This is a genomic window from Acinetobacter sp. YH12233 (assembly GCF_013417725.1).
In the GTDB taxonomy this organism is placed as follows: Bacteria; Pseudomonadota; Gammaproteobacteria; order Pseudomonadales; family Moraxellaceae; genus Acinetobacter.
Genome location: NZ_VPDK01000026.1, coordinates 1 through 42,602, shown reverse-complemented (window position 1 = coordinate 42,602; position 42,602 = coordinate 1). Strand labels below are relative to the sequence as shown.

Below are 42,602 nucleotides of genomic sequence, written 5' to 3'. Positions count from 1 at the left end.
AATAATTCAAGTGAATTTGTTTGAAAGAAGAACTTTAAAAGCTTTATTTTCACCCGATAAAATACCCATAAAACAAGAGGAAGCTCATTTGAGCTTCCTCTTGTGAAAAATTGTGGGACAGCAATGGTCTTCGTGGCTGCTTTTTTTACGTCATTTTTTGAGTGAAATACTGCTGGCCATCTTCAAAAATCACCAGATTTTCAGGCCATCTTAAAGCCCCGAGATGATGGGCAAACTCAGCCTGTTGCTGACGATCGCGATAACGCCTGCCCACTGAATAGTCGACACAAAATACATTCTGCTGCTGACCAAACCATTGCAAGGCATCAATATGCTTAAACAGACCGGATTTTTCTTCGGTGGTTTTAAAGTTTCTCCAATAATGGCCAATCACCACAGGTATCCTATCTGTATAACGCTCCCACCATGGCAAACGGTCAATCATACGCCAGCGCCCCCCTGCATAGACTGGACGTTGTGCAATTTTTTCTGCGCCTGAGCTTAAGGTACGAATCGGATTTTGCATCTGGTCGCGTAACTCTTTTTCAGCGATATATTTTAATAAGGGAATACTGGCTGCTGGATCCTTGAATTGTCCCTGATATTGCTGCTGTTCACTCTGGATATATTCATCAAAGCCTAAAGTCTGTAACTCAAGCTCATTTTTCAGGACAAAATGATCATAAGCCTGTCTGATTGAATTAAAAGGAACAGATTTCAATTGTTGAATTGCCTGTGTATCCCAGCAAGCATGCACAATTCTTAAATGGCGTGCATCTAGAGCCAAAGGCAGGCTGTTTAGAAATTCTAGAATCCATGCACGATCCTGAATTGAAGCCTGAACTGAATCAAAAGTTTTGAGATCATCCTGATGCGGTGAACCAAAAAACCAGCCATTGCCTTCCCGTAGCGTATCGGTTAACAAGTTGATTTCATGATTACCCAGAATGCATTGCGCATTGCCATTTTCTATTAAGGTTTTAACCTGTCTGATGACAGCGATACTGTCTGGTCCACGATCACACAGATCCCCGACAAAAATCAGTTTACGCTGTTGAGGATGACGACCTTGCAGATCGTAGCCCAATACTTTTAATAATTGTTGTAGCGCGTCGATCTCACCATGAATATCGCCAACAATATCCACCGGACCATCGAAAGTCTGCTGTATGAATATCTGATTACTCATGGCTCTACCCTACCCAGTTCAATAAAACCTTTTTTTAATATAGCGCTTATACTTTAAATCAATATAACAATTTCAGAATTATTTTTTAATCATTTCGATTATTCAATCAAATAACGATAGATCAGAAACTTAACTGAAATCTCATTTCTTCATTTCTTATCTAAATGTATATCTAAAAACAATAAAAAACCGGCGCCTAAGCACCGGTTTTATTCACTTTACGAGCTTTAAAGCTAGTACAGCCTGATTAAGCGTTTAGTGATTCAATGATTTGGTTCAATGTAGCACTTGGACGCATTACAGCATTTACTTTTGCAGGATCAACTGCATAGTAACCACCGATATCTACAGATTGGCCTTGAACTGCATTCAATTCGCTTACGATCTTCTCTTCATTTTCAGCAAGAGACTGAGCGATCGGTGCAAATTTCGCTTTCAATTCTGCATCTTCGTCTTGCGCTACAAGTTCTTCAGCCCAGAATTTAGCCAGGTAGAAGTGGCTGCCACGGTTGTCTAGCTCGCCAGTACGACGTGATGGAGACTTGTCATTGTCAAGCAATTTACCAGTCGCAGCATCCAGTGTTTTCGCGAGCAGTTTCGCACGTGCATTGTTTTCTTTAATGCCCATTTCTTCCAGAGAAACAGCCAATGCCAAGAACTCACCTAGAGAATCCCAACGTAAGTGGTTTTCTTCTACCAATTGTTGTACGTGTTTAGGCGCAGAACCACCAGCACCAGTTTCGTACATACCGCCACCTGCCATTAGAGGCACGATAGACAGCATTTTCGCAGAAGTACCAAGCTCCATGATTGGGAACAGGTCAGTCAGGTAGTCACGCAGGATGTTACCAGTCACAGAAATCGTATCCAGACCGCGAGCAACACGTTCAAGTGTATAACGCATCGCACGTACTTGAGACATGATTTGGATGTCTAAACCTTCTGTATCGTGGTCTTTCAGGTATGTTTGAACTTTTTTGATCAGTTCGTTTTCGTGTGGACGGTACGGGTCAAGCCAGAAGATTGCTGGCATGCCAGAGTTACGTGCACGAGTTACAGCCAGTTTCACCCAGTCGCGGATCGGTGCGTCTTTCACCTGGCACATACGCCAGATATCACCTTCTTCCACGTTTTGAGACATCAACACTTCACCAGTTTCAAGGTCAGTGATGTTCGCAACACCCGCTTCTGGAATTTCGAAAGTCTTGTCGTGAGAACCGTATTCTTCAGCTTTTTGAGCCATCAGACCAACGTTAGGAACTGTACCCATAGTACGTGGGTCGAAGTTACCATTCCATTTACAGAAGTTGATCATTTCCTGATAAATACGTGCGAATGTAGATTCAGGCATAACTGCTTTACAGTCGTAAGGTTTACCGTCAGCACCCCACATTTTACCGCCAGTACGGATCATTGCAGGCATAGAAGCATCTACAATCACGTCGTTTGGAGAATGGAAGTTGGTAATACCTTTTGCAGAATCAACCATCGCAAGTGCTGGACGGTGTTCTTGACATGCATGAAGATCTTCAATGATTTCTTCACGTAAAGAAGTCGGTAAAGATTCGATTTTTTCGTAAAGACCAGCCATACCGTTGTTTACGTTAATGCCGAGCTCGTCGAATAATTTACCGTGTTTCTCAAACGCATCTTTGTAGTAAATACGCACACAGTGACCGAATACGATCGGGTGTGATACTTTCATCATGGTCGCTTTAACGTGTAAAGAGAACAGGATGCCAGCTTCTTTACAATCTTCTAATTCTTTTTCATAGAAGTCGCAAAGGGCTTTTTTGCTCATGAACATTGAGTCGATGATTTCGCCGTCTTGAAGCGCAACTTTTGGCTTAAGAACGATAGTTTCACCAGACTTGGTGATCAGTTCCATTTTCACATTACGTGCACGGTCTAAAGTCATAGACTTTTCGCCATGGTAGAAGTCGCCTTCTTGCATGTGAGAAACGTGAGTTTGTGACCAAGGTTTCCATTCACCCATAGAATGTGGGTGTTTTTTCGCGTAGTTTTTCACTGCTGTCGGCGCACGACGGTCAGAGTTACCTTCACGAAGTACTGGGTTCACTGCTGAACCTAGGCACTTGCTATAACGCGCTTTAATTGCTTTTTCTTCTTCAGTAGTCGGGTTTTCCGGATAATCAGGCAGTGCATAGCCCTTAGACTGAAGTTCTTTAATGCATGACGTCAACTGAGCAACAGACGCACTAATATTAGGGAGTTTAATGATATTAGTATCTGGGTCCTGAGTAAGACGACCTAATTCTGCCAGGTTATCTGAAACTTTCTGCTCATCGCTTAGATAGTCTGCGAATTCTGCAAGTACGCGTGCGGCTACAGAGATGTCTGTCTTAACAATCTCAACGCCCGCCGGCTTAGTAAAGGTCTCAATGATCGGCAGTAGAGAGTAAGTCGCCAATAATGGCGCCTCGTCGGTCAGTGTGTAAATGATTGTTGACTTTCCACCAGCCATATATAGCCCCTTGCTTTGGATTGAGTTTCTGATCATCAGGCTTTTGGCCTAATTTCAGCGAACCGGTTACTTAAATAAACTTTGAAAGTAGTGGTGCTGGTTGCACCTCAGTCAAAGGAATATCAATACATATTCAACTTTGCCTGAAAAATTCGTAAAAATTGTCAGCGTGATTCACCGACAGCAGTATTCTACGTGAAAATGAACCTTTTTTCGAATCGGCACATTGCCAAACCATGCGATTTGTGCATTAGAAGGTTAATTTGCAGATTTTGCTTAATTTTACCAAAAATTATAATTTAATCTTTATAATTCAATTACTTAAATTAAAAATCAGACAAATTCACCTATAAACTTAATGTGTGCTTAATTCGGTTTTTTGCCATCAATTTTTATCTACATGTTGGGTATCATGAAAATAAATTATCAATGGCCGTAATTTCCATAAGTATGGGTTAAAAAGCGAATTGAAACAGATCTGCTCCTTCCTATCGAAATTTATGATCTGCACCTGATAAATTGAAAGTTGATCCTGAAGACTTAAGACAACCTAAATAATAGTCACCTTTCTACTCTTTGTTCAGTTTAAATTATGTGCATTTTTTTAATTACCTTTACAAACACTGGAAATGTATCGACCGTAATTCAAATAAAAAAAATGGTTCTATTGGTTTAATAGGCTTTAGATAATGCCAGTATGTTGGTTTAATTAATAAGAATCTTCTAATTAAATTTGGGTAGAATGCTGATTAATTTACAATAAGGACTTATTTTATGCTGAATTATTTAGTTAGTTTTTCGACATGGGCTGAGAGCAATTCAGGACAGATTCAGATTCTGATAGGCATATTAGCGCTAAGTCTTGCAATTTTTGGTTATAGACAAATAATTGAACAGATAAAAATTGCAAAAAAACATGAAGATCGTGCAGATGAACAAAGAAAATTTGAATTAAAGATACAATCCCTTAATATGTCACTCATAGCTTTAGATAAAAACGCATTAAAAATAAATAATTTTAAAAAAATATTGAAATTGTCGGAAGGGTCTATCAAATCACTCGATCAGAATAGCGAAGTAATAGAAGGTGATATTCGAAAGTTAATTACACTCACTAAAGAAAAAATTAACCATGCTGAAGAAGTCCAAGAAGATATTTTTGATATGTGTAAGCGTATAAACAGAAAGAGCGCTTTCCATAGTCTAGATGAGCTAACTGCTATATATGATGTATTAATTTCTATAATAAATGATGCAAATAATACTGACTTAATGAGACATCACTTTACGATAACTGAAGATTAACAATCTCATATCACACAAAAATCCTCAGCCTCACTACTCACCCTACCCCATTAACTGAATAAGGCTTTTCGTATGCAGCCTCTAACATGTCAGCAATATCTTCGATCCCGGGTGTAGTAAGTATTTGCCAGCACTTTGATATACGCCCAGTGATCAGGGCCAGCACATCAATCGATAATTTCTATTTATTCACAAAGGGTTGAGTGCTTTATGTCGCGTGTCATAAAAATGAATATCTGGAAGCCCTGCCTTTTGCTTTCTACGTTTCCATATCAACTTAAATGAATTCTCTTTTTGAGGGATTAATATTAAGTCCGTCATATTGAATCAAATCCAGAAGCTCTATAGCCTTTATAGTTAACGGCATATTAAGTGCATCACCATTTTTAGTCTTTGGCAGATGAACATTTCTATCGTAAATATTTTTTATCTTTATACCCATTTCCCCCATCACATTGCAGTTTTAAGTGCAAACCGAAATGTCCATATAACAGAATGATCTGACCTTATTCATAGCATTATTTTATTATCAAAAGATTCAATGTACTTTCTTATTCTTGGCTCAGTTAATTTCATGACGTACTTTCCAACATTCTTGTCGTAACCTTGACGTAAATTAAGCGGTATAATCGGTAAAAAGCAGCGATTTTAAGGATAACGCGGATAAAGATTTTTTATTGTAGGTATAAAAAAAGGGTTTTAAGCTACTGTTTTCGCTTAAAACCCTTATAACATTAGTTTTTGAATCCTGGTAGGTATATCCAGACTCGAACTGGAGACCTCTACGATGTCAACGTAGCGCTCTAACCAACTGAGCTATACACCTAGAATGCTTGGCATATTATAAATTTTTCGATCTCAAAACAAGTCTTTTCATTTAATTTTCAATATATACGTACAAGTTTTAAGCAAATCTTTGAATTGTTTCAGATCTTGGTCTGAGAATTCCCTGCCTGAATAAATTGATTTTTCAAATAGTCTAATTGCTTCAAAGAATACAGACTGATCTTTATCCTGAACTTGCTGAGATAGCCGTAACATCCACTGATGAAAAGTCTCTGCGGGTTGTCTTTTTAATTTTTTTTTCAAAGACTGATTAAACTGCTGAATAGAATGTTCAAAAGGTGACTGTAACTGCCGATTTTTAAAATAGATTTTTAAAATATAAAGCAGTACGAGTATGCCAATACCAGATATTAAAATAATTACGCTGGAATAGACTGAACTTAGGCCCAGTTTCGCTAACCAGCCCTGCTGTGATTCGGCATTATAGCCTACGACCTTACTTTGCCATTGGTAACTTGCATAATCACTCCAGACTCTTAGTTTGGTCAGCCATATATTACGGTGTGATGTCCAGCCAGAATTACTTGCCCATACTCGCTCATCTTGCGAGATTAAATTTTGCATCCCATCATCAATACGTTGCGGGGCTACCATTGCGGTAGGATCAAAACGCTGCCATCTTTGGTCAATCCAGACTTCTGTCCAGGCATGAGCATCCAACTGACGAACTTCCCAACTTTTCCCATCGGGCGCCAATTGTCCGCCTTGATAACCTGTGACCACACGTGCCGGAATTCCAACATATCGCATCAGCATCACGAAACTGGAAGCATAGTGTTCACAAAAACCCTGCCGAAATTTAAACAGAAATTCATCAATCCGGTTTTTACCGAGTACGCCCGGTTTCAGGGTATATACAAAATGATTTTGCTGATACCAGTTTAAGACTGTTCGGATATAACGTCGTGGATCCTCCTCACTTTGTAGATATAAACGCTGTGCCAACTGTTGTGCCTGAGTATCCAAATGGGCTTGAGTCTGGGTATTCAGTCGCTGAACAAATTGCTCCGGTAAAATACTTTCAGTATTTTGACTACCTAGCCATTGCAGATGAATCGGTTCTACTCGTTGGGTTAAACGCCTTGGTACGATACTCCAGTCCTGACGATTATAATAACGGCGTTCCAAAGGCATCGATTTTTCCAGGCCCATCACCCAGAACACAGAAGGATCAGCAGCCAGATATTGGTAATTCCACCCTGATGTGGATACTGGAACAACTTCTCCAGGCTGACGGATTAAAGGCTGTTGATTAATAAAGCTACTGGTCCAGCGCTGTCCATCATATTCATCTAGCACCAATGCCCGCCAATACAACTCTGAACGTGGCGGCAGTTTACTCACATCACCAATAATCCTGAAAGCTAGAGCATTAGATTGAGATAATTCAGCAATATCGCCCGGTGACATACTGTCCCCGATTCCGGTTATACCTTTATTTTCTGGAATTGGGATATGCCAAAGCGGTGGCAAACGCGGAAAGAAAATGAATAACAAAATAAAAAACGGCAGAGCATAAAGCACAAATCTGCCGACATATTTGGCATCTTGCTGTAAGGCTATACGTGGTGATTGCTGACTCTGCTGAAACTCACTGGTCTGAATCCGGTATAAACCGATTAGACAGCTCAATAAGCATATAATAATCACAACAGCCATACCAAAAGACTGGCTATACAGAAATGAACTGGCCGCAACAAAAAGCGCAAAATTAAACAGGATAATCAGATCCCGCCGGTTTTTCGTTTCTAATGATTTGGCAAATAAAAAAGTAGAAAGAACTGCAACACCTGCCTCCACGCCAATAAAACTTTGGTGGCTGAGATAAATACTGCCTAATGCCAAAGCCGTGAGTAGAAAAGTACCTATTTTAGGAAATGGCTTTTGTCGTTTAAGAAAAATCCAGATACACAGTAAGCTAATGCCAAAGATAATGCTGAGCAGCATCGGGATGAAAGCTACTTGGGCCAGGATGATCAAGCCCAGGGTTAGAACAATCGAAACTCGGATTTTTCCATCAATCATAGATTCACCCGTTATGCCTGAGCCAATAATTGTTTAGCCTTACGCAGTTGTTCTTCACCGGCTCCCTGCGGCAATTCTGCCTGAGGTAAATGCAGTGCATATGCACATTGCTGCTGCTCACATTGCTCAATTAGCCCCATCATCAAGCCCAGTTTCTCCTCATGCGACTGGCTAGGCATATGTTCATAATGAATCTCAATGCTATGTTCATCCTGATACTGTTCAAAGACTTTGACATATAAGCCTTGCCCACGTGCAAACTGCTTCCAGGAAACCGCCTGCAATGAGTCTCCAGATTGATAATTTCGTAATTCACGGAACTCATCCATATCCGGTTCAAAGCTATTCTGATAAATCTTGTTTTCCGAAGTATTGTTTTGAGCTTTAGGTGCCACCCAAGCAAACTGATGATGATAAAGATAGGTCCAGGCTCGAACCAGGCCAAAGGGATAAACCGAATAGATCTGAATCACCGGATACTCAAATTTACCGCGACGTTCCGCATAAAATGGTAGCATCCAATGCTGCTTTTGTTCACTCAGATAAACTTTCTCCAGCTGATTGCCGGCCTTGATATACAGATAACGTGGCTGGGCTGTCGCTTGCTGAAAATAAAAATGCAGATTAAGTGCATGACCCACCTGCCCGACGTCTTCAGCAATCATTTCAATATCCAGATCATGCAACTGTTTAAAGGTCAGATAGAAGCTGACACATAGCACTGCACTAATCAGAAAGCAGAAACCTAAAATCAGGTTATTGGCATAGTTCACGCCAGCGATAAAGGTGATAAAAATCAGAACCAGATACAGATAGCCCTGCTGATAAATAAAGACCAGTACATCCTTTTGAGAAAGTCGTTTTTGCTGTGAAAATTGAAAGCGTTTCGCCAGCCAGTTTTGCCAGGTTTTATCCAAGAGCGGACTCCTTTAACTGACTGCGACCTGTTGCATCACATTTAATGTTTCTGCATCGCTCAGCCCCAGACGATGGGCGGCGACTGCCACAAAAACGGCTTGTACATCGTCCGGAGTTACGAAGCTACGTTGCTGAATAATGGCATTCGCCTGTGCTGCACGTTTAAGCGCCAGCAAACCTCGTGTTGATAAGCCTTGGCGTTTCTTACGGGTTTCTTCCGCAAGATCTAGCATATATTCCTGAACCGCTTCACTGATAAAAATCTGCTGGGTCAACTGCTGTAATTCCAGCACTTCATTTTCAGTAAATACATGTGCCAAGCTAGCGATCAAGGCAAAACGGGATTCTTGCTGTAATAACAGTTTTTCAGCATGACGGGATGGATAACCTAAAGACAGACGCATTAAAAAGCGGTCTAGCTGAGATTCAGGCAAGGCATAAGTGCCACTTTGAAATAAGGGGTTCTGGGTCGCGATTACCCAGAATGGCTTAGGCAAAGCATAACGTATCCCATCGACAGTGGCATAGCCTTCTTCCATCGCCTCCAGCAAGGCACTCTGAGTTTTGGGACTGGAACGGTTAATTTCATCTGCCAGCAAAATCTGGGTAAAAATAGGCCCCTGCTTAAACTCGAATTGATGTTCTTTCTGGTTAAACATATTGATACCGATCACATCACTGGCCAGCATGTCATTGGTAAACTGAATTCGCTGAAATTTCAGTCCTGCGAGATGGGCTAGGCTGCTTGCCAATGTTGTCTTGCCCAAACCGGGTAAATCTTCAAACAAGACATGCCCGCCTGCAATCAGACAGCATAGGGCTAATCTGGTCTGTGCATGTTTATCCAGAACAATGGCATTAATTTCTTGGAAAAATTTTTGAATCTTGGGGGCATAATCAGCCAGCTTCTGTTCAAGCTCATCATTGTTGTGCGCAATATCCAGCTTTTCTTTTTGTTTCATGCCCCAGATCACAATATTTTCCCTAATAAAACATGCTGTAGGATTAACATACACTGTTTTTTAAAATTCCCCAAAGATCAGTCATCTGCCGACTTTATTTCTGTAGAATAAATTAGGAATTTTAGAAATTTTATATGATTAAATTTCCTATAAGAGCCAATTGAAGCTTTAAGATTAAAGTTTAGAAAAATTACATTTTGATTGGCATATTTATTAGAGAAAACAGGTTATTAAAAACCTTTGAGATCTGAACTTATACCTAAAAGGTAAAGACTTTTAAAAATTTAAATTCCCAATGTCAAAATAGATCATAATTTTGTTTTATCTTGTTTGAATCCTAAAATTTGCCCATAAAAAAGCGCCCCGAAAGGCGCTCATTTTATTCATCCATTAGCATGGACACTTCTTCATATCTCCACCGGCAGAGGGATAACGCGAATCTACACAGTGACGATAAAATGTTTTAGGGTCCATCGCTTCCAGATCAGGATGGTGCTTTTTCATATGCGCCAGATAGGTCTGATAATCCGGCACACCCACCATCAGGCGGAAACTCTGCTGTAAACGCTGCCACAACGTCGCAATCCGTGACCAGTTTTTCGGGTTCAGGATTAAGTCTTTTTGTGACATCACGGTCATCTTGATGATTTTATAGATAACCGCTTTTCCACCTTTAGCAAACTTCAAGTTCATGCGCTGCTCCTTAATGTCCTTTTGCAGGCTGAATTTCTTCAGGATCGCGATATACTGCTTCTGCTTCATTTACGGTTGGTACCGGGCTCGCCAGGGCACGACGGATCACGCCAATCGCAGCAAATAGCATTACAAACGCTACGATCATGAAGAAGCCACAAAGTGCTGCGTTGATCTGGTTCGACATTGCGACAGTCTGCATTTCAGCCAGGGTTTTCGCTGGTGCCAGAATTTCATTATTCGCAATTGCCGTATTAAAACGCTCTGCCTGTGCCAAGAAACCGATCTTTGGATTTTCATGGAAAATCTTTTGCCAACCGGCTGTCATTGAAGTAATAAACAGGAATACGGTTGGAACAATGGTTACCCACACATATTTCTCTTTCTTCATCTTGAACAGGATGACTGTACCCAGAATCAATGCCATTGCAGCCAGAATCTGGTTACCAATACCGAACAGTGGCCACAAGCTATTAATACCGCCTAATGGATCAACAACGCCCTGATAAACGAAGAAACCCCAGCCAGCCACAGCAACGGCTGTACCCAGCATATTACCGAAGAAGTTATGAGATTGTTTTACCGCAGGAATCACGATACCAACTGTATCCTGAACCATGAAGCGACATGCACGAGTACCCGCATCTACCGCTGTCAAAATGAATAAAGCTTCAAACAGAATTGCAAAGTGATACCAGAAGGCCATCATTTCACGGCTGTTAAAGATTTCGGTAATGATATGCGCCATACCAATCGCGAAAGTTGGTGCACCACCCGTACGTGACAGAATCGAGTTCTCACCTACTTCCTGAGCCAAGAGAGTCAGCGCTTCAGGCGTTACCACAAAACCAAGATTACGTACTGCTTCAGCTGCAGTATCTACGGTTGTACCTAGTAGTGCTGCTGGTGAGTTAATCGCGAAGTACACACCTGGATCAAGAATCGCGGCACAGATCAAAGCCATGATCGCAACAAATGATTCCATCAACATACCGCCATAACCGATTATCCGGATATCGCGTTCGTTGTTGACCAGTTTCGGTGTCGTACCTGAAGAAACCAGTGCGTGGAAACCGGAAATCGCACCGCAGGCAATGGTAATAAACAGGAATGGGAACATTGAACCAGCGAATACTGGGCCTGTACCATCAACAAATTTGGTAATCGCTGGCAATTTCATTTCCGGCATCGCGAACAGAATACCAATCGCCAGACCGGCAATCACACCAATTTTCAGGAAGGTCGATAAATAGTCACGTGGTGCAAGTAATAACCAGACGGGCAATACCGATGCAATAAAACCATAAATGATTAGTGCCCAAGTCAGCTCAGTACCCGTTAAGGTAAATAGCTGCCCCCAGTATGGATGCTGTGCAACGTTTTCACCATAGATAATGCCAAGCATCATCAATACGAAACCAATGATCGAAACTTCTGCAATTTTACCCGGACGGATAAATCGCATGTAGATACCCATGAAGATGGCGATCGGAATCGTAGCTGCAATACTGAATACGCCCCATGGACTATTGGTCAGTGCTTTGACAACCACTAGCGCCAATACTGCTAGGATGATGATCATCACACCCAGCGCACCAAGCATCACGATAATACCAGCAAAGGTACCCAGTTCCTGTTTTGCCATTTCACCCAGTGAACGGCCGTCACGACGGGTAGAAATAAACAGTACCAGGAAGTCCTGTACCGCACCTGCCAGTACCACACCGACCAGTAGCCAGATCGTGCCTGGCAGATAACCCATCTGCGCTGCAAGGATAGGACCGACTAAAGGACCCGCACCGGCAATCGCGGCAAAATGGTGACCGAATAACACGCTTTTATTGGTCGGCACATAATCCAGACCATCACCCAGACGATGTGCGGGTGTTAAACGGCGTGCGTTCAGTTCAAAAACTTTATTGGCAATAAATAAACTGTAGAAACGGTAAGCGATGCTGTACACACAGGCTGCGGCCAGTACCAGCCAGACTGCATTCACATGCTCACCACGACTGAGTGCAAGTATCCCGAAGGAGACTGCCCCGACTATGGCTACCAGGAGCCAGATGATTTTCGAAGTCATGGTTGACTTCTGTTGTAAAGTTTCCATTCAATCCCTCATTTTGTGAAGCATATAAATCAGCGTGATTTTTTTATTCGAGGTACTGCTGTTTTCCCTTGCGACTTTACGCTTGTTCCTTTCGAATTCCTCTAAGACTTTGGCATAAAAAAAGGGATGATTTTAGTCATCCCCTTTGATAATAGTCTATTTTCCGACCATTATGCACGTTCTAAATAGTCACCAGTACGAGTGTCTACACGAACGCTTTCTTCTTGCTGAACGAATAATGGAACACGTACTACTGCACCTGTTTCAAGTTTCGCTGGTTTACCGCCACCGCCAGAAGTATCGCCACGAACACCTGGATCAGTTTCAACAATTTTTAATACTACAAAGTTTGGTGGGCTTACTGTTAAAGGTACGCCATTCCACAACATGATAGTACATTTTTCATTTGAATCGTCTTTTAACCATTTTGCAGCATCGCCCATTGCTGTTTTATCAGCAGCGATCTGTTCAAAGGTTACAGGATCCATGAAGTTCCACATTTCGCCATCGTTGTACAAATATTCCATTTCTACTTCTACGATGTCTGCAGCTTCTAGAGAATCACCAGATTTAAAAGTTTTTTCCAAAACTTTACCACTGCGAAGGTTACGTAATTTAACGCGGTTGAACGCCTGGCCTTTACCTGGTTTAACGTATTCGTTTTCCATGATTGAACATGGGTTACCATCAAGCATAACCTTCAGGCCAGACTTGAAATCGTTCGTAGAATAATAGGCCATGATTGGCTCACTCCAAACTTACTAACTTTAAGCTATTGATGCTATGGGCTGTTGCAATGTCATTTAGCAAGTCTGACACGAACATGAGTTGCCACATGCACATTCATTTAATGTTGCGTATTCTAAATGAGCAATACACCAAGTCGCAACGAAAAAATCGGTTTTAACTTGCTGACACTGCTTAACTTAACATCAGCTATTCCAATACTGGTGCACAACCAGTCTTCTAAGCACATAAAAGTCTCTATGCTTTTGCATACCATAGCAAACTGATCGTGTTTAGAGAAATTTTAGCCAGCTTTCACATTCCCATCTGTAGACAAACTGCTAAACTGCGCACTTCTGGCTATCGCCTTCATCTTTTTTTGATCTTCCGGCATGACACAGTATTTATATCAAGAAGCAAATTGGCAATCGCAACTGAGCGACCTGATCACCGATCCACAGGAATTACTGCAAATTCTACAGCTTTCTCCAGATCAGCTGTTATCTGGTGCTCTGATGGCCTCTCAAGCCTTTAAATTACGTGTGCCACGAGCTTTTGTTTCCAGAATGCAGCCAGGCAATCCTTTAGATCCACTTTTATTACAAGTGTTACCGCATCATCTGGAACTGGAAGACCATCCGGGATTTGTCACCGATCCCCTAGGTGAAGAACAGGCCAATCAGCAGCCTGGTGTTCTACATAAATACAAGTCACGTTTTCTACTGACCTTGACCGGTGCCTGTGCAGTCCACTGTCGTTACTGTTTCCGACGCCATTTCCCCTATCAGGAAAACCTGCCTAAAAATGAGGACTGGATCAATATCAAACAATATCTGGAAAGCCAGCCAGATATTAATGAAGTAATTCTAAGCGGCGGCGATCCACTGACCTTATCTAACCGAAAATTAAAAACCTGGATTGAACGACTAGAATCGGTACCACATCTCAAATTTTTAAGAATACATTCACGAGTTCCTATTGTGATCCCAAACCGGATCGACGAAGAGCTACTAAGCATGTTAAAAAACAGTAGGCTACGTATTATTCTAGTGGTACACTCGAACCATGCATCAGAGCTGGATGACCTGACCTGTAAGCAGCTTAATCAGCTGGTTCAGCATCAGATCACGGTACTCAATCAGGCAGTTTTATTAAAAGGGGTTAATGATTCTGCTCAAGTTTTGATTGATTTAAGCTATCGCTTGTTTGATGCTGGCGTGATGCCCTATTATTTACATGTACTTGATAAAGTAAAAGGTGCGCATCATTTTGATTTACCTGCTGAGCACATCAATGAGATTTATACAGAAGTTTTAGCGAACCTACCGGGGTATCTGGTTCCTAAACTAGTTCGAGAAATAGCGGGCGAGAAGAATAAGACACCGCTTTTTGGGGTTTCAACATTTTTGAGTTAAATAATAAAGATGAGTAAGCATACTGCAGACATTTTTCAGACAACGGCTGAACTCACCATAGAACAGCTAAGTTTTTGTCCCACAAATGCCAAAGCATTGCAGGAATGGGTCGCAGGAATTTCAATCCTGCAATTGGGGAATTCATCCAAGTCTCTGTTCAGTGCTTTACTGGAAATTTCCGAACTGAAATGTGCGGAAACCTTGCGTTTTGACCTGATTCAGGTATTGCACCCTACCCTTGAAAATGTTTTGGCCAGTCTTGAGAAACATTTCGTCAATCAGGGTCTGATCACGACAGATCGCAATGACCAGATTATTGAGCTGGCTATGCTGTTACGCAGCTATTTTGCCAAAATCTATATAGATATTGCCAAACGCTGTAATCATCAGCTGAATCATCAAAAGTTTTCACTATTTTCCCTGGGCAAAAAGAAAAGCCTACAAAGTGCCCGGATGGTGTCTATTTACTATGGCCTGCAACAGTTAAGCCTGCTGCTCTATCAACAGCATATGCTGTATAGCACACCTGGCGCCGGTCAGTGGTTGGCAGCACATCAGTTGCTTGAATGTGCGATGGAAAATAATTTCTATCAGACCAACATCAATCAGGTTCTTGGCACCCAGCACGAAATCCAGAATATTACCCAAGCCTATGCACGACTGATTTTGCTGGATATTTTCAATACCCATCAGATCCGCCCAGCTGAGATTCAGGGATTATATTTATGCAGTGCGGACTGGGCGAAACTGGTTCAGATTCTGCCAAAAGAAACCACACTGTCACGTTATGTGGTTGATGCCAGCAAAGATCATCCGCCTTTACTGAATTCTCATCAGGGTCAGCATTTCCAGCCAAGTTTCTATATTTCGACACAAAACCTGATGGAACACCTGACCGGCACGCAAAGCAAAAATGCCCAGTATCTGTCACGTAATGAAAAGCTGTTCCTGACACCTGCCCTGCATTTTCATATCTATAACCTGCTTTCGAATAATGTCGAACGCCGTCATGAACGTTATGAATATTCCGCACAGATCAATATCTGCTTTGGCTTAACGGTGGCGCATTTTTATCTGTCTAAGGGTAAAAACTTTAATGAAACGCTGGAACTGGAAGGCAATTATGGTTTCCAGAGTGAAAGCAGTTTTGTCAGCTCAATGCATAATGCCGTTCCAAGCGGATTCAGCAGTATCAAGGCGCTCGATCGCGAAGCCAAACAGATTCATACCGCTGAGGTTCTCGATATCAGTGTCAATGGTTACCGGATTAAATGGTCAGGTATCACGCCTGCCAATCTGAAAACTGGCGAATTTATTCTGGTTCAGGAAAAATCTCAAAGCCAGTGGCGTGGCGGTGTCATTCGCTGGATCAAACAGTCAGCAGATAAAAGTCTGGAAATTGGTCTGGAAATTCTGGCACAGGAACTGTTCCCTTGCGCAGTTTATGCCCGTACCGACAAACACAGTATCAATTATCAGCCAGCTATTCTGGTACAGATGACCCAGCTCGATCAGGTCTCAACCAGTATTATTGTCTCTGGCTCACAAATGTTTAGGGAAAAACAGACCATTCATTTACGTCTTGGCCAAAAAGAACTCAGAATCTACCTGACCAAGGCACAGCTCATTACACAAAGTTTTATCCGTTTCGACTATGAATTATTAAATGATCAAGAAGAAGATGTCATCGAAAACTTTATACATAAGCAATTGAATGAAACTAGAAATCACGATTTATGGGAAGCATTGAAGTGAGAAATCCATTATTGTCTAAAAAGTTAAAACGTACTGAAACACGTTTACTGATCATTGATGATAATCAAATTAGATATAACCAAATCCGTGATCTCTTAACCAGTAATGAATATCAGGTCGACGCCGTTCTGCTTGATGATCTGCAATCTTTTGAAAAACAGTTAAACTTTAACTGGGACCTGATTATTTTTGGTCGTGCGTATGATCTGAAATATGAACAGGCCTTAAGTCTGGTTCAACTTTCGCAGCAACCTGATCTTCCTATTCTTTTGTTAAAACCAGAAGATTATCAGGCTGAACAATATGCCCAGTATATCCGTAAAGGCATTTTTGACATTCTGAATCTGGATTATCCAGACCGCTTCTTCCTGAATCTGGTACGTGCCCTTTCCTTTAGCCGTACCATGCAAGCCCAGCGCCATTTAATGGAAGAACTGGAAACTGCACAAAGCCAGGCACAATCACTGGTAGAAGACAGTAACCGTGCAGTCGCAACCATTCAGGAAGGCATTCATATTCAGGCCAATGCCGATTATCTCAAACTGTTTGGACTCAAAAGCGAGGACGATATTATCGGTCTGCCACTTTTAGACCTATTACAGCCGCAAGATTTAAATGATTTTAAATCCCGCTTTAAAAAGATTTCTCAGGGTCAGTTTGATTTAGGCCGTTTTGATATTACTTCTTCGAATCCAAATGTGGCTGCTGCCAACCCGCTAAAACTGGAATTTCTGGCATCTAGCGCTGAAGAAGATGCACTTCAAATCACGATTGATACAGCGACTAATCAGGCGAGTGCCTCTTCTGAAAAAGTTGCAAACAAGCCAAATACCTTACAGTCACTTAAGCGTGAACTCAATCGTGAACCGGCCAAAGCCAATGCATTGATCACGTTCTCCTTTGCTGCGTATGAGCCGCAAGTCCTGAATGGTGATTGGGCGACCTACATAGGTTATTTCCATGAAGTTAAGAAATTTCTAAAAGAGCAGGTTCGTATTCCACTCTTTAAACTGGAACATGATGTTCTGGTGGGGATCATTCAGGCAGATGCGCAAGACATTCTGGAATCCAAACTTGTTGGGTTAGGTTCATTGACCAAACCACAGCTTATTACAGTGAATCAGCAAACTTATCCGCTCAATCTACGCATCGGTTATACCCTGCTTGACGGTGAGTTGCGTGATGAAAGCCATTGTAATGAATTAGTCGGTCGGGCCTTCTCTACTCCTTTACCACAAGCACAAAAAACGTCTGAATTTGTTCTGGATATTCCTGCAACGACTCAGGAATCGATTTCAATGCCGAGCATTGACTTCACGGTTTCAGAACCCGTTATTCCAGCGTCTGAGTCCATACCGGTCAGTCCGGCAGTCAGCACTGTACCACTCACAACCTCTCCAGTATTAAAAGCACTGCGTGAATGTCTGGAACGTGGTGAAATTCATCTGAAATATCAACAGCTCTATGATAAAGAAGATACCAACCTCTATATGTATGAGGTGACTAGTGGCTTTATCTTTGAAAATAAATGGCAGGATATTTCTTCCTTGATGGAACTTAATGAAGATGATGAATTGTCTATTAAACTGGATCGTTGGATTCTGGTTGAATCAAGCAAGCAGTTGCACAACTTTATTACCCAGTATCCGGATGCCCGTTTAATCGTGAACCTGAACCGTGCGGTGCTATTTAAAGACCGTACTTTCCCTGAATTTATTTCCAAACTAATTACCATTATTCGCAGTAAAGTCGAGCATCCTTTAACTTTACAGTTCTCTGAAGAGGATATCCTGATGAACCAGCAGGATGCGCAGAAATATCTACGTACTTTACGTGAACATGGCGCGCGGATTGCGATTCGTAACTTTGGTCACTCAATGTATAGTGAAACCTTGCTACGTGAGTTCGATATCAATGGTCTGAGCCTGGATAGCAAACTGACCAAGATGCTGAACAATGATGCTGAAATTGAACAGTTACAGGAAAAAATCACCACGTACAATGAAATCAAACCAGTGAATATCATGATTCGTGAACTGAATGACATGACCTTATTTGCGAATGCCTGGAACGTCGATGCCCGCTTTATTCAGGGTGATTATTTCCAGAAAAAACTGGATCATCTGATTGATGTACAAGACCACTAAGGTCTTGTACTCGCCTTTCAATCTAGAAACGTGAAATGATTTTCTAAATTGCAGGTACAAAAAAACGGGCATAAAGCCCGTTTTTTCATTTTGGGTATTAACGTTTAACAGAACGTGACATACCAGCAAAACGTTGTTTGAACTTGTCGATACGGCCGCCAGTGTCAACGTTCTTTTGCTTACCAGTGTAGAATGGGTGGCAAGCTGAGCATACGTCTAGGTAAAGAGTTTCTTTACCAACAGCTGAACGAGTTTCGATTACGTTACCACATGAACAAGTAGCAACTAGTTTTTCGTATTTTGGGTGAATATCGGCGCGCATCGTCGATTACTCCATTAAGATGAAAGAAGGTTTTGCTGTCATCGCAATTGATCACTCTCAAATATTGAGGAAGGGCCAGAATCAGGATTCAGGCAGATCAACACCACAACAGACCATTCTTTTGGCCCACCGAGACGGATACCGTCAGAGCTAAGCACAACAAGTTGGGCAGTATTATACGGCAAACAAAAGCAATAAGCGAATTATTCTTCTGTATGTACCGCCTGTTTGGCCCAGAGATTCGCAATCACACCGCAGGCCATGAGCTGGATTTGATGAAAAATCATAATCGGTAAAACAATCATGCCAAGTGGCTGACCTATAAACAGAATCTGTGCCATCGGTACACCACTGGCGAGTGTTTTTTTGGAACCGCAAAAGAACACCGTTTTTTGGTCGGCACGATTAAAGCCCAGCCAGCGTGGGATAAATAATGACAACAGCATTACGATGGTCAATAAAACCGAACATGCCAGCAGCAGCAAGAGCAAAGTACTTAAGCTGACTTCACGCCAAAGCCCAGCCACCACCGCACTGCTAAACGCCCCATAAACCACCATCAGAATTGAGCCCTGATCGAATACCTTGACGATCTTGGGCATTTTCTGCATTTTTGGGAAAATCCAGGGACGCAGTAACTGACCTAAAATAAAAGGCACCAATAACAGCAGCGTAATCTGTAGAATCGATGCTGTCGGATCAAAGTCATGCTGGGATTGTCCAAGGATAAAGAATGCGACCAGCATCGGTGTAATAAACATCCCGATAATATTAGAAAATGAAGCACTACAGATTGCACCGGCAATATTCCCTTGAGCCACTGAGGTAAAGGCGATCGAAGACTGTACAGTTGATGGCAGGAAGCACATAAACAGGAATCCCCAATATAATTCCTGCCCCAGCATTGGTAATAATATCGGCTTTGCCAGCAAGCCTAAAATTGGAAAAAGTGCAAAGGTCAAGGCAAAGACCAAAGTGTGTAATTTCCAGTGCATCAAGCCTTCAATTACGGCTTCACGCGAAAGCTTGGCACCATGCAGGAAAAACAGGATCGCAATGGCTGCTGTCGTAATCCAGCTAAAGACTTCAGCTGCCTGCCCTGACACTGGCAATACACTGGCCAGTAACACCATAACAAAGAGCAAGATCGTAAAGCGGTCCAATGCCAGCAGTTTAAGCATCTGATGTCCTTCCCTCAAAATTTTATTATTCGATAAAAAATACCCGGCTATCTTAACAGATGCCGGGTCCATGTTATGCATTCAGATTGAAGGAATATTTTCATCCATACATGAATACATTTCACATATATCGCTTTATAACACTTAGTTATTACGTGCGTTGTTGTCTTGCTGGATTAGCTCGATTTTATAGCCGTCTGGATCTTCCACAAATGCAATGACAGTGACACCGCCTTTCATTGGGCCAGCTTCACGAACAACATTGCCACCACGTGCCTTGATTTCTTCACATGCTTTATAAGCATCATCTACCGCAATCGCAATATGACCGTAGCCATTGCCCAGGTCATAGCTTTCTGTATCCCAGTTATGGGTCAGTTCGAGCACAGTGTGATTTTCCTCATCGCCATAACCCACAAAAGCCAAGGTAAAACGACCTTCTTCATAATCACGCTTACGAAGTAAAGTCATACCAAGAACTTCAGTATAGAACTTGAGTGATTGTTCCAGATTGCCTACACGTAACATGGTATGCAGCATGCGCATATTAATCATCCTTATTTACAGATTGTTTTTGGTGTTCACCGAGCAATTTTGCCACCCAAACGACCAGAATCAGGATTGGAATCCCGATTAAAGTGGTCATCAGGAAGAAATTCGGATAACCGATATTGGTCACTATAGTACCCGAATATCCACCTAAAATCTTAGGAGTCAAGGTCATGAGTGAGCTAAAAATAGCATACTGAACAGCGGTAAAGGACACACTGGTCAGACTGGACAGGAAGGCAATAAAAGCAGCGCCTGCGAGACCTGCGGCCAGATTATCGACAATAATTGCAAAATATAGCCACCATGAACTATACGGTTTAATCACCTTACCTTGAATTTCAACATTCTCGCCTGTTCCAATTGTAATCGGCTGAATATCAATATCCATCGGATTGGCCTGAGTCTGCGACAAGTCCACAGCATATGAATGCTGCTGGGTCACTATTGGCTGCTCCTGCTGCATTAAGCTTGCATTGATTCGCTTCACAGGTGCAGTAATCAGTTTCTCGGCAGGAATAGCAGCACTAAAGACACGCTCTTCATCCAGCTTGGCATCGAATTTATCGCCATTCAGCTCTAATACAACTTTTTGCTCTGCAGTTAAATCCGGCCCTAGATACTGACCGCGAACCACGATGCTATTCTCCTGCTCATTGGCACTGATCAGGTTATCTGTGGTAACAGGCAGAAGCTGTAATTGTGCTGCTTGCGAAGCATTCTGTTGCAGATAAGGCAGGTTGACTTGTACTGCATCTGCCGGATGATTCAGATAATGTGCACGAACCTGAATCTGTTCGGCCTCTTTAAAAGCAGTAGTGGGTACATTCAGTTTCCAATAACCGACTTCATCTGTATCTGCTCGAAAGGTTTGCTGACCTACCTGAACTTCGACCTGCCCCAGCTTTTCACCAGACTTTACTAAGCCAATAAAAATCAGATTGGTTGAACAGGCCAAAATCGCGCCTACAAACATCAGTTTCATGATGTTCATTTTCTGAGCCAGCAAGCCACCTAAAAAACCGCCAAGCAGGGAGAAAATTACCCCATACACTTTCACAGCTTCAGCAATCTGTTCCTTGCTAAAATTCAGATCCTGATAGAACACATTGGAAATCACACCGGCAATAATATCGGAGACCCTATAAAAACCGATCAACAATAACAACACCAAAGCCAGTTTTAAGCCATAGCGATCAAAGAAATCTGCTACGGGATTGACCCAGGTTTCGAATGCCATTTGCTTATTCACAGCACCCATTTTGACCAGAATCGTACCCACACCGAAAGCGACAGCACCTGAACCGATAAAGCGTAAAGCCTCAAAACAGAACAAGGCAAAAGTATCCTGAATTGCCCACTGTGCAGTGATACTAGATACCAAGTCACCGGAATAGACATAGCTCAGAACAAAGCTGATAACTGCCACAAAAAACACGCCGACGAGACAGAAATAATCACTGCGCTGATAATCTTTACGTGCTCGATCCACTTGAGGCTCACGGATGACCAGTGTGGTAATAATCCCGACCAGCATAACCGCTGCCATCGCCAGATAAGTCCATTTCCAGGCATCATAAATATAGTTGCCTTTGGCCGTACCTAAATACGCCGCCAGAAACAGAGCCCCAGCCCCAGCCACAATCATCCCGATCCGGTAACCCGCGTTATAGGTGGAAGCCAGTACGGTCTGCATCTGGGTTTCGGCCAGCTCGATACGGTAAGCATCAATGACAATATCCTGTGTTGCCGCCGAGAACCCTAGCAGTACTGCACCCAATGCCATCTGCTGTAAATGTGCCTGCCCCAATGCCGGATCTGAAAAAGCCATAATTGAAATCGCAGTTACAATCAGGATCTGAGCAATCAATAGCCAGGCTCTTCGTCTACCCAAAGCTTTAGTCAAAAATGGGACAGGTAATTCATCGATGAGTGGCGCCCAGACGAACTTGAATGAATAGCCCAGTGCAGCCCAGCTGAAAAAGGTCACGGCACTTTTACTGATTCCGGCTTCACCAAGCCATAAAGACAAACTGGAAAAGATCAAAAGAATCGGGACACCGGCTGAAAATCCGAGAAACAGCATGATCAGGGCACGTCGATCCAGAAATGCTGTAAATGCGGATTTCCAACCCGTCGTTTGTGTTGTCATTGCCTTGTTATTTTCCACGAAAACCAATTGCTGCTATTCAATCCTTTAATAACGTATCTTTCAACAAAATTTATATATTTCTCGCATGCCCGATTTTTTATTTTGTGGCAAAACTGACATGTTGGCTTGAATTTTTCAAGTAAATCTGTATACCTTAAACCTTATCCACGTCATATTTCGTTTTGGACTTTCAACAGTGACTCAGAGACTCGATCAAATTCATTCTTCAATTTCAAGTAATACAACTATATCTCAACAAAACATCAGCTCCGACCTACTTATCTCAGCCTTTGAACAAAGCGAAATTACACCAACCCTTGAAAAGACATGCCTGAAACCGGTACAACTGACGCGTATTGCCGATCCGGATAAAATCCCGGCATCGACCAAACGAATCAAGCCTTTAAATAATTTTTTAGGCCAGGACCGTGCCCGTGCTTCGGTTGAAGCCGGTATTGCCCTGCCATATTCAGGCTATAACATTTTTGCGGTGGGTACAGCAGGACTCGGCAAACGCACTATGGTGAAGCGTTTGCTGCAGCAACATGCCAAAACCATGCAAACGCCAAATGACTGGGTCTACGTCAATAATTTTCAGAATCCTCGTCAGCCTATCGCACTGGAATTTCCAGCCGGTCAGGGGCCCAAGTTTCAGGCGATGCTGCATCAAAGCTGGCAATCCATTCTAAAACAGCTTGAACGTCGTTTTACTGCGGAAAGCTATCACAACAGGATTGAAATGATTCGCCAGGAAACGGGTGATGAACAGCAACTCGCCTTGATCGAACTAACCCGTGAAGGTGAAGAACTCGATCTGAAACTGATTTCCCGCAATGATGAGCATTGTTTTGTGCCAATTCATCTGAAAGATGACAAAGTACAGGAAATGTCTCAGGAAGATCTTAATGCTTTAAGCAATAAAGATCGTGCTGAGATTGCTTCTAACATGCGTTACATGGACAAGAAACTGGAACGCCTGGGACTTCATTTGGGTGACCTGGAAGATGATGCGCGTGACCGTGTTCAAGTATTGAACCGTGATATCGCTAAACAGGTAGTCATGCCACGCGTTGAGCAGATGCTGACTAAATTCAAGCATGTCGAAGGTCTGGAACAATATCTGAAGCAATATGCTGAAGACATTATTAATAATGTTGAAATTGTACTGGAACAGGAAGAAGACGATTTTACCCCTGCCCAGTTTAGCCGCGTACCAGCGCGCTTCCAGGCCAATGTGATTGTCACCCATAAGCCAAATAGCGGTGCACCCGTTATTTTTGAAGATTTCCCGACGCATTACAATCTATTGGGTCATGTGGAACAGTTGACCCAAAATGGTACGATTACTACAGATTTCACACTGATCCGTCCCGGCTCCTTGCATAATGCCAATGGCGGTTTCCTGATGCTTGAAGCTGAACAATTACTGGAACAGCCATATGCATGGCAAGGTCTGAAACGTGCCCTGAAATCTGGGCATCTCAAGCTTTCATCTTTAGAGCATATGCTGACTCTCACCGGTAGCATTTCCATTGAACCAGCTTCTATTCCGCTGAATATCAAAGTGGTGCTGCTGGCAGAGCCAGAAATTTATTATGAAATTCTGGAACTTGAACCAGAACTAGGCAGTATCTTTAAAATCCGTGCTGATTTTACCGATACCTTGCAACGTAATGATGAAAATGAGCAAGCCTATATGCAGCTCATTGCTGACTATGTGCAATCAGATAAATTATTACCATTTGACCGTTCTGCATTATCTGCCCTGCTGACCGACTCAAGCCGTCAGGCTGAAGATCAGAGTTCCCTGTCACTACATGCATTAACGCTGGGCGACCTGATTCGTGAAGCGCATCATCATGCATTCGAAGCGGGTGATAAGATGGTGTCAGAAAAGCATATCAATACCGCACTGGATCATCGTAAATATCGCTTAGGCTATTTACGTGAGCTATTCTGGCAAGATCTGACCCGTGGCACTCAACTGATTGAAACTCGCGGTCATCGTCTAGGCCAAATCAATGCGCTGTCTGTGATTCATTATGCAGATGTTGAATTTGGTCTACCTTCACGCTTAACTGCTTCTGTATATCAAGGTGGCGGTGATATTCTGGATATCGAACGTAGTGTAGAACTTGGCGGTTCTTTGCATGCTAAGGGCGTGCTATTGATGGCCTCCTTTCTAAAAGCCCATTTTGGTCGTGAACAGACCCTGCACTTCTCTGCCGCTTTAGCTTTCGAACAAAGCTATGGTCAGGTGGATGGTGACAGCGCGACAGTTGCTGAACTTTCAGCGCTGATTTCTGCGATTAGCCAGTTACCGATCGACCAGTCCTGGGCAATTACCGGTTCCATGAACCAGCTGGGTCAGGTACAACCGATTGGTGGAGTCAATGCGAAGATTGAAGGTTTCTTCGATGCCTGTAAATTGCAAGGCCTGACAGGTAAGCAGGGTGTGATTATTCCACGACAAAATATGCAGCATCTGATGTTACGTAAAGATGTCATTGCTGCAGTCGACGATGGTCAATTCCATATTCATGCCATTGATAATATCGCGCAGGCTTTGGAAATCCTGATGGCACGTCCGGTCGGGACTATGGACAAGAAAGGCCGTTATAGCAAAAACTCGATCTTTGCTGCTGTGATGGAACAACTCGAATACTGGCAAGCCATTGAAGATGGTGCCGAGTTTGAGGAAGAACCTAAGAAAAAGAAAAAAAAGAAGAAAAAGAAAAAAGATAAGGCGCCTATAAAGGAAGTTCTGACCGATCCAGATACCTTAGCTGAGGCCTTGGTTGCTGAATCAAAAGAACTAGAAAAATCTGAGGGTCAGCAGGCAGAAGATTAATTCTGCCCCCTGCCTCACTATTCACCCATAAAAAAAGCGCTTCTCTCGGAAGCGCTTTTTCACATCTATCAGTTTAATCCAAGGATTAAGCTTCAGGTGCTGGACTGTATTGCTCTACTAAAGGCTGTAATTCACCTTTTTGGAACATTTCGAGCATGATGTCACTACCACCGATCAATTCACCATTGATCCAAAGTTGTGGGAATGTCGGCCAGTTCGCAATTTGTGGCAGAGTTGCACGAATATCCGGGTTTTCCAGAATATTAACATAAGCAAATGGACGACCAATTTGACTGAGTGCTTCTACCGCACGTGCAGAAAAACCACATTGTGGAAATTGTGGTGTGCCTTTCATATAAAGAAGTACTGCGTGCTTGGCAATTTGGTCACGAATTAACGCTTCGGTATCGCGTGCTTGTTCAGTCATTGATAAATCCTCAACTAATCTGTCTCGCATTATACCCAAAACAGAGAAAAACAGTACGTCTAAAGTAATAAATCCATTTTTATTTACAATTACCCTTTAAATCTGACCAAGTTTTTGCTTATATAAGTTTTTCTTTCCACCTAACAGTAAAGAGTTAGTCATGAACAATATTACCCTCGCTCCGGTACAAACTGATCAACCTTCACATTTGATGCCAGTCTTTGGTCGTCAACCGATCAGCTTTGTCCGAGGACGAGGTGCATATCTTTATACCGAAGATGGTACAGAGTATTTAGATGCCTTAACTGGGATCGCCGTTTGCGGTTTGGGTCATGCTCATCCAGTGATTGCTGAAGCAATTGCGGAACAAGCTGCAACCCTGATTCATACCAGCAACCTGTTTGAAGTGCCTTGGCAAACTGCTGCTGCACAGAAACTGGCTGAAGTCGCTGGCATGGAAGAAGTTTTCTTCTCCAACAGTGGTGCAGAATCGAACGAAGGCGCTATCAAAATTGCGCGTAAATTCGGTCATATGCAAGGTATTGCGTCACCAAAAATTATTGTAGCTGACAAATCTTTCCATGGCCGTACGCTGGCAACCCTATCTGCAACGGGTAACAAAAAAGTTCAACAAGGCTTTGGTCCATTGGTTGAAGGTTTTATTCGTGTACCTTTTGGTGATATTGAAGCCATTGAAGAAGCTGCAATTAACCATCCGGATATCGTGGCTATTCTGGTTGAACCGATTCAGGGTGAAGGTGGTGTCAACACTGCACCGCAAGGCTTTAGCTACCTAGAAGAAATCCGTCAGATCTGTAATCAGCACAACTGGTTAATGATGCTGGATGAAGTACAAACAGGGAATGGCCGTACCGGTAAATATTTTGCTTATCAGCACACCAATATTGTGCCGGATGTACTGACCACAGCTAAAGGTCTGGGCAATGGCTTCCCGATTGGTGCCGTGATGACTCAAGGTCGTGGTGTCGGTGTTTTGACTGCGGGTAACCACGGTTCGACTTATAGCGGTACTGCATTGGGTTCACGCGTGGTTTATACCATTATCGATATTATGCAAAAAGAGAATATCGTGGCCAATGCCGCTGAAAAAGGTGCATATATTGTTGAGCAGTTACGTAACCAGCTTGCAGATCATCAAGTGACTGTACGCGGTTTCGGTCTGATGATCGGGATTGAGTTGCCTAAAGACTGCGGTGAGCTGGTGGATATTGCACGCGATGAATACAAAACCATTATCAACGTGACTGCAGGTAATGTCGTTCGTCTGTTGCCTACCCTGAACATTACTCAGGAACAGGCCGATCAACTGATCGAACGTTTAGTGAAAATGATCAAGGCTTATCTTGCTTAAGTCTATCTTGAACAACAAAAAAGCCGCTTTAAAGCGGCTTTTTTGTTTATAGGGAATTTATGATGCGACTTGTAACAAACGTCCACCAGAGATCTGGCTAAAATATTGTTTCAATGCCTCCAGACAGCGCAGGACTTTAGTCGGTTGCTGTTCTCGATTAGGCATAACTGCATAAAGGGTGACTGGCGGAAGTTTCCATTCAGGCAAGACTTCAATCAGTGAACCATTTAATAAATCTTTTTTAACATCAAGATATAAAATCTTAGCAACCCCATTGCCTTGCAGGCACATGGCTTTTGCAACTAGGCTGTTATTGGTACTAAAGCGTGAGCTCAGTTCAAATTCAACCTTTTCTGCACTATGCACATGCTGAAAACTGAAATTCTGATGATTTTTAATATGCGTTAAAGGCAAAACATCATGATGTTTCAGGTCTTCAGGACGCGAGATAATGGCGGTCTGGTTAATATAGCTTGGCGCAGCAACAAGAATCTGTTCAATCTGCATTAATGGCACAACCTGAAGGTTGTGATCATCATCGTTCTGGTCAAATCGCAGGGCAATATCAATACGCCCTTCCAACAAATCAACCTCATGATTGTTTGTTTCCAGGTGGACTGTCAGGCCACGGTGTGCGGACATCCAGTGAGAAAGTGCAGGAATCACATGATTCGCACACACTTCCGGTAAGGATACAATACGAAGTTCACCAACAAGATCGTCACGTAACTCGTTAATGCGAACCTTTCCACGCTCAGCAGCAGACAACATTTCCTGGCAGCTGTGAAAAAAAGCTTGTCCCGCTTCGGTCAGACTTAATTTTCTCGTAGAACGATTTAGAAGTACAACTTCCATATCCTGTTCTAAAGAGCGAATTTGTTGACTCACGGCGCTGGTTGTAATCCCTAGCTCACGTGCAGCACCGCTAAACGAGTTCTTTTCCACAACACAAGCAAAGACACCCATTGCTCGAAGTTGATCTAACATAAATTCCCCTCTAAACTTATGAGATGCTTCATCTTTTGATAAAAGCAACTCATTGTATTATACGGTGAAATTTACGTTTTGCATTATTTATTTAATTATTTGGTAAAACTGCTGTTGGATTAATCGGTTTTCCGTCTAAGCGAACCTGAAACTCAAGCATAGTACGGGTTGTACCAGTCGCCCCCATCTCGGCAATTTTTTGACCAGCCGTTACATTTTGGCCACTTTTCACGCTTAATTTACTGTTATGCGCATAAGCGGTGATATAGCCATTAATATGTTTAACTAATACCAGATTACCATATTCCTTCAGGCCATCTGCTGCATATACCACCTGCCCATCTGCTGCAGCAAAGACCGGATCTCCGACATTACCGCCATAACGGGTACCTTTGATATTTGCAGCCAGATCATAGTTTTGTAATACCGGACCATTTGATGGCTTGACCCAACGTAATCCCGCTGCTGTCGATACTGGGGTAATCGGTGCAGAAGTAGTGGTGGCAGGTTTTGGCGTAGTCTTAACAGTCGTTGGAGCTGGAGTGGTTGGCGCTGAAATCGCAATCGTTTGACGCTGAATCGGGGCAGCTTGGGTAACAGGTTGAGTCGCTGTAGTACGGCGCGCAATAGTGTTATTTTTCAGGCGAATCGACTGACCCACATAAATACGATACGGTGGAGCAATATCATTCATCTCTGCCACACTGATATAGCTCAGACCATAACGTGCTGCAATGCCACTCAAAGTATCCCCAGAGCGTACCGTATAGAAGTCAGGCGCTGCGGCATAGCGGGTCATATTATTGACCTGAGGTTTAGTAGCACAACCAGTAATAATCATTGTGGAAACAACCACAGTGGACAAAACCAGAGTTTTGATGAAGCTGGATGGTGAAGCATGAATGAAGTATTTCGGTGACACCAAGGACATTATCTTCCTCTCTAACATCTATACGGTTGCAAAAACCCAGTAAGATTAGCAAAGTTTTACTACAATATACTTGTAAGCTTTCATTTTTCACAAACTTATAACATTCATTAGATTTTATTTAGAATCTGGGCTTGCAAAGTGTGAAGTGTGTCATAGTTTGTGGCATCCATCTGAATTGGCGTCACGCTTACATAGCCATTGGCAATTGCAAAAAAGTCTGACTCGATTTCAGTTCCTTTATGTTTTGGCATTGCGACTGCTTCACCCGATAGCCCAATCCAGTAAACCTGACGACCACGTGGATCTACATGACTGGTAATCGGCTTGGACTGGCTACGGCGTCCCTGAAAGGTCACTTTAGTTCCTTTCAGCTCAGCCACATCAGGAATATTCACATTAAAAATATGACGCTCAGGCAAAGTCGGCAAACCTGCCGCAATAAAATCATGTACCCATTGCGCTGCAATGCGATAATCTTCTGGTAAGGTATAAGATCGAACGTTTTGCCCACATAGAGAAACTGCTAATGCAGGTTGTTTGGCCAGACGGCCTTCAAATGCAGCCCCCACCGTACCCGAGTACAGCACATCATCTCCCAGATTGGCACCACTGTTAATGCCGCTGACCACCAGATCGAATTCAACATCAAATAAGCCGTTCATGGCCAAATAGACACAGTCAGCCGGCGTGCCATTAACCGCCCATACATCGGGAGAAATCTGGATCGGTCTTAATGGTCGGTCTAAAGTCAGTGCACTGGAAAATCCGCTACGTTCACTTTCTGGAGCTACCACCACAACACGTCCTAAAGGCCTCAAGGCCTGCGCCAGTGCCTGTATACCCGGTGCAAAAACGCCATCATCATTGGAAATTAATATATTCACTGCAAAATCTCGTTGAGCTAAAAAATGACTCGCTAGGACATTTCATTGTATTAGTTCAGGAATTATATATATTTGTAGCACGATATCCATTAATACATATGGCTTAAGATGATGAAAAAATTCTCTCTTTGGGGTACTTTGGCTTTAAGTTTGGCAACTTTTGTTTCTCCTGCAGTTATTGCCAATGATTTGACAGCTGAAGAAAATGACATGATCGTGAAAGAAGATGTCGCATCTGCACAGGTAATGATTGAAGTATGCCCGGGCATTATTGGTCAGAATGCAAAATTCGATACAACGATTCAGCAGCTGATTCAATCTTATCTAAAAGAATACTCAGACAAATCGATGACCTATCAAAAACTTCAGGCAGACAGTGAATACAAGACTGTGCTTGAAGAAGCACGTCAAGGTGCAAAACAGACTGCAAAAGACGAACAAAAAACAGCGTGTGAAGACGTTTTAGCTTATCAGGAATAAGGTCTTTCTCACTGAAATGAGACGATGCCAGCATCGTCTTTTTTCTCTTACACATTTCTTCATAATTCTACAGCTTCACTACATTTCCCCTCTTTTCAATTTTGAAAATATCTTTAAGCTAACAAATTATTGTTCTACATGTAATTTTTGAGTTTTTTGATGAAACATACATTAATTAAAAGTTTAAGTTTATCTGTTGTTGCTGGTATGACACTTTGGGGCAGCTCGGTTTATGCAGCAAATGAAAATATTGAAGTCACCCCGAGTCAGGAAATCACCAAGCAAGAATTAGCTGCGATTTATGTCCTTTCTGAAATTTGCCCAAGCATGGTCAAAGACAAAGCAAAATTCAATCAGGGGTATAACCAGCTCGTGACTGAATATTTGCCCGGCCAAAAAAATCCGGTTGAGCGCCTGAACCAGATGGTAAAACAGTCAGATTTCCTTAACATTCTGGCCGAAGCACAGAGTGATGCCAAAAAGGCTGGCAAGAAAAAGAATCAGGCCATTTGCAATGAGTTGGTGAGCTACAGTAAATAATCCACTTTTTGCGTGATTGCTTACAATACTTTTGAAATAACCCTGGGTTTCCCATAGAAGTCAGCCTAGCTTTGTCCTAAAATGCTAGGCTCTTCGTGCTTACATCAAGATATTGGAACCCACTAGAAATGACCCAAAAAACTGCCCTTGCTGCATTATTATTAATTCCTAGTTTTAGCTTTGCAGCAACTGTCTTATCTGCACCACCAGAATTGAATAATAAATCTTATGTGCTAATGGACTACGAGACAGGGCAAATTCTCGCATCAAAAAATGAAAATGAAAAATTAGCCCCTGCTTCAATGACCAAGATGATGACCAGTTACATCATCGAGCAGAAGTTATTAAGTGGTGAGCTGACTGAAGATGAACAGGTTCGCATGAATGAATCTGCATGGTGCCGTGGTAGCAGTGCAGAATCATGTATGTATGTACCTTTAAATGGTACGGCGACTGCACTAGAAATGTTGCGCGGGATTATTATCCAGTCCGGTAACGATGCATCTAAGGCGATGGCTGAACATATTGCAGGGAACGAGGGTACCTTTGCACATATGATGAACCAGGAAGCGAAACGGATTGGCATGACCAATACCAGCTTCATCAACTCGACTGGTATGCCAGCTGAAGGCCATTATTCGACTGCGAAAGATATGGCAACTTTGGCTCAGCACATCATCAAAGACAGTTCAAAATACTATCCAATCTACTCTGAAAAAGAGTTTACTTTTAACGGGATTAAGCAAGGCAACCGTAATGCCCTGCTCTATACTGATCCAAGTGTAGATGGTTTGAAAACTGGTCATACTGATGAAGCCGGTTACTGCTTAACGACCTCTTCAAAACGCGGTCCGACTCGTCTGATTTCAGTGATTTTCGGTGCACCAACCATGAATGAACGTGCATCGCAAACACGTGAACTTCTGGCTTGGGGTTATGCAAACTTTGAAACCAAAAATGTTCAACCCGCTAAACAGGTTCTAGCCAAGTCTAAAGTCTGGTTTGGTAAGGAAAATGAAGTGCAGATCGGTCTTGCAGAAAACTTTAATGTGACTATGCCTAAAGGTCAGGCCAATGCCATCAAGACTCAATTGGTCGTTCAGCCTAAACTGACTGCGCCTTTACAACCAGGTCAAGTCGTAGGTAAATATGTGGCGACTTTAAACGGCAAAGTGATTGCTGAGAAACCACTTGTTGCACTGAAAGCAGTTGAAGAAGCTGGTTTCTTTGCCCGCATGCTGGATCATATCAAACAATTCTTTAGTAACCTGTTCTAATATTTATTATCAATATTAGATCTTACTAAAGCCAAAGCACACATTCATCGAATGTGTGCTTTTTTATTTTATAATGCTTATAAACTTTCAGGATGATACTGACATGAGCCAAAACATTCGCCCTTATCTGGATACTCGCCCGCAAGTCGCTGACTCTTGTTATATCGATCCGATGGCGGTGGTCGTAGGTGATGTTGTTTTAGGCGAAAATGTATCTGTATGGCCTTTTGCCGTAATTCGTGGTGATGTGAATCATATTCGTATTGGCAAGAACTCGAATGTACAGGATCATTCCATGTTGCATGTGAGTCATAAAAAGGCGGATAAACCTGAAGGTTCACCACTGATTATTGGTGAAGATGTAACAATTGGTCATCATGTAAAATTACATGGCTGTACCATCGGTAATCGTGTTTTAGTGGGTATCGGTACAATTATTCTCGATGACGTGATTATTGAAGATGATGTGATGATTGGAGCAGGTTCACTGGTACCACCGAATAAGGTATTAGAAAGTGGGTACTTGTATGTAGGCAGTCCAGTCAAAAAAGTGCGTCCACTGACTGAAAAGGAAATAGCTTTCTTGCCTTATTCAGCACAAAACTATGTAAAAGTCTCAGGTAACTACAAATAAATCGACAAACTAAGGCTACTTTATGTAGCCTTATCTTAATTAAGGAATAATTACATAATCATTCTTAAAACTATTGGCTTCAAAGTCTCCCTCTACCAGATGCACAAATTTCTGGTCAATCTTGTTCAGTTCTAAACAATCATCCACATCAATCACGGCATCGGTATGAGGTTTAAACCAGGTCTTTTCAATGGCCAGCTTGCCTTGCGCTTTAGCTTCAGTTTTATTTTTAGCAGCAACTACCAGATATTTATGGATTTCACCAAACTGATCTGGCACATAAGCACCCAGATTGATCAGGAATAATTTTAAATCCTGTTTTACAGGTGTGTCCGTCACCTGAACCTGATAATTCAGATCCTGATAGCTAACACCATTGATCATCATCCAGCCATCGACATGCAGGCCTTTTTGCACACCAAACCATTGCTGCTTCAAATATGGGAAAGCTGTCTTAATATCTGAACTAATGACCGGAACTACATCATGTACTTCTACATTGGCTTTTTCATGCTTGCCGCCCAATAAAGTAATGTAGAGCTTAAGTTCAGACATAAAAAAATCCTTTAAAAGCAAAATAGGGAAGACTTTAGCCGCATAGTGTAAATGAAACTTACTCGTTCCACTTCAAGTAAATCATCTCATATTCTTAAAATCCTGAAATTTACTTAAATCAGCATCAATATATTGGATAAAAAATCCTAATCTGATCTATTTTTAAGCAAGATTATTTGTATTAAAATAAGGTCCAAATTCCCCTTCTCTTATAAGTGAGTCACGCCAATGAAGTAAGTCTATTTTTCTCATCAACGATTATTTTTAGATTGATGTGCAAAATAGATCGTCTGGCTTGATCTTTTCTAGAAAAAATCTCTTGTTTATTTTGTGCATCCTGTATTTATGAGGTTATTTATGACTCAGCAGGCATGTGTAATATCCAGTCTGACTTTAGAATTCCCTTCCAAAGTCATATTTCAGAATTTAAATTTTACCCTTCCTAAAGCTCAGGTCAGCGCTTTAATTGGCCGTAATGGACAAGGTAAGTCTTTGCTCATGCAGCTTTTGTATCAGGCTCAGCATTCTTCTCCACATTGCTCAGGCCAAGTTTCCTGGCAAATGCATCATGCCTATCTACCACAATTGCATCGGTTAAAGGCAGCCACAATTGCTGAAGCACTCGAAGTAAGTCAATTACATCGTGCTTTTAAAAATGTTGAACATGGTACAGCCAGTTTCGAGGATTATGAGCTACTTGAGGATAGTTGGCATTTGCCGCATGAATGGCAGCAACTGTTGAGTTCAGCACAATTACCCACCGATCTGGACTTTCCCGTACAATATTTGAGTGAGGGCCAAAAGACCAAACTTGCTTTATGTAGCTTGTTCTTAAAGCCTGAATATTATTTATTGCTGGATGAGCCGAGCAACCATCTGGATCGTGAAGCACGGACATGGTTAATAGAGTATTTAAAGTTACATCCTGCTGGTGCGTTGATCATTAGTCATGACCGGACTTTGCTAGATCAGGTTGATCATATTTATTATTTAAATGAGCATGGATTACAGCACTCTACAGGAAACTATGCGGAGTTTTTTGAACAGTATCAGAAAAATATCACTTCACTCGAACAGTCAATTCAGCAGAGTCAGCGTGATATTAAACAGATGAAGCACAAGCAGCATGACGTTTTAATGAAAGCACAAAAGCGGGAACGTGCCGGAAACAAATTACGTGATTCAAATTCCCAAGCCAAAGTGCTTTTAGACTTTAAAAAGGAACAGGCCGGTCAAAGTATAGGTAAAGTTCAGGCACAGCACCAACGGCAAATTTCCAATGAACAATCTGAGTTAAAATTTCAAAAGCAGCAACTCGAAAAGATAAAACCTCAGCTATTTCAATTTCCAGACCTTAAACCACAGTCTGGTGAAATTCTGCGGGTTAAAGAGTTAAAGCTTCCTTTTGGTACTCCACAGCCTGTGAATCTTGCTTTAAGTGCAGCTGAAAAGATCCATATTATAGGCCGAAACGGAATTGGTAAATCCACTTTGCTGAAACTGATCGCCCAACAAAAGCAGCAACCTCTGGATCAAATCTTTCTGGCACGAAACTGTTTTTATCTGGATCAAAATTTTAGTTTGCTCAATGAGGCATTAAGTGCGATTGAAAATTTAAGGCAGATGAATCCCGATATTCCGGAAGTGGAATGGCGTAATTTATTAGGCCAACTCAGAATTCGTGGTGATAAAGGTACTTATCCTTTGTCTCAGTTAAGTGGTGGTGAAAAGCTGAAAGTGGCGTTATTAGGTCTTAGCCAGGTCTCTCCTCAACCCGAACTTTTATTATTGGATGAGCCAGAAAATCATCTGGATATTGAGTCTAAAGCTTTGTTGGCAAGTGCAATTCAATCTTATACAGGCGCTGTGATTTTAGTTTCACACGATGAACAGTTTGTGCGTGATTGCGAGATCACTGAAGTATTCAATATGAATGAATAATTTTCATTAAACTTATATATGTAAAAGCCACCTCAATGGGTGGCTGATCAATCACGGGAAATAAGCTTATTGTTTTGTAGTCACACCCTGAGAATATAAATTTAATAAGTATTTTGACAGTATGGTATTCCCCACAAATAGAGAGCCTGATTCACTTAGGTGTCCATAATCCACCTGGAGCAGGTCTTCTCCTTGAGCTGCCCGAATCCGACATTTGTATTGCTGTTGAACATCATCTTTTTTACATAGATGGTCAATAAGAGATATATAGGTAATTCCCTGAGGATATTGTAATTTTTTCATTTTCTCGTCTACCTGAACTGCTCTTAGATCCAGTCCGGCATCAAATATAAAATCTTCAGCACTATTCCAGTTTTTCGGTTTCACCATCACTTTCGGAAGCGAAGGTTTCCATTGTGAAATTGGCCCCACAATGACGATATTGGATACGCCAAGCTGAAGTAAACTTTTCCCGATGTTTTCCCAATTGGTTTCGTCATGCTTCAAGGCTTGGGTGATAACCACAATTTTGGGCTTAAGTTCTGCGATGCTCTTTAGCGCCAGTTTATTGGAATAATCACAGGCTTCTTTATAAGCTCCTTTATGATAGTTGATCTCGGTTAGCGATGCCCGGCAAATGGAAGAGGTTTTCTGATAAAAAGGGATATCATTGGATTTCAGTAATGTCCTTAGCCCTAAAGAAAGTGCTTCAGCATGAGAATCTCCCCATAAGAACACCCCGCCTTCCTTTTGTTTCGTGATACAGACCGGATCAGGATCATAACTATTATGCTCAGTCAGGCTCACGTAAGTATCACATTTTAGCCAGTACGCATCCCTTAAATTTTTGAATTTTTCATTATAATACTCTAAGAATTTTGCCTGTTCTGAGGCTGCGCCTTGGCGCAGATCTGTATTAAAACCATTAAATATATTTAAAGTAATTCCTAAGCTCATGAGCACTAGAGAAAAATAAAGCGGTTTTATACGATAAACATCTTTCCACTGGTGATATGAAGGTAATTTAATCTGCTCAATATACTTGTAGCTCAGAAAACCCAGAATTATAGAAAGGGCTATTCCGGCATATACATAATACTCAGGCAATGAGTAGATATAGATCAGCACCACCAAAGGCCAGTGCCAGAGGTAAATAGAATAAGACCAGGCTCCTAGTTTTTGAAATACAATATTATTGGTAATAACGCTGTCATTTTGATGTGCCTGAATCATCAGAAAAGTGCCGATAACAGGAAAAACTGCCAGATAGCCAGGCCACAAATCTTCTGCTGAAATGAAGAAATAAGACCCCAGTATAAGTGCCAATCCCGTTCCTTCCAGCAACCTTTTCTTATTTTCCTGCAAGGTCAAAGGGTAAAGATAAGCAATTCCCCCGATCATCATTTCCCAGGCTCTGGTAGGTAACAGGAAATAAGCCGGGTTTGGCCATTTATAGGTAGCGATTATTGATAGGATGAATCCTAAAATTGTTCCTGCCAGCAGCATAAATTTCATGGTCTGGATGGACATGAACTTGCGCATGGCAATGAGAACGAGCGGATAAATCATATAGAATTGCCATTCGACGGAAAGTGACCAGGTATGTAATAACCACTTTTCGTGAGTGCCTGCCTCAAAATAACCGGATTCCTTCCAGTAACTGATATTGGATAAAAAAGTCATGCTACTCGCTGCATGCTTACCCAATAACTTGTAATCAAAAGGTGTCAGATAAAACCAGCCAAAAATCATTAATACCAGACACAGCGCGGCCAAAGCCGGAATAATCCGATTCGCACGAGCCACATAAAATTTCAGAATAGAAAATTTTTCATGTTCTAAATCTTTAAATATGATTCCAGTCATTAAAAAGCCTGAAATCACAAAGAAGACATCTACTCCAACAAAACCGCCAGGCATCCAGGCCGCATTAAAATGAAATAGCATGACTGCAATCACGGCAATTGCTCTGAGGCCATTAATGTCTGTTCTGAATTTCATTGGAATCCTGTCCTATAAAGCCTGTTATTTATTTTAATTGTTATGAAATACTGCTAATTTTTATTAAATTTTATTTTAAATCAAATTCTTATATTAAAGCGTAGAATGCAAATATTACTGTTTTAGTATTTTATGTACTCATTATATTCTACGCTTTCTTTTTCGCCAAATACTTTTATTGTTAATCATCTAAATTAAAATCCCGAGTATCGACATAGCCACCGCTGCCTAAATTTTGTAGAATACAGTTTTTATTCCATGGTGCTCCTTTATGACCGCTTGGACTGCTCACGTCACTGTTGCAACTGTCGTCGAAAAAAATGGAAAATTCCTGTTCGTTGAAGAACATACTGAAGGTGTCACCCATACCGTATTCAATCAGCCAGCAGGCCATGTGGAGGCAGGTGAAACCATTGTCGAAGCAGCTATTCGTGAAACCATGGAAGAAACCGGCTATCAGGTTAATGTCACTGATCTGATCGGCATCTATACCTATACCCCACCGATGTTCCCGGATCGTACCTATTTCCGTTTCTGTTTGAGAGCAGAAGCCATCAGCCATGATGAAAATGCTGAACTGGATACCGGTATTGTCGGTGCAGTCTGGATGACGCTGGATGAACTGGTTGAAACCGCACGTGCTCGCAGCCCATTGGTGATTAAAGCCGTGCAGGATGCCCAAGCTGGCAAACGCTATCCTTTATCGCTCATTTACGAGCACCAAAATTCTCCCTTAATTTCAAATTTGGATGCCTAATCCTATGCAACAACGTGTCATCGTCGGTATGTCTGGTGGTGTAGATTCATCTGTGTCTGCAGCTCTCCTCCTTCAACAGGGTTATCAGGTTGAAGGTCTTTTCATGAAAAACTGGGAAGAAGATGACGGCACAGAATACTGTACGGCAATGGAAGATCTTGCCGATGCACAAGCCGTTTGCGACAAGATCGGGATTAAACTGCATACTGCCAACTTCGCGATGGAATACTGGGATCGCGTGTTCGAGCATTTCCTGGCTGAATATGCTGCTGGCCGTACGCCAAACCCGGATATTTTGTGTAATAAAGAAATTAAATTCCGTGCCTTCCTGGATCATGCGATCAATCTCGGCGCCGACTTTATTGCCACCGGTCACTACTGTCGTCGCGGCGAGACCATGACCAATTCACGTGGTGAGCAATATGCTCAATTACTGCGTGGTTATGACAATAATAAAGACCAGACTTACTTCCTGCATGCGGTTCATGGTCGTGAAATTAATAAGACCCTGTTCCCTGTCGGTGAAATTGAAAAACCACAAGTACGTAAAATTGCAGAAGAATTAGGTCTGGCAACAGCCAAGAAAAAAGATTCTACGGGTATCTGTTTTATTGGGGAACGTCGCTTCAATGACTTCTTAAAGCAATATTTACCGGCTCAACCTGGAAAAATCGTGCTGGAAGATGGCAAAGAGGTTGGTGATCATCACGGCTTAATGTACTATACGCTCGGTCAACGCGGCGGGATCGGTATTGGCGGTATGAAAGGCGCGGAAGAAGGTGCCTGGTTTGTACTGCATAAAGATATCGAAGGTAACCGTCTGGTGGTCGGTCAAGGTCATGAACATCCACTGATGCAAAGTACCATATTGTGGTCTGAAGCGATTGACTGGGTAGCCGGTGAACAGGATATTCCTGAATCAGGTTTCCGCTGTACGGCAAAAACCCGCTACCGTCAGCCTGACCAAGCGTGTACTATTTTCAAGGATCCAGAAACACCAAATGGTGTTCGTGTTGAATTTGATGAGTCGCAACGTGCTGTGACCCCGGGTCAAAGCGTTGTATTCTACTCAGGTGAAGTTTGTTTAGGTGGTGGCGTGATTCATCATACCAATGCGCCTAAACCTGATTTTATTAAAGGATGATTTCGGCATGACGGAGTTACCGTTTCAACAAGCCACAACGTTGAATGTTCGTCAAAATCGTGCATTGGCGCTGGCAGGGGTTTTTCAGGCCACCCAGCTGACGCATATGACTGCATTGACGGGACAGCACAGCATTGGTGAAAGCGGTAATTTCTATTTTGAGCAGTTGATTAAAGCCAGTTTAAATATCCGTCCAAGTGGCAAGTTAAATGCCCAGACCTTAGACTTCTTTAATCAGCTGGCCGATATTTCCCTCGGTTTAAAAACCCTGGAAAGCAGCATTACCCAACCTTTTAATACGTCTCCAAAATCCAGACTTCCAAAACTTTCATCGACCAAGCTTCCAATGTCCTATGCCATGGCACTTCTTCAATTAGAAAAGAAGGTCTATAGTAATCCCAAGTTTGTTGAAATCATCGAACAATCCCAGCAAAAAATCCTCAGACAGCTCTCCTTCTTCGATAACAATTACATGCATCCCAGCATCATTGCCAACCTCGCTCAGACCTATGTCGATACCGCCGGACAGATCAATCCGCGGATCATGGTGCGTGGCAATGCTGAAGCCTTTAAAGATTCCGGTCATACCAACCGCATCCGTGCTTCACTATTTACTGGACTGCAGATGGCGCACTTATGGCGTCAGCTTGGTGGCAGTTCATGGGGCATGATTTTTGGCAAGCGCAAGCTGCTACAGGATATCCAAAATCTCGCGCGCTTACAGTTTCAGGTGATCTAAACCATGTTGTTGTACGCGCACCGTTTTTCGTTTAATTCCAAAATTTAGGGAATCGATATGAACGCTTTAACTGCACTTTCTCCATTAGATGGACGCTACGCTAGCAAATGTGATGCGCTGCGCCCTTTTCTTTCTGAGTTTGGTCTGATCCATGCTCGTGTGACTGTTGAAGTGCGTTGGTTACAAGCGCTTGCCAACCGTCCTGAAATCACTGAAGTGCCAGCTTTCTCATCTGAAACCAATGCTGCACTTGATGCGATTGTTGCAAACTTCTCTGAAGAAGATGCCAACCGCATTAAAGAGATCGAACGTACTACAAACCATGACGTGAAAGCGGTTGAGTATTTCCTGAAAGAAAAAATTGCAGGGATTGAAGAGCTGAAAAATGCAGGTGAATTCATTCACTTTGCATGTACCTCTGAAGACATCAATAACCTGTCTCATGCTTTAATGCTGAAAAATGGCCGTGATGTTTTAATCGCGTCTATGCAACAAATTATCGATTCAATCGTGGCTTTGGCTGAGACTCACGCTGAACAGCCAATGCTGTCTCGTACTCACGGTCAAACTGCCAGCCCAACCACTTTGGGTAAAGAAATGGCGAACGTGGCTTACCGTCTGGCTCGTCAAATCAAACAGTTCAAAAATGTTGAATTGCTGGGCAAAATCAACGGTGCTGTAGGTAACTACAATGCACACTACTCTGCTTACCCAGAAATCAACTGGCCTGCTCACTCACAAGCTTTCGTGGAATCTTTAGGTCTAACTTTCAACCCGTACACCACTCAGATCGAACCGCACGACTACATGGCGGAACTGTTCGATGCACTGCGTCGTTTCAATACCATCCTGATCGACTTTAACCGTGACGTTTGGGGTTATATCTCTCTTGGCTTCTTCAAACAAAAACTGAAAGAAGGCGAAGTGGGTTCTTCTACCATGCCGCATAAAGTGAACCCAATCGACTTTGAAAACTCTGAAGGTAACCTGGGTATTGCAAATGCCGTATTGGCTCACCTGGGCGAAAAACTGCCTGTATCTCGCTGGCAGCGTGACTTAACTGACTCTACTGTGCTTCGTAACATGGGTGTTGGTTTTGCACAAAGCTTGATCGCGTTTGAGGCATGCTTAAAAGGTATCGGTAAACTTGAACTGAATGCTGCTCGTATTCTTGAAGATCTTGACCACGCACAAGAAGTTCTGGCTGAACCAATCCAAACAGTAATGCGTCGTTATAACGTTGAAAAACCATACGAAAAACTGAAAGCACTGACTCGTGGTCAAGCGATGACTCGTGACATGATGGTGAGCTTCGTGAATGGTAATGAGCTTGAAGCAGTTCCTGCTGCAGACCGTGCACGTCTGGCTGAAATGACCCCTGCAACTTATACAGGTAATGCTGCTGACCAGGCAAAACAAATTAAAGACTTAATTTCTAAAATCTAATTTAGATAATTAAGACCAAAAGCGAGGCTCCGGCTTCGCTTTTTTTATTTATAATTATTTTCAACTTTAAAACAAAACGACAGATAACAAGATGATAGATCATCGATTGAGCGGCAAACATTTGATCAGCCTGGGGGTTTTGGTGGCTGCGATCATTGTTGCCAGCATTCAGCCTCTGGAAATGCAATCCTATTTACTGCATCAGACCGGTACCCTATTTATGATCGGTATGCTGATTTTCTGCCTGTATAAAATCGGACTCAGTTTTCTTAGTTTTAATCTGTATATTCTGTTTTTATTCATCCATATCGTTGCAGCACATTATCTATATTCTTATGTGCCTTATAATGACTGGATTCAGACACTGTTTGGCTTTGACCTAAATGCTCTCATAGGCTGGTCTCGCAACATGTTTGACCGTTTTGTGCATCTGGTTTTTGGCCTGTTGCTCTATCCTGTTTTTTATCGACTGTTTCAGGTCTGGTTACCCCAGCAAAAACCATTCACCATTTTTCTTTTAGTCATTCAATTTGTGATGGCAACCAGTCTGATTTATGAATGGATTGAATGGCTGATCGCCATTGGCTTATCACCTGAACAGGCGGAAAGTTATAACGGCCAGCAAGGTGATATGTGGGATGCCCATAAAGATATATTATTAGCGACAGTTGGGGCGATGTTTACTGGTGGATTGATGTTAATTCCAGCAAATAAAAAAGCCCACTAAAGTGTAATGCCAGTCAGTTAAGAGATTGACTGGCATTTTTTTGGGTATTTCTGTGGTTTCCCTTTCACAACTCGTGGGTAGTTTCTACTTCTTTTTTTCGGTAAAACATACCTTTTAGATTTTTCCATT

34 protein-coding genes and 1 tRNA gene are annotated in these 42,602 nt (G+C 42.2%); 16 read left to right on the top strand and 19 right to left on the bottom strand.

The genetic code is table 11. The features are described from left to right. Positions 1 to 145: 145 nt before the first annotated feature. Both FTV12_RS11675 and FTV12_RS11670 read right to left on the bottom strand, forming a co-directional pair. Positions 146 to 1,189, bottom strand: a complete 1,044-nt coding sequence (locus FTV12_RS11675) for a metallophosphoesterase (protein WP_180034095.1) — start codon at positions 1,187 to 1,189, stop codon at positions 146 to 148. A 247-nt stretch (positions 1,190 to 1,436) separates the two neighbouring features. Further along, entirely contained in the window at positions 1,437 to 3,674 is a 2,238-nt protein-coding gene (locus FTV12_RS11670) for an NADP-dependent isocitrate dehydrogenase (protein ID WP_034170011.1), read from the bottom strand. A gap of 774 nt (positions 3,675 to 4,448) precedes the next feature. On the opposite strand from FTV12_RS11670, the gene FTV12_RS11665 reads away from it, so the two are divergent. Beyond that, positions 4,449 to 4,979, top strand: a complete 531-nt coding sequence (locus FTV12_RS11665; protein ID WP_180034094.1) for a hypothetical protein — start codon at positions 4,449 to 4,451, stop codon at positions 4,977 to 4,979. Positions 4,980 to 5,728: 749 nt separating this feature from the next. Here FTV12_RS11665 and FTV12_RS11660 read toward each other — a convergent pair. The 7 genes from FTV12_RS11660 to efp form a co-directional block, all read right to left on the bottom strand. Continuing rightward, positions 5,729 to 5,805, bottom strand: a tRNA-Val gene (locus FTV12_RS11660). A 47-nt stretch (positions 5,806 to 5,852) separates the two neighbouring features. Next, positions 5,853 to 7,850, bottom strand: a complete 1,998-nt coding sequence (locus FTV12_RS11655) for a DUF3488 and transglutaminase-like domain-containing protein (protein ID WP_180034093.1) — start codon at positions 7,848 to 7,850, stop codon at positions 5,853 to 5,855. An 11-nt stretch (positions 7,851 to 7,861) separates the two neighbouring features. After that, complete coding sequence (locus FTV12_RS11650) at positions 7,862 to 8,767, bottom strand: DUF58 domain-containing protein (RefSeq protein WP_180034092.1); 906 nt, start codon at positions 8,765 to 8,767, stop codon at positions 7,862 to 7,864. Between the two features lie 12 nt (positions 8,768 to 8,779). Further along, on the bottom strand, positions 8,780 to 9,730 hold the full coding sequence (locus tag FTV12_RS11645) for a MoxR family ATPase (RefSeq protein WP_125278423.1): 951 nt from the start codon (positions 9,728 to 9,730) through the stop codon (positions 8,780 to 8,782). A 390-nt stretch (positions 9,731 to 10,120) separates the two neighbouring features. Next, a complete protein-coding gene (locus FTV12_RS11640) occupies positions 10,121 to 10,423 on the bottom strand; it encodes a YbdD/YjiX family protein (protein ID WP_004782606.1) in 303 nt (100 codons plus the stop codon). 10 nt (positions 10,424 to 10,433) lie between these two features. Further along, positions 10,434 to 12,533: a carbon starvation CstA family protein gene (locus tag FTV12_RS11635; protein WP_034702078.1), complete on the bottom strand. Its 2,100-nt coding sequence runs from the start codon at positions 12,531 to 12,533 to the stop codon at positions 10,434 to 10,436. A 170-nt stretch (positions 12,534 to 12,703) separates the two neighbouring features. Next, complete coding sequence (gene efp, locus FTV12_RS11630; RefSeq protein ID WP_004782608.1) at positions 12,704 to 13,273, bottom strand: elongation factor P; 570 nt, start codon at positions 13,271 to 13,273, stop codon at positions 12,704 to 12,706. 378 nt (positions 13,274 to 13,651) lie between these two features. Between efp and epmB the strand changes: the two genes are divergently transcribed. Genes epmB through FTV12_RS11615 form a run of 3 tightly spaced genes read left to right on the top strand, consistent with a single transcriptional unit; the run spans position 13,652 to position 18,576 of the window. Next, positions 13,652 to 14,674 (top strand): EF-P beta-lysylation protein EpmB, encoded by a 1,023-nt coding sequence (gene epmB / locus FTV12_RS11625; RefSeq protein WP_180034091.1) that lies wholly within the window; start codon positions 13,652 to 13,654, stop codon positions 14,672 to 14,674. Between the two features lie 9 nt (positions 14,675 to 14,683). Then, a complete protein-coding gene (locus FTV12_RS11620) occupies positions 14,684 to 16,429 on the top strand; it encodes a GTPase (RefSeq protein WP_179992265.1) in 1,746 nt (581 codons plus the stop codon). Then, positions 16,411 to 18,576, top strand: a complete 2,166-nt coding sequence (locus FTV12_RS11615) for an EAL domain-containing protein (protein ID WP_004782613.1) — start codon at positions 16,411 to 16,413, stop codon at positions 18,574 to 18,576. The genes FTV12_RS11620 and FTV12_RS11615 overlap by 19 nt, the downstream gene beginning before the upstream one ends. 97 nt (positions 18,577 to 18,673) lie before the next feature. Here the strand turns inward: FTV12_RS11615 and rpmE are convergent, their stop codons facing one another. From rpmE to FTV12_RS11595, 4 genes are all read right to left on the bottom strand, one after another. Then, positions 18,674 to 18,898 carry a 50S ribosomal protein L31 gene (gene rpmE / locus FTV12_RS11610; RefSeq protein WP_004782616.1) on the bottom strand — a complete coding sequence of 75 codons (225 nt, stop codon included), beginning with the start codon at positions 18,896 to 18,898 and terminating at the stop codon, positions 18,674 to 18,676. Positions 18,899 to 19,101: 203 nt separating this feature from the next. Beyond that, complete coding sequence (locus tag FTV12_RS11605) at positions 19,102 to 20,079, bottom strand: bile acid:sodium symporter family protein (protein ID WP_179992263.1); 978 nt, start codon at positions 20,077 to 20,079, stop codon at positions 19,102 to 19,104. 144 nt (positions 20,080 to 20,223) lie between these two features. Further along, entirely contained in the window at positions 20,224 to 20,625 is a 402-nt protein-coding gene (gene gloA / locus FTV12_RS11600; RefSeq protein WP_004782618.1) for a lactoylglutathione lyase, read from the bottom strand. A gap of 1 nt (position 20,626) precedes the next feature. After that, on the bottom strand, positions 20,627 to 22,780 hold the full coding sequence (locus FTV12_RS11595) for an MFS transporter (protein WP_180034090.1): 2,154 nt from the start codon (positions 22,778 to 22,780) through the stop codon (positions 20,627 to 20,629). Between the two features lie 196 nt (positions 22,781 to 22,976). Between FTV12_RS11595 and FTV12_RS11590 the strand changes: the two genes are divergently transcribed. Further along, on the top strand, positions 22,977 to 25,631 hold the full coding sequence (locus FTV12_RS11590; RefSeq protein WP_180034089.1) for an ATP-binding protein: 2,655 nt from the start codon (positions 22,977 to 22,979) through the stop codon (positions 25,629 to 25,631). A gap of 85 nt (positions 25,632 to 25,716) precedes the next feature. Here FTV12_RS11590 and grxD read toward each other — a convergent pair whose 3' ends face one another. Further along, a complete protein-coding gene (gene grxD / locus FTV12_RS11585) occupies positions 25,717 to 26,058 on the bottom strand; it encodes a Grx4 family monothiol glutaredoxin (protein ID WP_034702064.1) in 342 nt (113 codons plus the stop codon). A gap of 160 nt (positions 26,059 to 26,218) precedes the next feature. Between grxD and FTV12_RS11580 the strand changes: the two genes are divergently transcribed. Continuing rightward, complete coding sequence (locus FTV12_RS11580) at positions 26,219 to 27,430, top strand: aspartate aminotransferase family protein (RefSeq protein ID WP_034702061.1); 1,212 nt, start codon at positions 26,219 to 26,221, stop codon at positions 27,428 to 27,430. Positions 27,431 to 27,487: 57 nt separating this feature from the next. Here the strand turns inward: FTV12_RS11580 and FTV12_RS11575 are convergent, their stop codons facing one another. The 3 genes from FTV12_RS11575 to surE all read right to left on the bottom strand — a co-directional run bounded on the left by FTV12_RS11575 (position 27,488) and on the right by surE (position 30,232). Continuing rightward, complete coding sequence (locus FTV12_RS11575) at positions 27,488 to 28,417, bottom strand: LysR family transcriptional regulator (RefSeq protein WP_034702058.1); 930 nt, start codon at positions 28,415 to 28,417, stop codon at positions 27,488 to 27,490. Between the two features lie 91 nt (positions 28,418 to 28,508). Then, the gene (locus FTV12_RS11570; protein ID WP_180034088.1) at positions 28,509 to 29,348 is read right to left on the bottom strand and encodes a peptidoglycan DD-metalloendopeptidase family protein; all 840 of its coding nucleotides are present in this window, start codon (positions 29,346 to 29,348) and stop codon (positions 28,509 to 28,511) included. A 107-nt stretch (positions 29,349 to 29,455) separates the two neighbouring features. Beyond that, positions 29,456 to 30,232, bottom strand: a complete 777-nt coding sequence (gene surE / locus FTV12_RS11565; protein ID WP_125278414.1) for a 5'/3'-nucleotidase SurE — start codon at positions 30,230 to 30,232, stop codon at positions 29,456 to 29,458. 108 nt (positions 30,233 to 30,340) lie between these two features. Between surE and FTV12_RS11560 the strand changes: the two genes are divergently transcribed. The 4 genes from FTV12_RS11560 to FTV12_RS11545 all read left to right on the top strand — a co-directional run bounded on the left by FTV12_RS11560 (position 30,341) and on the right by FTV12_RS11545 (position 33,163). Next, the gene (locus FTV12_RS11560) at positions 30,341 to 30,712 is read left to right on the top strand and encodes an MCR_0457 family protein (protein ID WP_004782632.1); all 372 of its coding nucleotides are present in this window, start codon (positions 30,341 to 30,343) and stop codon (positions 30,710 to 30,712) included. 159 nt (positions 30,713 to 30,871) lie between these two features. Further along, the gene (locus FTV12_RS11555; protein WP_180034087.1) at positions 30,872 to 31,252 is read left to right on the top strand and encodes an MCR_0457 family protein; all 381 of its coding nucleotides are present in this window, start codon (positions 30,872 to 30,874) and stop codon (positions 31,250 to 31,252) included. Positions 31,253 to 31,380: 128 nt separating this feature from the next. Continuing rightward, positions 31,381 to 32,529 (top strand): D-alanyl-D-alanine carboxypeptidase PBP5/6, encoded by a 1,149-nt coding sequence (dacC, locus tag FTV12_RS11550; RefSeq protein ID WP_004782636.1) that lies wholly within the window; start codon positions 31,381 to 31,383, stop codon positions 32,527 to 32,529. A gap of 103 nt (positions 32,530 to 32,632) precedes the next feature. Further along, a complete protein-coding gene (locus FTV12_RS11545) occupies positions 32,633 to 33,163 on the top strand; it encodes a gamma carbonic anhydrase family protein (protein ID WP_180034086.1) in 531 nt (176 codons plus the stop codon). A 39-nt stretch (positions 33,164 to 33,202) separates the two neighbouring features. Here the strand turns inward: FTV12_RS11545 and FTV12_RS11540 are convergent, their stop codons facing one another. Next, entirely contained in the window at positions 33,203 to 33,718 is a 516-nt protein-coding gene (locus FTV12_RS11540; RefSeq protein ID WP_180034085.1) for a DUF1543 domain-containing protein, read from the bottom strand. 357 nt (positions 33,719 to 34,075) lie between these two features. Between FTV12_RS11540 and FTV12_RS11535 the strand changes: the two genes are divergently transcribed. Next, on the top strand, positions 34,076 to 35,659 hold the full coding sequence (locus FTV12_RS11535) for an ATP-binding cassette domain-containing protein (protein WP_180034084.1): 1,584 nt from the start codon (positions 34,076 to 34,078) through the stop codon (positions 35,657 to 35,659). A gap of 66 nt (positions 35,660 to 35,725) precedes the next feature. Here the strand turns inward: FTV12_RS11535 and FTV12_RS11530 are convergent, their stop codons facing one another. Beyond that, positions 35,726 to 37,660, bottom strand: coding sequence for an acyltransferase family protein (locus tag FTV12_RS11530; protein ID WP_180034083.1), 1,935 nt, complete (start codon positions 37,658 to 37,660; stop codon positions 35,726 to 35,728). Positions 37,661 to 37,931: 271 nt separating this feature from the next. Here FTV12_RS11530 and FTV12_RS11525 point away from each other — a divergent pair, with 271 nt between their 5' ends. From FTV12_RS11525 to FTV12_RS11505, 5 genes are all read left to right on the top strand, one after another. Beyond that, positions 37,932 to 38,417, top strand: a complete 486-nt coding sequence (locus FTV12_RS11525; protein ID WP_179992255.1) for an NUDIX hydrolase — start codon at positions 37,932 to 37,934, stop codon at positions 38,415 to 38,417. 4 nt (positions 38,418 to 38,421) lie between these two features. Beyond that, positions 38,422 to 39,561: a tRNA 2-thiouridine(34) synthase MnmA gene (gene mnmA, locus FTV12_RS11520; protein ID WP_034703632.1), complete on the top strand. Its 1,140-nt coding sequence runs from the start codon at positions 38,422 to 38,424 to the stop codon at positions 39,559 to 39,561. Between the two features lie 7 nt (positions 39,562 to 39,568). Then, the gene (gene hflD, locus FTV12_RS11515) at positions 39,569 to 40,300 is read left to right on the top strand and encodes a high frequency lysogenization protein HflD (protein WP_180034082.1); all 732 of its coding nucleotides are present in this window, start codon (positions 39,569 to 39,571) and stop codon (positions 40,298 to 40,300) included. 57 nt (positions 40,301 to 40,357) lie between these two features. Further along, entirely contained in the window at positions 40,358 to 41,746 is a 1,389-nt protein-coding gene (gene purB, locus FTV12_RS11510; RefSeq protein WP_034703634.1) for an adenylosuccinate lyase, read from the top strand. 91 nt (positions 41,747 to 41,837) lie between these two features. Next, entirely contained in the window at positions 41,838 to 42,473 is a 636-nt protein-coding gene (locus tag FTV12_RS11505; RefSeq protein WP_125278405.1) for a DUF2238 domain-containing protein, read from the top strand. The last annotated feature ends 129 nt before the right edge of the window (positions 42,474 to 42,602 follow it).

Excerpts from the sequence above, each read along its gene's own strand:
- purB (WP_034703634.1), top strand. The coding sequence starts at position 40,358 with ATGAACGCTTTAACTGCACTTTCTCCATTAGATGGACGCTACGCTAGC.
- FTV12_RS11560 (WP_004782632.1), top strand. The coding sequence starts at position 30,341 with ATGATGAAAAAATTCTCTCTTTGGGGTACTTTGGCTTTAAGTTTGGCA.
- FTV12_RS11540 (WP_180034085.1), bottom strand. The coding sequence starts at position 33,718 with ATGTCTGAACTTAAGCTCTACATTACTTTATTGGGCGGCAAGCATGAA.
- FTV12_RS11525 (WP_179992255.1), top strand. The coding sequence starts at position 37,932 with ATGACCGCTTGGACTGCTCACGTCACTGTTGCAACTGTCGTCGAAAAA.
- FTV12_RS11635 (WP_034702078.1), bottom strand. The coding sequence starts at position 12,533 with ATGGAAACTTTACAACAGAAGTCAACCATGACTTCGAAAATCATCTGG.
- FTV12_RS11535 (WP_180034084.1), top strand. The coding sequence starts at position 34,076 with ATGACTCAGCAGGCATGTGTAATATCCAGTCTGACTTTAGAATTCCCT.
- gloA (WP_004782618.1), bottom strand. The coding sequence starts at position 20,625 with ATGCGCATGCTGCATACCATGTTACGTGTAGGCAATCTGGAACAATCA.
- FTV12_RS11615 (WP_004782613.1), top strand. The coding sequence starts at position 16,411 with ATGGGAAGCATTGAAGTGAGAAATCCATTATTGTCTAAAAAGTTAAAA.
- grxD (WP_034702064.1), bottom strand. The coding sequence starts at position 26,058 with ATGACTGAACAAGCACGCGATACCGAAGCGTTAATTCGTGACCAAATT.
- mnmA (WP_034703632.1), top strand. The coding sequence starts at position 38,422 with ATGCAACAACGTGTCATCGTCGGTATGTCTGGTGGTGTAGATTCATCT.
- epmB (WP_180034091.1), top strand. The coding sequence starts at position 13,652 with ATGACACAGTATTTATATCAAGAAGCAAATTGGCAATCGCAACTGAGC.
- FTV12_RS11665 (WP_180034094.1), top strand. The coding sequence starts at position 4,449 with ATGCTGAATTATTTAGTTAGTTTTTCGACATGGGCTGAGAGCAATTCA.
- FTV12_RS11595 (WP_180034090.1), bottom strand. The coding sequence starts at position 22,780 with ATGACAACACAAACGACGGGTTGGAAATCCGCATTTACAGCATTTCTG.
- hflD (WP_180034082.1), top strand. The coding sequence starts at position 39,569 with ATGACGGAGTTACCGTTTCAACAAGCCACAACGTTGAATGTTCGTCAA.
- FTV12_RS11555 (WP_180034087.1), top strand. The coding sequence starts at position 30,872 with ATGAAACATACATTAATTAAAAGTTTAAGTTTATCTGTTGTTGCTGGT.
- FTV12_RS11645 (WP_125278423.1), bottom strand. The coding sequence starts at position 9,730 with ATGAAACAAAAAGAAAAGCTGGATATTGCGCACAACAATGATGAGCTT.
- FTV12_RS11670 (WP_034170011.1), bottom strand. The coding sequence starts at position 3,674 with ATGGCTGGTGGAAAGTCAACAATCATTTACACACTGACCGACGAGGCG.
- FTV12_RS11620 (WP_179992265.1), top strand. The coding sequence starts at position 14,684 with ATGAGTAAGCATACTGCAGACATTTTTCAGACAACGGCTGAACTCACC.
- FTV12_RS11640 (WP_004782606.1), bottom strand. The coding sequence starts at position 10,423 with ATGAACTTGAAGTTTGCTAAAGGTGGAAAAGCGGTTATCTATAAAATC.
- dacC (WP_004782636.1), top strand. The coding sequence starts at position 31,381 with ATGACCCAAAAAACTGCCCTTGCTGCATTATTATTAATTCCTAGTTTT.
- efp (WP_004782608.1), bottom strand. The coding sequence starts at position 13,273 with ATGGCCTATTATTCTACGAACGATTTCAAGTCTGGCCTGAAGGTTATG.
- FTV12_RS11505 (WP_125278405.1), top strand. The coding sequence starts at position 41,838 with ATGATAGATCATCGATTGAGCGGCAAACATTTGATCAGCCTGGGGGTT.
- FTV12_RS11530 (WP_180034083.1), bottom strand. The coding sequence starts at position 37,660 with ATGAAATTCAGAACAGACATTAATGGCCTCAGAGCAATTGCCGTGATT.
- rpmE (WP_004782616.1), bottom strand. The coding sequence starts at position 18,898 with ATGCGCGCCGATATTCACCCAAAATACGAAAAACTAGTTGCTACTTGT.
- FTV12_RS11605 (WP_179992263.1), bottom strand. The coding sequence starts at position 20,079 with ATGCTTAAACTGCTGGCATTGGACCGCTTTACGATCTTGCTCTTTGTT.
- FTV12_RS11570 (WP_180034088.1), bottom strand. The coding sequence starts at position 29,348 with ATGTCCTTGGTGTCACCGAAATACTTCATTCATGCTTCACCATCCAGC.
- FTV12_RS11655 (WP_180034093.1), bottom strand. The coding sequence starts at position 7,850 with ATGATTGATGGAAAAATCCGAGTTTCGATTGTTCTAACCCTGGGCTTG.
- FTV12_RS11545 (WP_180034086.1), top strand. The coding sequence starts at position 32,633 with ATGAGCCAAAACATTCGCCCTTATCTGGATACTCGCCCGCAAGTCGCT.
- FTV12_RS11580 (WP_034702061.1), top strand. The coding sequence starts at position 26,219 with ATGAACAATATTACCCTCGCTCCGGTACAAACTGATCAACCTTCACAT.
- FTV12_RS11675 (WP_180034095.1), bottom strand. The coding sequence starts at position 1,189 with ATGAGTAATCAGATATTCATACAGCAGACTTTCGATGGTCCGGTGGAT.
- FTV12_RS11575 (WP_034702058.1), bottom strand. The coding sequence starts at position 28,417 with ATGTTAGATCAACTTCGAGCAATGGGTGTCTTTGCTTGTGTTGTGGAA.